The sequence below is a fragment of the Pseudomonas trivialis genome, from assembly GCF_001439805.1.
GTDB classification, from domain to species: domain Bacteria; phylum Pseudomonadota; class Gammaproteobacteria; order Pseudomonadales; family Pseudomonadaceae; genus Aquipseudomonas; species Aquipseudomonas trivialis.
In genome coordinates, this window is record NZ_JYLK01000001.1 from 171659 (window position 1) to 229329 (window position 57671).

At 62.3% G+C, this 57671-nt stretch carries 47 protein-coding genes and 1 pseudogene (2 of these 48 running past the window's edge); 23 read left to right on the plus strand and 25 right to left on the minus strand.

Going from position 1 to position 57671, the window contains the following annotated elements; all coding sequences use genetic code 11:
- The 5 genes from hflK (TU79_RS00770) to cfaB form a co-directional block, all read left to right on the plus strand.
- Positions 1–258: the 3' end of a protease modulator HflK gene (hflK, locus tag TU79_RS00770; protein ID WP_057006267.1), read on the plus strand. Its footprint begins 1647 nt before the window's first position; the window shows 258 of its 1905 coding nt (coding positions 1648–1905); its start codon lies beyond the left edge, outside the window; its stop codon occupies positions 256–258.
- A gap of 12 nt (positions 259–270) precedes the next feature.
- Entirely contained in the window at positions 271–1251 is a 981-nt protein-coding gene (hflC, locus tag TU79_RS00775) for a protease modulator HflC (protein ID WP_057006268.1), read from the plus strand.
- Positions 1248–2291, plus strand: coding sequence for a protease modulator HflK (gene hflK, locus TU79_RS00780; protein WP_057006269.1), 1044 nt, complete (start codon positions 1248–1250; stop codon positions 2289–2291). The genes hflC and hflK (TU79_RS00780) overlap by 4 nt, the downstream gene beginning before the upstream one ends.
- Positions 2288–4195, plus strand: coding sequence for a cation-translocating P-type ATPase (locus tag TU79_RS00785; protein ID WP_057006270.1), 1908 nt, complete (start codon positions 2288–2290; stop codon positions 4193–4195). Before hflK (TU79_RS00780) ends, TU79_RS00785 begins: the two co-directional genes overlap by 4 nt.
- 64 nt (positions 4196–4259) lie before the next feature.
- The gene (cfaB, locus tag TU79_RS00790) at positions 4260–5447 is read left to right on the plus strand and encodes a C17 cyclopropane fatty acid synthase CfaB (protein ID WP_057006271.1); all 1188 of its coding nucleotides are present in this window, start codon (positions 4260–4262) and stop codon (positions 5445–5447) included.
- Here the strand turns inward: cfaB and TU79_RS00795 are convergent.
- Together TU79_RS00795 and cls are read right to left on the minus strand one after the other, a co-directional pair.
- A complete protein-coding gene (locus TU79_RS00795) occupies positions 5435–5857 on the minus strand; it encodes a hypothetical protein (protein ID WP_057006272.1) in 423 nt (140 codons plus the stop codon). The two genes, cfaB and TU79_RS00795, sit on opposite strands and share 13 nt — an antisense overlap.
- A 731-nt stretch (positions 5858–6588) precedes the next feature.
- Positions 6589–8028 (minus strand): cardiolipin synthase, encoded by a 1440-nt coding sequence (cls, locus tag TU79_RS00800; protein WP_057006273.1) that lies wholly within the window; start codon positions 8026–8028, stop codon positions 6589–6591.
- Positions 8029–8163: 135 nt separating this feature from the next.
- Between cls and TU79_RS00805 the strand changes: the two genes are divergently transcribed.
- On the plus strand, positions 8164–8685 hold the full coding sequence (locus tag TU79_RS00805) for a DUF3617 domain-containing protein (RefSeq protein ID WP_057006274.1): 522 nt from the start codon (positions 8164–8166) through the stop codon (positions 8683–8685).
- Positions 8686–8705: 20 nt separating this feature from the next.
- Here the strand turns inward: TU79_RS00805 and TU79_RS00810 are convergent, their stop codons facing one another.
- From TU79_RS00810 to folE2, 6 genes are read right to left on the minus strand one after another with little or no spacing between them, the layout of a single operon-like run.
- Positions 8706–10043 (minus strand): dihydroorotase, encoded by a 1338-nt coding sequence (locus tag TU79_RS00810; protein ID WP_057006275.1) that lies wholly within the window; start codon positions 10041–10043, stop codon positions 8706–8708.
- A 3-nt stretch (positions 10044–10046) separates the two neighbouring features.
- Positions 10047–10607, minus strand: coding sequence for a gamma carbonic anhydrase family protein (locus TU79_RS00815; RefSeq protein WP_003231797.1), 561 nt, complete (start codon positions 10605–10607; stop codon positions 10047–10049).
- Positions 10604–11482: a metal ABC transporter substrate-binding protein gene (locus TU79_RS00820; RefSeq protein ID WP_057006276.1), complete on the minus strand. Its 879-nt coding sequence runs from the start codon at positions 11480–11482 to the stop codon at positions 10604–10606. The genes TU79_RS00815 and TU79_RS00820 overlap by 4 nt, the downstream gene beginning before the upstream one ends.
- Before the next feature lie 11 nt (positions 11483–11493).
- Positions 11494–12360 carry a metal ABC transporter permease gene (locus tag TU79_RS00825; protein ID WP_057006277.1) on the minus strand — a complete coding sequence of 289 codons (867 nt, stop codon included), beginning with the start codon at positions 12358–12360 and terminating at the stop codon, positions 11494–11496.
- Complete coding sequence (locus tag TU79_RS00830; protein WP_057006278.1) at positions 12360–13028, minus strand: metal ABC transporter ATP-binding protein; 669 nt, start codon at positions 13026–13028, stop codon at positions 12360–12362. The genes TU79_RS00825 and TU79_RS00830 overlap by 1 nt, the downstream gene beginning before the upstream one ends.
- On the minus strand, positions 13025–13915 hold the full coding sequence (folE2, locus tag TU79_RS00835; protein WP_057006279.1) for a GTP cyclohydrolase FolE2: 891 nt from the start codon (positions 13913–13915) through the stop codon (positions 13025–13027). The genes TU79_RS00830 and folE2 overlap by 4 nt, the downstream gene beginning before the upstream one ends.
- A 128-nt stretch (positions 13916–14043) precedes the next feature.
- Between folE2 and TU79_RS00840 the strand changes: the two genes are divergently transcribed.
- A complete protein-coding gene (locus TU79_RS00840) occupies positions 14044–15255 on the plus strand; it encodes an N-acetylmuramoyl-L-alanine amidase (RefSeq protein ID WP_057006280.1) in 1212 nt (403 codons plus the stop codon).
- Here the strand turns inward: TU79_RS00840 and TU79_RS00845 are convergent.
- Entirely contained in the window at positions 15252–15620 is a 369-nt protein-coding gene (locus TU79_RS00845; RefSeq protein ID WP_057006281.1) for a hypothetical protein, read from the minus strand. The genes TU79_RS00840 and TU79_RS00845 overlap by 4 nt on opposite strands.
- Positions 15621–15745: 125 nt before the next feature.
- On the opposite strand from TU79_RS00845, the gene dksA reads away from it, so the two are divergent.
- The 4 genes from dksA to TU79_RS00865 are packed head-to-tail and all read left to right on the plus strand — an operon-like array spanning position 15746 to position 19034.
- On the plus strand, positions 15746–16150 hold the full coding sequence (dksA, locus tag TU79_RS00850) for an RNA polymerase-binding protein DksA (protein WP_057006282.1): 405 nt from the start codon (positions 15746–15748) through the stop codon (positions 16148–16150).
- 27 nt (positions 16151–16177) lie between these two features.
- Positions 16178–17383: a zinc metallochaperone GTPase ZigA gene (gene zigA, locus TU79_RS00855; protein WP_057006283.1), complete on the plus strand. Its 1206-nt coding sequence runs from the start codon at positions 16178–16180 to the stop codon at positions 17381–17383.
- Positions 17383–18027: a DUF1826 domain-containing protein gene (locus tag TU79_RS00860; RefSeq protein WP_057006284.1), complete on the plus strand. Its 645-nt coding sequence runs from the start codon at positions 17383–17385 to the stop codon at positions 18025–18027. Before zigA ends, TU79_RS00860 begins: the two co-directional genes overlap by 1 nt.
- 44 nt (positions 18028–18071) lie before the next feature.
- Positions 18072–19034 (plus strand): CobW family GTP-binding protein, encoded by a 963-nt coding sequence (locus TU79_RS00865; RefSeq protein WP_057006285.1) that lies wholly within the window; start codon positions 18072–18074, stop codon positions 19032–19034.
- Here the strand turns inward: TU79_RS00865 and TU79_RS00870 are convergent.
- Positions 19028–19423 (minus strand): DUF3301 domain-containing protein, encoded by a 396-nt coding sequence (locus tag TU79_RS00870; protein WP_057006286.1) that lies wholly within the window; start codon positions 19421–19423, stop codon positions 19028–19030. The two genes, TU79_RS00865 and TU79_RS00870, sit on opposite strands and share 7 nt — an antisense overlap.
- A gap of 117 nt (positions 19424–19540) precedes the next feature.
- Here TU79_RS00870 and pdxY point away from each other — a divergent pair, with 117 nt between their 5' ends.
- Positions 19541–20413, plus strand: coding sequence for a pyridoxal kinase PdxY (gene pdxY / locus TU79_RS00875; protein ID WP_057006287.1), 873 nt, complete (start codon positions 19541–19543; stop codon positions 20411–20413).
- Between the two features lie 127 nt (positions 20414–20540).
- Here pdxY and TU79_RS00880 read toward each other — a convergent pair whose 3' ends face one another.
- Positions 20541–21026: an acyl-CoA thioesterase gene (locus TU79_RS00880; protein ID WP_053258732.1), complete on the minus strand. Its 486-nt coding sequence runs from the start codon at positions 21024–21026 to the stop codon at positions 20541–20543.
- Between the two features lie 292 nt (positions 21027–21318).
- On the opposite strand from TU79_RS00880, the gene TU79_RS00885 reads away from it, so the two are divergent.
- Positions 21319–23082, plus strand: a complete 1764-nt coding sequence (locus tag TU79_RS00885; RefSeq protein ID WP_057006288.1) for a cation:proton antiporter — start codon at positions 21319–21321, stop codon at positions 23080–23082.
- Between the two features lie 143 nt (positions 23083–23225).
- Here the strand turns inward: TU79_RS00885 and TU79_RS00890 are convergent, their stop codons facing one another.
- The 3 genes from TU79_RS00890 to uvrD all read right to left on the minus strand — a co-directional run bounded on the left by TU79_RS00890 (position 23226) and on the right by uvrD (position 27014).
- Positions 23226–23633: an SMI1/KNR4 family protein gene (locus TU79_RS00890; RefSeq protein WP_003195742.1), complete on the minus strand. Its 408-nt coding sequence runs from the start codon at positions 23631–23633 to the stop codon at positions 23226–23228.
- 135 nt (positions 23634–23768) lie between these two features.
- Complete coding sequence (locus TU79_RS00895) at positions 23769–24641, minus strand: Tim44 domain-containing protein (RefSeq protein WP_057006289.1); 873 nt, start codon at positions 24639–24641, stop codon at positions 23769–23771.
- A gap of 189 nt (positions 24642–24830) precedes the next feature.
- Positions 24831–27014: a DNA helicase II gene (uvrD, locus tag TU79_RS00900; RefSeq protein WP_057006290.1), complete on the minus strand. Its 2184-nt coding sequence runs from the start codon at positions 27012–27014 to the stop codon at positions 24831–24833.
- 276 nt (positions 27015–27290) lie between these two features.
- On the opposite strand from uvrD, the gene TU79_RS00905 reads away from it, so the two are divergent.
- From TU79_RS00905 to TU79_RS26495, 3 genes are all read left to right on the plus strand, one after another.
- Complete coding sequence (locus TU79_RS00905) at positions 27291–30164, plus strand: GGDEF and EAL domain-containing protein (protein ID WP_057006291.1); 2874 nt, start codon at positions 27291–27293, stop codon at positions 30162–30164.
- A gap of 162 nt (positions 30165–30326) precedes the next feature.
- Positions 30327–31193 carry a transcriptional regulator HexR gene (gene hexR, locus TU79_RS00910; RefSeq protein ID WP_003177007.1) on the plus strand — a complete coding sequence of 289 codons (867 nt, stop codon included), beginning with the start codon at positions 30327–30329 and terminating at the stop codon, positions 31191–31193.
- 135 nt (positions 31194–31328) lie between these two features.
- Complete coding sequence (locus TU79_RS26495) at positions 31329–31526, plus strand: PA3496 family putative envelope integrity protein (protein WP_082638316.1); 198 nt, start codon at positions 31329–31331, stop codon at positions 31524–31526.
- Here the strand turns inward: TU79_RS26495 and TU79_RS00915 are convergent.
- Complete coding sequence (locus TU79_RS00915; RefSeq protein ID WP_057006292.1) at positions 31456–32430, minus strand: LysR family transcriptional regulator; 975 nt, start codon at positions 32428–32430, stop codon at positions 31456–31458. The genes TU79_RS26495 and TU79_RS00915 overlap by 71 nt on opposite strands.
- A gap of 194 nt (positions 32431–32624) precedes the next feature.
- Between TU79_RS00915 and TU79_RS00920 the strand changes: the two genes are divergently transcribed.
- Together TU79_RS00920 and oadA are read left to right on the plus strand one after the other, a co-directional pair.
- Positions 32625–34040 carry an acetyl-CoA carboxylase biotin carboxylase subunit gene (locus TU79_RS00920; protein WP_057006293.1) on the plus strand — a complete coding sequence of 472 codons (1416 nt, stop codon included), beginning with the start codon at positions 32625–32627 and terminating at the stop codon, positions 34038–34040.
- A gap of 11 nt (positions 34041–34051) precedes the next feature.
- Positions 34052–35860: a sodium-extruding oxaloacetate decarboxylase subunit alpha gene (gene oadA, locus TU79_RS00925; RefSeq protein WP_057006294.1), complete on the plus strand. Its 1809-nt coding sequence runs from the start codon at positions 34052–34054 to the stop codon at positions 35858–35860.
- An 83-nt stretch (positions 35861–35943) separates the two neighbouring features.
- On the opposite strand, the gene TU79_RS00930 is transcribed toward oadA, so the two are convergent.
- Positions 35944–37200: an autotransporter outer membrane beta-barrel domain-containing protein gene (locus TU79_RS00930; RefSeq protein WP_082638318.1), complete on the minus strand. Its 1257-nt coding sequence runs from the start codon at positions 37198–37200 to the stop codon at positions 35944–35946.
- A 311-nt stretch (positions 37201–37511) separates the two neighbouring features.
- Here TU79_RS00930 and TU79_RS00935 point away from each other — a divergent pair, with 311 nt between their 5' ends.
- Together TU79_RS00935 and TU79_RS00940 are read left to right on the plus strand one after the other, a co-directional pair.
- Positions 37512–38846 (plus strand): type II toxin-antitoxin system HipA family toxin, encoded by a 1335-nt coding sequence (locus TU79_RS00935; RefSeq protein ID WP_057006709.1) that lies wholly within the window; start codon positions 37512–37514, stop codon positions 38844–38846.
- Positions 38843–39118, plus strand: coding sequence for a helix-turn-helix domain-containing protein (locus tag TU79_RS00940; protein ID WP_057006296.1), 276 nt, complete (start codon positions 38843–38845; stop codon positions 39116–39118). Before TU79_RS00935 ends, TU79_RS00940 begins: the two co-directional genes overlap by 4 nt.
- A gap of 6 nt (positions 39119–39124) precedes the next feature.
- Here the strand turns inward: TU79_RS00940 and TU79_RS00945 are convergent, their stop codons facing one another.
- Both TU79_RS00945 and TU79_RS00950 read right to left on the minus strand, forming a co-directional pair.
- Positions 39125–39895, minus strand: a complete 771-nt coding sequence (locus TU79_RS00945; protein WP_057006297.1) for an amino acid ABC transporter permease — start codon at positions 39893–39895, stop codon at positions 39125–39127.
- Complete coding sequence (locus TU79_RS00950) at positions 39892–40713, minus strand: ABC transporter substrate-binding protein (protein WP_057006298.1); 822 nt, start codon at positions 40711–40713, stop codon at positions 39892–39894. Before TU79_RS00950 ends, TU79_RS00945 begins: the two co-directional genes overlap by 4 nt.
- Before the next feature lie 114 nt (positions 40714–40827).
- Between TU79_RS00950 and TU79_RS00955 the strand changes: the two genes are divergently transcribed.
- Entirely contained in the window at positions 40828–41730 is a 903-nt protein-coding gene (locus TU79_RS00955) for a homocysteine S-methyltransferase family protein (RefSeq protein WP_057006299.1), read from the plus strand.
- 158 nt (positions 41731–41888) lie between these two features.
- On the opposite strand, the gene TU79_RS00960 is transcribed toward TU79_RS00955, so the two are convergent.
- Genes TU79_RS00960 through TU79_RS00970 form a run of 3 tightly spaced genes read right to left on the minus strand, consistent with a single transcriptional unit; the run spans position 41889 to position 43652 of the window.
- A complete protein-coding gene (locus TU79_RS00960) occupies positions 41889–42560 on the minus strand; it encodes a GNAT family N-acetyltransferase (RefSeq protein ID WP_057006300.1) in 672 nt (223 codons plus the stop codon).
- Between the two features lie 10 nt (positions 42561–42570).
- Complete coding sequence (locus TU79_RS00965) at positions 42571–43017, minus strand: GNAT family N-acetyltransferase (protein ID WP_057006301.1); 447 nt, start codon at positions 43015–43017, stop codon at positions 42571–42573.
- On the minus strand, positions 43014–43652 hold the full coding sequence (locus TU79_RS00970) for an FMN-binding negative transcriptional regulator (protein ID WP_057006302.1): 639 nt from the start codon (positions 43650–43652) through the stop codon (positions 43014–43016). The genes TU79_RS00965 and TU79_RS00970 overlap by 4 nt, the downstream gene beginning before the upstream one ends.
- A 90-nt stretch (positions 43653–43742) precedes the next feature.
- Here TU79_RS00970 and pdxR point away from each other — a divergent pair, with 90 nt between their 5' ends.
- Positions 43743–45338, plus strand: coding sequence for a MocR-like pyridoxine biosynthesis transcription factor PdxR (gene pdxR / locus TU79_RS00975; protein WP_057006303.1), 1596 nt, complete (start codon positions 43743–43745; stop codon positions 45336–45338).
- A gap of 15 nt (positions 45339–45353) precedes the next feature.
- On the opposite strand, the gene TU79_RS00980 is transcribed toward pdxR, so the two are convergent.
- From TU79_RS00980 to TU79_RS00995, 4 genes are all read right to left on the minus strand, one after another.
- On the minus strand, positions 45354–49943 hold the full coding sequence (locus TU79_RS00980) for a dermonecrotic toxin domain-containing protein (RefSeq protein ID WP_057006304.1): 4590 nt from the start codon (positions 49941–49943) through the stop codon (positions 45354–45356).
- A gap of 49 nt (positions 49944–49992) precedes the next feature.
- Entirely contained in the window at positions 49993–54564 is a 4572-nt protein-coding gene (locus tag TU79_RS00985; RefSeq protein ID WP_057006305.1) for a hypothetical protein, read from the minus strand.
- 110 nt (positions 54565–54674) lie between these two features.
- Positions 54675–55652: an asparaginase gene (locus tag TU79_RS00990; protein ID WP_057006306.1), complete on the minus strand. Its 978-nt coding sequence runs from the start codon at positions 55650–55652 to the stop codon at positions 54675–54677.
- Between the two features lie 77 nt (positions 55653–55729).
- Positions 55730–57175 carry an alanine/glycine:cation symporter family protein gene (locus TU79_RS00995; protein ID WP_057006307.1) on the minus strand — a complete coding sequence of 482 codons (1446 nt, stop codon included), beginning with the start codon at positions 57173–57175 and terminating at the stop codon, positions 55730–55732.
- A gap of 484 nt (positions 57176–57659) precedes the next feature.
- Between TU79_RS00995 and TU79_RS01000 the strand changes: the two are divergent.
- Positions 57660–57671: pseudogene (locus TU79_RS01000) on the plus strand (DUF3077 domain-containing protein); it runs 269 nt beyond the window's last position.

Genomic DNA, 57671 nt, shown 5'->3' on the forward strand with positions numbered 1-57671 from the left:
GCCGTGGCCAGCGCCCGCGAAGTGCATGCCGGCGCCCAGGCCGCAAACCTGCGCTTTGACGCCGAACAAAAAGCCTACGCCAGCGCTGGCCGGGCGTTCGTGCTGGAACAGTACCTGGGCCAACTCAGCCAGGGCCTGGCCCACGCCAACCTGCTGATTCTGGATCACCGCCTGGGTGCCGACGGCGCTCCGACGATCGATCTGCGTTCTTTTACCTTGCCCGCCGATCCAGTGGCGCCGCGTAAAGCCGTTCAATAAGGAGTCTGTCTGTTGGGCGCTCATTCTCACGATCATCATCACGGCCACCACCACCATCATCACGGCGATGAGCAGGCGGCGGGCCCGTTTCCGTGGCGGCGCATGGCCTGGGCCGCGCTGCTGGTGCTGTTTGCCGTGGCGGCGGCGAGCCTGGTGCAGGTGCGCTCCGGCGAGGCCACGGTGATCACCCGCTTCGGCAATCCGTCGCGGGTGCTGCTCGAACCGGGCCTTGGCTGGCGCTGGCCGGCGCCGTTCGAGGCAGCGATTCCGGTGGACCTGCGCTTGCGCACTACCTCCAGCGGCCTGCAGGACGTGGGCACCCGCGATGGCCTGCGCATTATCGTGCAGGCCTACGTGGCCTGGCAGGTGCAGGGCGATGCCGACAACGTACAGCGCTTCATGCGCGCGGTGCAGAACCAGCCCGATGAAGCGGCGCGGCAGATTCGCACCTTTGTCGGCTCGGCGCTGGAAACCACGGCCGCCAGTTTTGACCTGTCCAGCCTGATCAACACTGACGCCGGTCAAGTGCGCATCGCCGAATTCGAGGCACAGTTGCGCCAGCAGATCGATCAACAATTGCTCACCACCTATGGCGTGCGCGTGGCGCAAGTCGGCATCGAGCGGCTGACCTTGCCCTCGGTGACCCTCACCGCCACCGTCGACCGCATGCGCGCCGAACGCGAAACCATCGCCACCGAGCGCACCGCCGTGGGCAAGCGCGAGGCCGCGCAGATTCGCTCGGCGGCCGAGCGCGACGCACGCATCATGCAGGCCGATGCCACGGTGAAAGCCGCTGACATTGAAGCGCAATCGCGGGTCGAAGCCGCGCAGATCTACGGTCGCGCTTACGCCGGCAACCCCCAGCTGTACAACCTGCTGCGCTCGCTGGACACCTTGGGCACGGTGGTGACGCCGGGCACCAAAATCATCCTGCGCACCGACGCGGCGCCCTTTCGCGCGCTGGTCGATGGGCCCAGGGACGTCCAGCCATGAGCGAGCGTGACGGCCCGGACGGCCCGGACGGCCCGTGGGTCCAGGCCGGGCGCCTGACCTTCCTTGCGCTCTACGCGGTGATGGTGTTGGCGGCACTGGCCTGGGCCTTTTCCAACGTGCGCCAGATCGACCCGCAGAACCGCGCCGTGGTGCTGCACTTCGGCGCTCTGGACCGCATTCAGAACGCCGGCCTGTTGTTGGCGTGGCCGCAACCCTTCGAGCAGGTGGTGCTGCTGCCGGCGGCCGACCGCGTGATCGAGCGCCGGGTGGACAACCTGCTGCGTTCGGAGGCGGCGCTGCAGGCCGACCGCGTGGCCAGTTTTGCCACGCCGTTGAGTGACGCCCTGGCCGGTTCCGGTTATCTGCTGACCGGCGATGCCGGCGTGGTGCAACTGGATGTGCGGGTGTTCTACAAGGTCAGCGAACCCTATGCGTTCGTGTTGCAGGGCGATCATGTGCTGCCCGCGCTGGATCGGCTGGTGACGCGCAGCGCCGTGGCCCTGACCGCCGCGCGCGACCTGGACACTATCCTGGTGGCGCGCCCGGAACTGATCGGCAGCGATAACGGCGCCGCCGAACGCCGCGAACGGCTGCGCGGCGACCTGGTGCAAGGCATCAACAAGCGCCTGGCCGAGTTGGCCGCCAGCGGCCTGGGCCTGGGCATCGAAGTGACCCGTGTCGACGTGCAGTCCAGCCTGCCGGGCCCGGCGGTAAACGCCTTCAACGCGGTACTCACGGCCAGTCAGCAAGCTGACAAGGCCGTGGCCAATGCTCGCACCGACGCGGAAAAACTGACCCAGGCCGCCAATCAGCAGGCCGACCGTGTGGTGCAGGTCGCCCACGCCCAAGCCAGCGAACGTCAGGCCAGCGCCCAGGCGCAAACCGCCACTGTCGCCAGCCTGGCCCAGGTCAAAGACCCAGGGCTGATGCTGCGCCTGTACCGCGAACGCTTGCCGAAGATCCTCGGCCAGGCCGGTTCCGTGACCACGGTCGATCCCAGGGACGACTCCCGCTTGATCATTCAGGGCGCCGACAAATGAGCGATTCCATGCTGACGTCCGCCGAGCAGCGCAGCGCCGCACGGCAATTGACTTTGGCGATGCTGGCTTTGGGCTTGCTGGTATTGGGTCTGGTCTGGCGCTGGCTGGCCCCCGACCAGAGCGGTGTCAGCCAATTGCTGCTGGGCGTGGCCTCGCTGCTGGTGGCTGTGCCGGTGATGCGTTCGGCCTGGTACAGCCTGCGCTTCCCCAGCCTGCACGGCATCACTGACCAATTGATCGCCCTGGCCATGCTCGGCGCCTGGGCCACGGGCGATCTGCTGACCGCCGCGCTGCTGCCGATCATCATGATTTTCGGGCATGTGCTGGAAGAGCGCAGCGTGATTGGCTCCCAGGAGGCGATTCATGCCCTGGGCAAGCTCACCCGCAGCCAGGCGCGCCGGGTGCAGCCCGATGGCAGCATCGTGGAAGTGGATAACGGCACGCTCAATACCGGCGATATCGTTGAAGTGCGCGCCGGCGACCGCGTGCCCGCCGATGGCGTGGTGCTGTCGGGCCAGGCGAGCCTCGACACGGCGCCGATCACCGGCGAGTCGGTGCCCCTGGAGGCTTCGGCCGGGGTGCAGGTGTTCGGCGGCGCGATCAACCTCGACGGCCTGCTGCGCCTGGAGGTTACGCGCACCGGCGATGAGTCGACCCTGGGCAAAGTCATCGCCCTGATGCAGAACGCCGAGCGCGCCAAGCCGCCGATCACGCGGTTGCTGGAGCGTTATGCCGGCAGCTATATGGTGCTGGTGCTGTTGCTGGCGGCCGTGACCTGGTTTGTGACCAACGACGCCCAGGCGATGCTCGCGGTGCTGGTGGCGGCGTGCCCCTGCGCCCTGGTGCTGTCGGCGCCGGCCACGGCGATTGCCGGCATTGCGGTGGCGGCGCGCCATGGCATTCTGATTCGCAGCTCGGCGTTTCTGGAGGAATTGGCCGATCTCACCTCATTGGTGGTCGACAAGACCGGCACGCTGACCTTCGGCACTTTGCGGTTGCAGTCTATCGAGGGCCCCTCCACGGACCGCGCGGCGGTGCTCAACCTGGCGGCCAGCCTCGGTTCGGCCAGCAGTCACCCGGTCAGCCGTGCGTTGGCGGGGTTGGGCACGCAGCTGCCGGTGCTGACCGATATTCGCGAGCGTCAGGGCCTCGGTGTGCTTGCACAGACCGGGGAGGGCGAAGCCGCGCTGGGGCGGCCGGAATTGTTCGAGCAGTTGGGCATCATGACCACGGCGGTTCCCCGTCACGACGGCCCGATTGCCGGGCTGGCGCTGAACGGGCGGTTCCTGGCCTGGCTGCTGCTGGCCGACAGCGTCAAGCCGGAAGCGCGCCAGGCCCTGCAGGAACTGCGCGAGCTGGGCCTGGGCCGGCAATTGCTGCTCACCGGCGACCGCCAGAGCGTGGCCGATAGCCTCGCGGCGCAGGTGGGCATCAGCGACGTGCAGGCCCAGGCTCTGCCGGAAGACAAGCTCAACCGTGTGCTGGGCGAAATCGGCAGCGGTTTCAGGCCGATGGTGGTGGGCGACGGCATCAACGACTCGCTGGCGCTCAAGGCCGGTGTGGTCGGCGTGGCGATGGGCGCGGGGGGCGCGGATATCGCCCTGGCCTCGGCGGATGTGGTGCTGATCGGCAGCGACCTGCGTCGCCTCGGCACCTGCGTGCGGCTGAGTCGCCAATGCCGGCGCACGTTGCAGGTCAACGTGATCATCGGTCTGGGTTGGACCCTCGCCATTGTGGTGTTCGCTGCGTTTGGCTGGCTGGGCGCGGCCGGAGCCATGATCGCGGCGCTGCTGCATAACCTCAGCACCTTGCTGGTGCTGGGCAACGCGGGGCGTTTGCTGCGTTTTCAGGAGCCACTGTTGAAGCTCGAAGAGGATGCCGGTAGTCCGCTGGCAGATAGATAGCCTCCTACTTTGTCTGCGGATGGTCTACCCTCAATTCGGACTTCTGAACAAGGGGGGATTACTCATGCTCGCGCAACTTCCACCGGCCTTACAGAATCTTCAGCTCCCGCTGCGTCTGCGACTCTGGGATGGCCATGAATTCAACCTGGGCCCCGAGCCCAGTGTGACCATCGTGGTGAAGGACCCCACCGTCGTCACACAGCTGACCCACCCCACCCTCGACTCGCTGGGCGAGGCGTTCGTCGAAGGCAAACTCGAGCTGGAAGGCTCCATTACCGACGTCATCCGGGTATGCGACGAGCTGAGTCACGCCCTGATCGACGATGACGAGGGCACGCGCCCGGTGCGCTCGATCCACGACAAGGCCACCGACGCGGCGGCCATTTCCTACCATTACGATCTCTCCAACGCGTTCTACCAGCTGTGGCTGGACCAGGACATGGCGTACTCCTGCGGCTATTTCGAAACCGGCAGCGAATCCATCGATCAGGCCCAGCAGGACAAATTTCGCCACCTGTGCCGCAAGTTGCGCTTGCAGCCCGGCGAATACCTGCTGGACGTAGGGTGCGGCTGGGGAGGACTGGCACGGTATGCGGCGCGTGAGTTCGGGGTGAACGTGTTGGGCATCACCTTGAGCAAGGCGCAATTGGCCCTGGCGCGTGAGCGAGTGAAAGCCGAGGGGCTGGAAGACCAGGTCGACCTGCAACTGCTCGATTACCGCGACCTGCCCCAGGACGGGCGTTTCGACAAGGTGGTGAGCGTGGGCATGTTCGAGCACGTCGGCCATGCCAACCTCACGCAATACTGCAAGACGCTGTTTGGCGCGGTGCGTGAAGGTGGCCTGGTGATGAACCATGGCATTACCGCCAAGCACACCGACGGTCGCCCGGTGGGGCGTGGCGCCGGTGAGTTTATCGGGCGTTATGTGTTCCCCAACGGCGAGCTACCGCATTTGGCGATGATGACCGCCGAGATCAGTGACGCGGGGCTGGAAGTGGTCGACGTCGAAAGCCTGCGCCTGCACTACGCGCGCACCCTGGACCACTGGAGCGAGCGCCTGGAAGACAACCTGGAGGCGGCGGCGCGGATGGTGCCGGAACAGGCGCTGCGCATCTGGCGCTTGTACCTGGCCGGATGCGCATATGCGTTTGCACGGGGCTGGATCAATCTGCATCAGATTCTTGCGCTCAAGCCCCATGCGGACGGCAGTCATGAACTGCCGTGGACGCGCGACGATATTTATCGAGGATGAGGCAGGTCGTCCCACGAGATGTCGCGTGGGTCGACGATGTCATGCGGGTGTATCTGGAAGGTGCCGTGCTGCTTGGGAATGTTCGGGTCTGAGGGCAGATAGGCTTGCTGCCCGAACGTCATCGCGGGTTGGTCGAAGGTAAGCGTGTGCAGCGCGACGTTGTCGTACCAGTCGGCATGGGGCAGCGAGATGAACGTCATCTCCCAAGTGTCGCCGTCTACCTGGCCTTTGGTGACATAGACACCGTAATGGTTCTCGCCAGGGGAGAGTATTTTGTACACGCCGTTATCGTAGAGAAGCAGCACTGCGTCCGTGAACGGTTTGGCCTCGTAGAGCACGGCGTAGAGCAAATCGATTTTGTACGTGGGCGCACCCAGTTCCACAGGGATCGTGACAGCGTTTTCTTGCATGGTCTGCGTTCCTTATCGAGGGAGACGACCTGATTCTAAACCGCCTCTGTGGCGAGCGTGCTTATCGTGGCGAGCGGACTTGCCCCTAATTGAATAAAACGCGGTGTACCTGACACTACGCAGCGCGTGGTTTTGGGGCTGCTGCGCAGCCCAGCGCGGCGGCCCACGCTCCAAAGCCTGCGTTCGGCCAGTGTGTTTGACGGGGCGCTTCCAGATCAAGATCAAAAGCGCGGCGGCCTGAGAGCCGGCCGAAATGGTCTGCCGAACGCTGTAAAAAATGTGGGAGGGGGCTTGCTCCCGATGGCGTCGGCCCAGCAAACATTGACGTGGACTGACCCACCGCTTTCGCGGGCAAGTCGAATCGTCGCACCGCAGCTCTTATCAAACAAAAAATAACTTATTGATTTTAAACCTGAAGTTTCAAGCAGCCACATTCCTGTGGCGAGCGGGCTTGCCCCGCGCTGGGCTGCGCAGCAGCCCCAAAACCCTGTTCTGCGTAGTGTCAGGTACACCGCGTTTCTTTGATTGGGGGCGCTTCGCGCCCCAACGCGGGGCAAGCCCGCTCGCCACAGAAGCCCCAGTTTGCTGCGCGACAGCGCTAAGTCGAAGACTTGGCAGCCCCCACATTTGATCTCGTCGCTTTGAGCATTGCGTTCTCTTAACTGAACGGCATTGGGGCAAGCCCACTCGCCACAGGGCGTGGCCCCTCCCACAGGACGTTGTGTTGGCGGTTAGAGAATCGGTGAAATAAGCCGCGCGATTCGCATGCCCAGTTGCTGCAGGCGCCGGGTCTCGCGGCTTTCCGCCAGGCTCATCTCATGGGCCAGGGCGAAATCTTCCAGCAGCATCTGCTCCACCTGTTTGGCGAAGGCCTCGTCAACCGTGAGCAACATCACCTCGAAATTCAACCGGAAAGAACGGTTGTCCATATTCGCGCTGCCGATGGCGCTGATTTCGCCGTCCACCAGCACCACTTTCTGGTGCAGAAAGCCGGGCGTGTAGCGAAACACCCGCACGCCGGCGCGCACCGCTTCGATGGCGTACAGGCTGGACGCGGCATACACGATGCGATGGTCCGGGCGCGACGGCAGCAGGATGCGCACGTCCACGCCGCGCAGCACCGCCAGGCGCAGCGCGGCGAACACAGCTTCGTCGGGGATGAAATACGGGGTGGTGATCCAGACCCGTTCGGTGGCGGCATGGATGGCTTCGACGAAGAACAGCGAGCAGGTTTCATACGGATCGGCCGGGCCACTGGCGAGCAGTTGGCAGAGCACACCGTCTTCGGGATAGGTATCCGGCAGGATCAGCGGCGGCAGCTCCCGCGCGGCCCAGAACCAGTCTTCGGCGAATGACTCCTGCAGGCACGCCACCACCGGGCCGGTGACCTGCACGTGGGTATCGCGCCAGGGCGCCAGTGGCGGCTTTTTGCCGAGGTATTCATCGCCGACGTTGTGGCCGCCGACAAACCCGGTAACACCGTCCACCACCACGATTTTGCGATGGTTGCGGAAGTTGACCTGGAAGCGATTGAGCCAGCCGCTGCGAGTGGCGAACGCCTTGACCTTGACCCCGGCGTCACGCAGCGACTGCACATAGCGATGGGGCAGGGCGTGGCTGCCGATGCGGTCGTAGAGCACGTGGATGTCGACCCCTTCGGCAGCCTTCGCCTTGAGCAGGGCGTGCAACTGGCGGCCCAGCGCGTCGTCGTGAATGATGAAGAACTGGAACAATACGGCGGATTTTGCGCCGCGAATGGCGTCGAAAATCGCGCTGAAGGTAGCTTCACCGTTGATCAGCAGGCGCACTTGGTTATTGGCCAGGCACGGCATGCGTCCCAGTTTGGGCATGGCACGCAGGGAGGTGTAGGCGGTGGAATTGCGTGCGGCGAGGGCTTCCTCGACCCACGGGCGCCAGTTCAGCTCATTGATGGCGGCGTGCATTTCCTGATTGGCTTGGCGACGCGCCTGGATATACGCATCGAACGTGCTGCGGCCGAAGATCAGGTAGGGGATCAGCGTGAGGTACGGCATGAACATCAGCGACAATGCCCAGGCGATTGAGCCTTGGGCGGTGCGCACCGTCAGCACCGCATGGATCGCGGCGAGTGTTCCGAAAAAATGCAGCGTGGCGATGAAGTAGGCGAGCAGGTGCGGGCCAAAAAAATCCATGAACGGCGATACTCCAGACAATCCAGTGCAGTGCGTAACAGACCATGTTCGGCCACGAATGTCGCTATTTTATTTGCCGTGCAACACTGGCACGTCCGCGGCGTCTAACGCCCACAATTACCCAGGAGTTACCCGATGAAGGCTCGTCTGCTGTGTTTGTCCATGGTTGTTGGTTTGGCGCTGCCGGTGGCGGCGCAGGCGCAGATGCTGGCGCCGGGCTTGTGGGAATTGACCACCAGCAATATGAAGGTCGATAACCAGGACCTGCCGGACCTGTCGCTGATCCTCGGCCAGCTCAAGCAACAGATGACCCCCGAACAACGCGCCATGCTCGAAAAGCAGGGCATCAACATGGCCGGTAAAGGCGTACAGGTATGCCTCACGCCCGCCCAGGTGGCGACCGATTCCATCCCGCTGACCGACCCGCAATCGGGCTGCAAGCAGGAAATCACCGAGAAGACCGGCAACCAGTGGAAATTCCGCTTCAGTTGCCCGAAAGCCCAAGGCACTGGCGTGGCGACCTTCCAGAGCCAGAAGGCCTTCACCACCACGGTCAACGGCACCTTCAATGCCACTGGCATTCAGCAAAAAGGCAGCCTGGACAGCCACGCTCAATGGCTGGGCAATGACTGCGGCACCGTCAAGCCTCGCGCATGACCGGCTGCGCCTACCTCAGCCTACCTCAGGAAGTGCAGCGGTAAACCCTGGCAGCTCTCGACCACCTGGCCGTTGTGCCACGCCAGGTGACCGGAGACCAGGGTGGTGGTGACGCTGTGGCGAAAGCGGCGCTCGGCGAACGGCGTCCAGCCGCAGCGTGCCAGGATCGGCTCGTCACTCACCGGCTTGCCCTCTGGCTCGGCTTTGATCAGCACCAGGTCGGCCCAGTAGCCCTCGCGCACGTAGCCGCGATCCGGGATAGCGAACAGGTCGGCCACCCGGTGGCTGGTCTTGGCCACCAGCGTGGCAATGGGCAGCAGGCCGTCGGCCACCAACTCCATCAACGCCGGCAGCGCATGCTGCACCAGCGGCAAGCCCGACGGCGCTTCGCGGTAGGCCAACTGTTTTTGTGCCCAGGTATGGGGCGCGTGGTCGGTGCCGATCACATCCAGCCGATCACTCAGCAGGGCCTGGCGCAACGCGTCGCGGTCGGCCTGGGTCTTGATCGCCGGGTTACATTTGATCTGATGGCCCAGCCGCGCGTAGTCGCGATCATCGAACAGCAGATGATGCACGCACACTTCAGCGCTAATGCGTTTATCGGCCAGGGGTTTGTCTTCAAACAGCGCCAGTTCGCGGGCGCTGGTGAGGTGCAATACGTGCAGGCGCGTGCCATGGCGCCGGGCCAGCTCCACCGCCAGGGAGGATGAGCGATAACAGGCCTCGGCGTCGCGAATCAGCGGGTGGGCGACGGCGGGGATGTGGTCACCGAAGCGCTCGCGCAGGCGCTGCTCGTTGATCAGGATGCTGGGGGTGTGTTCGCAGTGGGCCAGCAGAATGGTCGGCACTTCGGCGAACAGGCGCTCCAGTATCCGTGGGTCGTCCACCAGCATATTGCCGGTGGACGCGCCCATGAACACCTTGACCCCGGCCACTTCGCGCGGGTCCAGAGCCGCCACGGTGTCGAGGTTGTCGTTGCTGACGCCAAAGTGAAAACCATAGTTGGCCACCGAATGCAGGCCGGCGCGGCGTTTCTTGTCGGCCAGCGCTTCGAGGGTCAGCGTGGCCGGACGGGTATTGGGCATGTCCATGAAGCTGGTGATGCCACCGGCCACTGCCGCCCGTGATTCACTGTAGAAGCTGCCTTTTTCCGGCGCGCCAGGTTCACGAAAGTGCACCTGATCGTCAATCATGCCCGGCAGCAGCCATTGACCCTGGGCGTCAATCGCCAGCGGCGCGTTACTGTTCGTGATGCTGCCGGCGATTTTTTCGATGCGGCCATTGGCGACCAACACATCGGCGTCGAATGCCTGGCCTTCGTTCACCAGGCGGGCGTTGCGGATCAACAGGCGGGTCATGGTTCAGAACTCGTTTTGCAGGGCTTTATAACCTCGCACCAGGTCGACATTGGTGCGGGCCACGTCTTCGGAAAACTCCGAGGCGCTGACGCTCACCGGCGGGAATTGCGACAGGTCGGTATTCGGCCCAATGCGGGTGGTGGACGGCACGTAGAACGCGTCGGGCAAATCGCGACCGTCGACCACCGAGTTGTGGCGCACCACGCAGCCGTCGCCGACGACGCAATTGAACAGCACGCTGTTGAAGCCGATAAACACGCGGTCACCCACCGTGCAGGGGCCGTGGACGATGGAGCGGTGCGCGATGGACGTGAACTCGCCGATGGTCACCGCCGCACCGGATTTGGAGTGGATGACCACGCCGTCCTGAATGTTGGAGTTGGCGCCAATGGTGATCGGGTCCATGGCGCCGCTGGCGTCGACTTCGTCGGCGCGGATCACGGCGTAGGGGCCGACGAACACGTTCTCGCCGATGATGACTTTGCCGCAGATGATGGCGGTCTTGTCGACGTAGGCCGATTCGGCAATGACCGGCAGGTCGCCCGAGGGATTTTTACGGATCATGGTTTGCTCAACGCTGCGCAAAGGGTGTTGAGGTTGTATTCGAACAACCCGGTAAAGGTGCTGGCCGGGCCTTCGGCGGCGAGGGCGTCTGAGTACAACGTGCCGCCGATCTGCGCACCGCTTTCGTCGGCGATCTGCTTGAGCAGGCGCGAATCCTTGATGTTTTCCATGAACACGGCCTTGACCTTGTCTTTGCGGATCTGCGTGATCAGCGCAGCCACTTCGGCGGCGGACGGCTCACGCTCGGTGGACAAGCCCTGGGGCGCGAGAAACTGAATACCGTAGGCCTGGCCCAGGTAACCAAAGGCGTCATGGGAGGTGACGATGCGGCGGTTACCCGCTGGCAGTGCGCCGAACTTGGCCTTGGCTTCAGCCAGCAGGCGGTAGATTTCCTTCAGGTAGGCCTGGCTGTTGCGCTGGTAGTCGGCCTGGTTGGCCGGGTCGGCGGCGATCAGGGCTTTGGTGATGTTGTTCACGTAGATTTCGGCATTGGCCAGGTTGTGCCAGGCGTGCGGGTCTGGAATGGTTTCGCCGTCTTCGTCCATGGTGTGGGAAATCACGCCTTTGCTGGCGGTGACCACCGTGGCCTTGGTTTCGGTGCTGGTGATCAGACGGTCCAGCCACGGCTCGAAGCCCAGGCCGTTCTTGATGATCAGTTTGGCCTTGAGCAGCGCCTTGGCGTCATCCGGCGTGGGTTCATAGGTGTGGGCATCCGCGTCGGGGCCGACCATGTTGCTGATCTGGATGTGATCACCGCCGATCTGGTGGGTGATGTCATCGAGAATACTGAAGCTGGTGACCACCTGGAGTTTGTCGGCGGCATAGGCCATCGACAGCGGCAGCAGCAGGCTGAACAGCACGAGTAGAGCGCGCATCGGGAAACACCTCATTGGGATGTAAGCAAGGGCGGGCGGCGCAGCAGGCCGTGCACCGGACCAAAGACCACGGACAGCAGGTACCCGCCGCCAGCCACCAGCACGATGGCCGGGCCGCTGGGCAGCGAGTAGTAGAACGACAGCAACAAGCCAAGCCATACCGACAGGCATCCCAGCACCGCCGATATTGCGATCAACACCGGCAGGCGCCGGCTCCAGAAGCGTGAGGCGATGGCCGGCAGCATCATCAGGCCCACCACCATCAATGCGCCGATGGCCTGGAAGCCGATCACCAGGTTCAGCACCACCAGGGTCAGGAACAGGCCGTGGGCCAGTGGCCCCAGGCGGCTGACGGTTTGCAGAAACAGCGGATCCAACGTGTCCAGCAGCAGCGGTTTGTAGATCAGTGTCATGGCGAGCAGGCTGAAGCTGGAGACCCAGAGCATGCCGGTGAGGGTGGTTTCATCCACCGCCAGGGCGGAGCCGAACAGCAGGTGCAGCAGGTCCAGGCGTTTGCCGGCGATGCCGAGGATCAGCACGCCGGCGGCGAGGGAAATGGGGTAGATAGCGGCCAGGCTGGCGTCTTCGCGCAGGCCGGTGCGGCGGGTGATCCACGCCGACAGCCCGGCCATGCTCAAGCCGGCGCCGAGGCCGCCGATGGTCAGCGCCGGCAGGCTCAGACCGGCAAACCAGAAGCCCAGCGCCGCGCCGGGCAGGATGCCGTGGGCAACGGCATCACCGATCAGGCTCATGCGCCGCAGAATCAGAAACACCCCCAGCGGCGCAGTGCTGCACGCCAGTACCAGCCCGCCGATGAGTGCGCGACGCATGAACACAAAATCGAGAAACGGCATCCACAGATGGGCGGCAAAATGCATCAGGCCACCTGCATCTGAGGTTGTGGGCGGATCAGCTCTTTGCTCGAGCCGAACACGCAGCCGTTGCTTTTGATCTGCAGCACTTGCTGGGTGTGATGACGCACCGAGGCCAGGTCATGGCAGACGACCACTACCGTGCGACCTTCGGCATGCCAGGCGTGAATATGGTTCCAGCACAGCGCCTGACCTTCTTCGTCGAGGGCGGCGTGGGGCTCGTCAAGCAGCAGCACGGGCGAGTCGGCCAGGCTCATTCGGGCAAGCAGGGCACGTTGCAATTGGCCGCCGGACAACGCCATCAACGGGCGCAGCTCCAGGCCGCTGAGGCACCAGTCTTCGAGCACCGCTTGCAGGCGTTCGCTGCGCTGCGCAGCAGAAAGCCGCGCGCCCCAGAAACCGGCGGCGACCAGTTCCTGCAGGTTGATCGGGAACTGGCGGTCGAGCTGTTGCTGCTGGGGCAGGAACGTCAGGCCGCCACGACGAGCCACTTCCACGACGACTTTCCCGGCCAGCGGTTTCTGCAAGCCGGCGATGACTTTGAGCAGGCTGCTCTTGCCGCAGCCATTGGGGCCTATGACGCCGGTGAGGCTGCCTTTTTCCAGGGTGAAATCGATGGCGGGTGTGAGCGGTTGGCCGGGGGCGCCCCAGCGCAGGGCAGTGCAGGTGATCATGCAGGGTTTCTCGTCCAGCGGCTTTCGGCCACGGCATCGTGCGCGTGCAGGCTTTCGGCGTGGATCACTTTGAGGTGGAAGGCTTTGACGGCGTCCGAGCGTTTCAAGGCGAGGTTCAGGCGGCGGGCGGCGTCTTCGCAGAACATCAGGTTCTGCCCGTTGGCCAGGGCGAAGGCTTGTTCATCTGCACGCTTTACGGCGGTTTGTACGGCGGTGCCAAGGGCGGCTTCGGCGCCGTAGATCAGGTCGACCAATGGCAGGTGCTCGCCTTGCAGTTCGACATGCAGTTGCGCACTGCTGCGTTGGCTGTGGGGCGTGGCCACGATGCCATTGGCGCTGCCGAGCCAGGTCATTACGGCTTCGTGCTGCAGCGGCTTGTCACCGAAGTCATCGAGAAACTGCCGTTGAATCAACTGCCTGGCGAGGGCCGCGGAGCAAGGGCAGGTTGAGGAGTAACTCACGTCAATTTTTAGTTCCACGTGGAACATCTGATTTTCCAGACGCGCTTCGATGCTCACCGGATAGCTTTTCCAGCCTGCCAGAGGGCTGACCAGGGCCGGGCGTTTGAGCAGCAAATCGGTGTGGATGCGCAGGTAGGCGTTCTTAGATAAATCTTCATGACTGTCGAGAAAGCGCTGCAGTACATTGCGCAGAAGTGCAGGCGTGAGGGTTTGCTGGTCAAGCAGCTCCAGCGCCAGGTACAGGCGTGACATGTGAATGCCACGGGCGGCGCCGTCGTCCAGGCTTACGCCAGCGTCGGCGGTGGCAGGCAGACGTTGGCCGTCGAGCAGGATGGGCAGGGCAATGCCGCACATGCCCACCCAGTCCAGTGGCATGGCCTGGCGTGAAGCCTGCGCGGCGATATCCGGCAGAGTCAGCGCATTCATGAGCAGGTCCGTCGTTGGAAATATTTAGACATGTTATAGTATAACGACAAAGTCGACGATTAATTTTCTGCTCCAGGTTTTGCTCAGTCATGTCGAGCAGGGACGCTCCTTTATTTGCGGTATAGGTCATGCACAGACGTCAGCTCCTCAACCTGCTCCTGGTCAGCCCGTTATTTACCTTGCCGTTCGCGGCCCACGCTACGCAGATTCGCAATGCCCGCTTGTGGCGCTCGGAAGACAAACTGCGGCTGGTGTTCGACCTCAGCGGGCCGGTGCAATACAAGACCTTTTCCCTGACCGCCCCGGAGCGCGTGATCATCGACTTGAGCGGTGCCGGCCTGACGGGTGATTTTTCTCAGCTGATGCTCAAGAACAGCGGGATTACCTCGATTCGCTCGGGGCACTTTGGCACCAACGACACGCGGATCGTGTTGGACCTGGCTTCACCGATGCAGCTCAACAGCTTTCTATTGCCGCCTCAGGACGGCCAGGGCCATCGCCTGGTGCTGGACCTCAGCAGCATCACCCATGCACCGCGGCAGATCGCCGCCGAACCCGCGCCCTTGGTCGCGCCGGTGGATAAAGCCCATCCCCGACGCGACATCATTGTGGTGGTCGACCCCGGCCATGGCGGCAAGGACCCGGGCGCCGTGGGCTCCAAGGGCCAGCGCGAAAAAGACGTGGTGTTGTCGATTGCCCAGCTGCTGGCCAAACGCTTGAAGCGCGAGAAGGGCTTTGATGTGAAGCTGGTGCGCAACGACGACTTCTTCGTGCCCCTGCGCAAGCGCGTGGAGATTGCGCACAAGCACAATGCCGACATGTTTATCTCGGTGCATGCGGATGCGGCGCCGCGTATCACTGCGTCAGGCGCCTCGGTGTATGCCTTGTCCGAAGGCGGCGCCACGTCCGCCACCGCGCGGTTCATGGCGCAGCGGGAAAACGGTGCCGACCTGCTGGGCGCCACCAGCCTGTTGAACCTCAAGGACAAGGACCCGATGCTGGCCGGGGTGATTCTCGACATGTCGATGAACGCCACCATCGCCTCCAGCCTGCAACTGGGTCACTCGATCCTGGGCAGCCTGGAGGGTATTACCAGCCTGCATCAGAAACGCGTGGAACAGGCCGGATTTGCGGTACTCAAGTCACCGGACGTGCCGTCGATCCTGGTGGAAACCGGGTTCATCTCCAATGCACGGGACAGCGCGCGGCTGGTCACGGCGCGTCATCAACAGGCGGTAGCGGATGGGTTGTTCGAGGGCCTGAAAAAATATTTCCAGAAGAACCCGCCCATGAACAGCTACATGGCGTGGGCCCAGGAACAGAAGAACGGCCAGGTCTAGCAGCCGGTTATGCGGCTGCAGGTGAATTTGGCGCTGGCCCCACCTGAACTGGAAAACCGGTTGATCGTCGTCCAGCCCACGCGCCGCGTGTAGCCCACCCACGCCTCGCCATCGGAGGCCAGCCCGGTAAAGAACGTCAGTTGCCCGTAACGGCTGTTGGTCTGTGCCCAGTAACGTTTGCCGATCACCTCGAACCCGCGCAGATACGTGGTACTGCCCACCGTGGCCACGCTGTAGGCATTGCCCTGCGGATCGACGCAGGCCAGCAGGGTGGCGCTGCGCGTGCAGTTGGCCAGCAGGTTCGGAACCTCGGCATAGGCCGGTCCTGCCGTTGCCAATAACAGGGCGCACACCAGGTATTTCATAAGGTTTCTCGGGAGTGAACAGTGGGCAAGCATTGCGCCCTTCGTCGCCGCAGACAAGGGGATTGGCTTATTTGTGTTGTTATACTATAACATTAAAAACCAGCCCCACCCGTGAACCGCTGCCCATGACTGAACAAGAACTCCTGGCCCAATCGCCTGACGATTACATGAATGAAGCCCAGCAAAGCTTCTTCCGTGCGTTGTTGATGGCCCAACGCAAGGCGTTGCAAGTGCGCATCGAAGCCGAATTTTTGGTGCTGCGCGAGCAGGAAACCAACAGCGACCCCGCCGATGTGGGCAGTGCCGAAGAACAGCGCCAATGGCAACTGCGCCTGCTGGAGCGGGAAAAGAAGCTGCTGGACAAGATCGACGACGCCCTCGAGTTGCTGGCGCGCGGCGAATACGGCTGGTGCCGGGAAACCGGTGAACCGATCGGCCTGCAACGCTTGCTGCTGCGCCCCACCGCCACCCTGTGTATCGAAGCCAAAGAACGTGAAGAGCTGCGCGAACGCCATAAACGGGCTGTTTGACCGGCCAACCCTGATGAGGAAAACCTGATGCCCAATCGTCTCCCCGTGACCGTGTTGTCCGGCTTTCTCGGCGCCGGTAAAAGCACGCTGCTCAACCATGTCCTGCGCAACCGCGAAAATCTGCGGGTGGCAGTGATCGTTAACGACATGAGCGAAATCAACATCGACGGCAGCGAGGTGCAGCGCGACGTCACCCTTAACCGTTCCGAAGAAAAGCTGGTGGAGATGAGCAACGGCTGCATCTGCTGCACCTTGCGTGAGGACCTGCTCGAAGAAGTCACCAAGCTCGCCAAAGAGGGCCGATTCGATTACCTGCTGATCGAGTCCACCGGCATTTCCGAACCACTGCCGGTGGCTGAAACCTTCACCTTTCGCGATGAAAACGACCAAAGCCTGGCGGATATCGCGCGGCTCGACACCATGGTCACGGTGGTCGACGGCATGAACTTCCTGCTTGATTACCAGGCGGCTGAAAGCCTGGCCTCACGCGGCGAAACCCTGGGCGAAGACGACGAGCGCTCCATCACCGACCTGTTGATCGAACAGATCGAATTCGCCGACGTCATCCTGATCAGCAAGATCGACCTGATCAGCAGCCACGAACGCGAAGAGCTGATGGCCATCCTCGAACGCCTGAACGCCCAGGCCGAAATCATCCCGATGGTCATGGGCGACGTGCCGCTGAACAAGATCCTCAACACCGGCCGCTTTGACTTCGAACGCGCCGCCCAGGCCCCAGGCTGGCTGCAGGAGATGCGTGGCGAGCATGTGCCGGAAACCGAAGAGTACGGCATCGCGTCCACCGCCTACCGCGCGCGTCGCCCGTTTCACCCGCAGCGCTTTTTCGACTTTATCGACCGTCCCTGGGTCAACGGCAAGCTGCTGCGCTCCAAAGGCTTTTTCTGGTTGGCCAGCAAGCATCAGGATGCGGGCAGCTGGTCCCAAGCCGGTGGCTTGATGCGTCACGGTTTTGCCGGACGCTGGTGGCGCTTCGTGCCGAAAAGCCAGTGGCCCGAGGACGAGGAAAGCGTCGCAGCGATCATGGGCAACTGGCAACTGAGCACCGGCGACTGCCGTCAGGAACTGGTGTTTATCGGGCAGAACATCGATTTCGCACAGATGCGTGCCGAGCTGGATGCCTGTTTGCTCACCGATGAAGAAATGGCTCTGGGCGTCGAAGGATGGCGCTTGTTGGCCGATCCGTTTGGCCCCTGGTATGAAGAGGCCGCCTGATGCTTGCGCCGATCATCCCACTGCGTCCCGTGGTGCGCCAGACACGCGGAGAAACCCCGCTGGCGCTGTCCGACATCCTCGAAGACGGCGTCAACCTGGCGCTGTGGCAGCGCCAACTGCCGCTGCATATTGCCGAGTTCGGCGCATTGCTGGTGGCACTCAATGAGCCGCTGGCCGATGCCATGGTCATCGAACTCAACGATGAAGACACGGTGCCGAACCTGCAGGGCCTGGCGTCCAGTTGCAGCGATCTTGAAGGCTATGAGGGCTTCATCGCCGATGTGTCATGGCTGGTCAGCGCGTTTGCCTGCCTGCTCGGGGCCAAACGTATCGGCGTGCGCCTGCGGCTGCTCGACAAAGCCATGTGCCCGCGTTTTCACGTGGACCATGTGCCGGTGCGGCTGATCACCACCTACGCCGGTGTCGGCAGTCAATGGTTGCGCGAGGGTGTGATGGACCGGCGCACGCTCGGCCAGGCGGAGGCCGAACCCAGTGAACGCATCGAACAGGTCCAGTGCGGCGACGTCGCCCTGCTCAAAGGCACCCGATGGCATGGCAACGAAGAGCACGGTCTGATTCATCGCTCGCCCGCCCTCAAAGCCGGCGAGCGCCGATTGATCCTGACACTGGATTGGCTGGCATAACCGCGTAGGATCAAGCGCTCTACACGGCCTGAACGATGCCCACGATGCTGCAGAACATTCCCACCCACGTGATCGCCGGGCCCCTGGGCGCCGGCAAGACCAGCCTGATCAAGCACCTGCTTGCCCAGCGCCCGGCCAATGAGCGCTGGGCGGTGCTGATCAATGAGTTCGGGCAGATCGGCCTGGACGCCGCCTTGCTCACCCAGGACGACGACGGTATTGCCTTGGGCGAAGTGGCGGGTGGCTGTCTGTGTTGCGTCAATGGTGCGCCGTTTCAGGTAGGCCTTGGCCGCCTGTTGCGCAAGGCCAGGCCGGACCGGTTGTTTATCGAGCCCTCGGGCCTTGGCCACCCGGCGCAGCTGCTCAAACAGCTGCGCGAGACGCCGTGGCAGAACGTGCTGGCGGTTCAGCCCTGTGTGCTGGTGCTGGACGCCCAGACGCTGGCGGCGGGCAAACCCCTGCCGCCCGCACAGCGGGAGGCGTTGGCCAGCGCGGGTCTGTTGGTGTTGAACAAGGATGAGGGGCTGGAAACCGAACAGCGCCAGGCCATCGGACGGCAATTACCCGATTGTGAAGTGTATTGGACGCGCCAGGCGCAGGTGCCGATTGAGTATCTGCCCGGTTTGAACACCCAGGCCGAAGCGGCTGTGGATAACGTCGAATTGCCCAAGGGGTTGGCGCAACTGCCGGCGATCTGCAGCGATCCCACGCTGCCGATCTGCTTGAGCCAGGGCCAGGAGGGCGGCTGGAGTATCGGTTGGCGCTGGCATCCGAGCCAGTGCTTTCACGTTGAGCGCCTGCAGCGCTGGCTATCAGATTTGGAATGGCGCCGCGCCAAGCTGGTTATCCACAGCTCCCAAGGCTGGCTCTCGGCCAACGCTGTGGATAACAGCATGCTCGCCTGGCAGCCCAGCGAATGGCGGCGGGACTCGCGTATCGAATTGATCTTCAGCGAATCCCAGGATATCGCCGCACTTAAGGTTGCACTCGCCGCCTGCCGTCACTGACGGTTCTTGGCCGGGTGATCCTGGCGCCATTGGCTCAGCTCGATCACCTCGGCACTGGGCATTGGCTCTTTGGCCTCGAACGGGTAGGGCGCCAGCTCGATCTGCGCGCTGTGAGCGCCGAACTGCGTGATGACACCGGCGTGGCGGGTTTCGCCGGTCACGGTAAATTCAAAATTGTAGACCCGCGCCAGGCGCCGTCGACCATTGGCGTCCTTCACAAAACCGATGCGCTTGAGCGCCACCGCACCATCGAGCAGTTCGATGTCGAGCCGGGCACAATGCTGCTTGACCCGCGCCAGCGCACGCTCGCGCAAGCCGTGGTTGTGCCAGACCCAGGCGGCGCCGGTCGCCAGCAGCATCAACACGAAGATGTTTCCCAGGGTCAGCATGCGATGAACTCCAACAAAGTGAGAGCAGCTTAACTGTGTCGCCGGTCTGTCGTACAGGCTGCGTTTAGTCGCATACTGCGCGGCCGGAATTTCAACGGCTTTATGGACATTTCCTGCATGAAACGTACACCCCATCTGCTTGCGATCCAGTCTCACGTGGTCTTTGGCCACGCCGGAAACAGCGCCGCCGTATTCCCCATGCAGCGGGTCGGGGTGAATGTCTGGCCACTCAACACGGTGCAGTTCTCCAACCACACCCAGTATGGTCAGTGGGCCGGCGAGGTGCTGGCGCCGCAGCAGATTCCGGCGCTGGTGGAAGGCATTGCGGCGATTGGCGAACTGGGCAACTGCGACGCCATTCTCTCTGGCTACCTGGGCAGCGCCGCTCAGGGCCGAGCGATCCTCACCGGCGTGGCGCGCATCAAGGCGATCAACCCCAACGCCCTGTACCTGTGCGACCCGGTGATGGGCCACGCGGAGAAAGGCTGCGTCGTGCCTCAGGAGGTCAGTGATTTCTTGCTGGATGAAGCCGCCGCCATGGCCGATTTCCTCTGCCCCAACCAGCTCGAGCTGGACAGCTTTGCCGGGCGCAAGCCGCAGTCATTGTTCGATTGCCTGGCGATGGCCAAGGCCTTGCTGGCGCGCGGGCCAAAGGCGGTGCTGGTCAAGCACCTCGATTACCCGGGCAAGCTGCCAGACGGCTTCGAGATGCTGCTGGTGACCGCCGACGGCAGCTGGCACTTGCGTCGGCCGCTGCTGGCATTCCCGCGCCAACCGGTGGGCGTGGGCGACCTGACCTCGGGGCTGTTCCTGGCGCGGGTGCTGCTGGGCGACAGCTTGCTGGCGGCGTTCGAATTCACCGCTGCGGCGGTGCATGAAGTGCTGCTGGAAACCCAGGCCTGCGCCAGTTACGAGTTGGAGCTGGTGCGGGCCCAGGATCGAATCGCCCACCCGCGCGTGCGGTTTGAGGCCACGCCGATCAGCCTGTAAGCACACAACACCAATGTGGGAGGGGGCTTGCTCCCGATAGTGGTATATCAGCCACCTCTGTATGGGCTGAACCACCGCCATCGGGAGCAAGCCCCCTCCCACATTTGGTTAGGTTTACAGCATGGGATCAGGGCGCGTCGGCCTTGATCTCCTGATAACGCTTTTCCAGCTCCTGGCGAATTTGCCGGCGCTGCTGGGCCTGCACGAAGCGGCGCTTGTCTTCGCTGTTCTGCGGTTGCAGCGGCGGCACGGCGGCGGGCTTGCGCTGGTCGTCCACCGCCACCATGGTGAAGAAGCAACTGTTGGTGTGGCGCACCGAGCGTTCGCGGATGTTCTCGGTCACCACCTTGATGCCCACTTCCATCGAGGTATTGCCGGTGTAGTTGACCGACGCGAGGAAGGTCACCAGTTCGCCGACATGAATCGGTTCGCGAAAAATCACCTGGTCGACCGACAAGGTGACTACATAACGGCCGGCATAACGGCTGGCACAAGCGTAGGCCACTTCGTCGAGGTACTTGAGCAATGTGCCGCCGTGGACATTGCCTGAGAAGTTGGCCATGTCAGGGGTCATCAATACCGTCATCGACAGCTGGGCGTTTCCGGGTTCCATAGCACACTCACGGTTGTAGGCATTGGTTGGGGAGGCACCTCTGCGGGTGCTGGAATCATTTGCAGCGCTATTGGTAACGGGACGCCGACGGGAGGCTTGCCGTCACGCCCCGCAGCGATTGTTTCCATATATTGCACCGGCTTTTCACTGGAAGTCGCGGTGTTAACCTTCAAACGCCCATCTCAGGGCATTTCTTACGATCAAGGTAGACTTTTCCTTCCGCTCTTGGCGACTGCTCAGCGGCGCGAGCGGAAGTGGGAAAAGCGCCAGTACCCTCAAGGAGCCCCTCGCCATGCACGCCATCAGTTTTATTCAGGACCTGGCCGTGATCATGCTGGTGGCTGGGGTGGTCACCATCCTGTTTCACCGATTCAAGCAGCCGGTGGTGCTGGGCTACATCGTCGCCGGCTTCATCATCGGTCCCCACACCCCGCCGTTCGGTCTGATCCATGACGAAGACACGATCAAGACCCTTGCCGAGCTGGGGGTGATCTTCCTGATGTTCTGCCTGGGCCTGGAGTTCAGCCTGCGCAAGTTGTTCAAGGTGGGCGCCACGGCGTTTATCGCGGCGTTCCTCGAAATCATCCTGATGATCTGGATCGGCTACGAGATCGGCCAGTGGTTCGACTGGAACACCATGGACTCGCTGTTCCTCGGGGCAATCCTGGCCATTTCCTCGACCACCATCATCGTCAAGGCGCTCAATGACCTGAAGATGAAAAACCAGCGCTTTGCCCAGCTGATTTTCGGCGTGCTGATCGTCGAGGACATCCTGGGTATCGGCATCATCGCCTTGCTGTCGAGCATCGCCGTCAGTGGCACGGTCAGCTCCGGCGAGGTGTTTTCCACGGTCGGCAAACTCTCGCTGTTCATGATTGTGGCGTTGGTGATCGGCATTCTGCTGGTGCCGCGCCTGCTGGCCTATGTGGCCAGGTTCGAAAGTAACGAAATGCTGTTGATCACCGTGTTGGGACTGTGTTTCGGCTTCTGCCTGCTGGTGGTCAAACTGGAATACAGCATGGTGCTGGGGGCGTTCCTAATTGGCGCGATCATGGCCGAGTCTCGCCAGTTGATTAAGATCGAGCGCCTGATCGAGCCGGTTCGCGACCTGTTCAGCGCCATCTTCTTCGTGGCGATCGGCTTGATGATCGACCCGCAGATCCTGCTGCAATACGCCTGGCCAATCGCGGTGATCACCGTGGCGGTGGTGCTGGGCAAGATGCTGTCCTGCGGCCTCGGGGCATTTATCGCCGGCAATGACGGCCGCACCTCACTGCGCGTGGGCATGGGGCTGTCACAGATTGGCGAGTTTTCCTTCATCATCGCCGCGCTGGGGATGACGTTGCAGGTCACCAGCGACTTTCTTTACCCGGTGGCGGTGGCCGTCTCGGTGATCACCACCTTGCTCACGCCTTACCTGATTCGCAGTGCCGACCCGCTGTCACTGAAGATTGCCGCCGTCATGCCCAAGCGCTTGAGCCGTGTATTTGGCCTGTACGGCGAGTGGTTGCGCAGCATCCAGCCGCAAGGCGAGGGCGCGATGCTCGCGTCGATGATCCGCAAGATCATCCTGCAGGTGGGGGTGAACCTGGCGCTGGTGATCGCGATCTTCTTCACCGGCAGTTTTTTTGCGGCGCGCATCGGGGGGTATCTGGAAGGCTGGATCAGCGATCCAAGCTGGCAGAAGGCATTGATCTGGGGTGGGGCGCTGCTGTTGTCGCTGCCGTTTCTGATCGCGGCGTATCGCAAGCTCAAGGCGCTGTCGATGCTGTTGGCGGAGATGAGCGTCAAGCCGGAGATGGCCGGGCGGCATACCCAGCGTGTGCGTCGGGTGATCGCGGAGCTGATTCCGATTCTGTCGCTGCTGGTGATTTTCGTGCTGCTGGCAGCCTTGTCAGCCAGTATTTTGCCGACCAACAAGTTGCTGGTGTTGATCGCCGTGGTCACGGCGGCGGTGGCAGCGGTGCTCTGGCGCTGGTTCATCCGCGTGCATACGCGGATGCAGGTGGCGTTGTTGGAGACGCTGGATAACCACAAGGATACGTCGGAGCACTGAGGATGCGCTGAGTATCCAATGTGGGAGGGGGCTTGCTCCCGATGTCAGTGTGTCAGTCACGAGGGTTTTGACTGATCCACCGCTATCGGGAGCAAGCCCCCTCTCACATTTGAATCGGCTTGGCTGCGCCCAAGCAGTTGCAATCAGCTTTCCAGCCAGACGTCCCGCGCCCAGTGCCACACCGATTCCCAGGTTTCTTCCTGGACCAGTTCTTCTTCAGCCGACCACAGCACCACGGTGCCGTCTTCCTCGACGCAGTAGTAGTCGTCGCCGTCCTGGCAGATCGGGATCAGGCTGCGGTCCACGCCGGCATCCCAGGCGTTGGCCGCCACGTCCGGCAGGTAGGTGTGCGATTGGGGGTCGGTGACGGTCACCGGCTCCAGGCTGCCGTACACCACGTCGCTGACGGTGAGCAGGAATTCGCGGAAGACGAACGGGATGTCGATGAACAGTTGTTCCTCGATTTCCACCAGTTGATCTTCGTCAGGCAGTTCCAGAGGAACCGGTACGGGCTCGTTGGCTTCACGCAATTGTTCGATGATTTCTTCCACGGCCGGGATCCTCTTGCTAGATGGCGCGGTTAATAGGGGCGTTTTATACAGTAGCTCGCTATAAGTGCAACCGTGAAATAGAAAACCCCGGACAAGTCCGGGGTTTTTATTACCACATGCTCAAGCGTGCGGGTATCAGCTGTTCTGACGGATACCGGCGACCAGCCATGGCTGGTTCTCGCCCTGCGGACGTTCCATGTTCCAGCTTTCGCTGAACGCCTCGCCCTGGTCGAAGCGCGAGGTCTTCGACACACCGCTGAAGGTCAGGGTGGCAATGGTCTTGTCGGCGCGATCATCCACACCGTCCAGCTGGACGCGCAGGTCGTCGATGTAGGTCGACTGGAACGCATCGCCAATCTCGGCACGTTCGCGCTTGAGGAACTCCAGCAGTTGCGGGGTCACGAACTCGGCGATCTTGTCCATTTCGTTGGCGTCCCAGTGCTGCTGCAGGGACTGGAAATGGCTGCGGGCCGCTTCGACGAAGCGCTCCTCGTTGAACCAGGCCGGTGCATTGATCACCGGACGGGCGGGAGCCTGGGCTGCCGAACCACCGAAGATCGAACCCATTGCCGCAGGCTTCTGCTCGAAGACTTCACGCTGCATCGGCGCGCCGGCCGGGGCGAGGTGCTCCTGCTGCTTGCGACGACGGGCGGCGATGAAGCGGAAGATTACAAAGGCGATGACCGCCAGGATCAGGATGTCGAAGATCTGCATGCCCTGGAAGCCGCCGCCCATGAACATGGAGGCCAGCAGGCCACCGGCTGCGATGCCGGCCAGAGGGCCGAGCCAGCGCGAAGCACCGCCGGCCTTGGCCGCCGCGCCTGCGGCACCTGCTGCGCCAGCAGTGGCTGCAGCGCCGCCGGCACCGGCGGATGGCGCCATTTGGCTGGTCTGGTGGGTCGGTGCCGCGCCCGAACTTTTGCCGCCACCGAAGCGTTTGGCGTTGGCGTCGATGCTCATCGTCAAACCGATGCACAACGCCATGGCGATGCTAAGAAAACGTTTCATAAAGGGAATTCCCATTTGTGGATTGCACGCGCGCCATGTTGCACAGGTGTTGTGGCAGTGGCTAGCGGCAGAGTGTTTCGGGCTTTTGCGTAGGACCTATTCCGAAGGGTCTGTAGGACTAATTACAGATATTGGCCCGCGCTCGTTAAAAACAAGGGCGGGCCAATAACCTTCATGCAGGCAAATGTGTCAGACAGCCTCGAGCTTGGCGTAACCCATCATCAGCCACTTGCTGCCTTCGGCGAAGTTCACCTGTACCCGTGCCTGGGCGCCGGCACCCTCGAAGTTGAGGATCACCCCTTCGCCGAAAATCGAATGCCGCACCTGCTGGCCCAGACTGAACTGGGTTTCGGGGATCTCCGAGCCTGCAAACAGGGTGCTGCTGTTCTGCTGCTGGCCACCGCCGAACGGGCGGCTGACGCTGTTGGACAGGCGCACTTCCTGGATCAGTCCCTTCGGCACTTCACGTACGAAGCGCGACACCTTGTTGTAGGTCTCGCTGCCGTACAGGCGTCGGGTCTCGGCGTAGGTCATCACCAGGTTCTGCATCGCCCGGGTGATGCCCACATAGGCCAGGCGGCGTTCTTCCTCAAGGCGACCCGGCTCTTCCAGGCTCATCTTGTGCGGGAACAGGCCTTCTTCCATGCCCACCAGGAACACATACGGAAACTCCAGGCCCTTGGCGCTGTGCAAGGTCATCAGTTGGACGCTGTCTTCATGCTCGTCGGCCTGGGTATCACCGGCCTCCAATGAGGCATGGCCGAGGAACGCGGCGAGCGGTGTAAGGTCTTCTTCGGTCTCGGCGTTTTCGAACGCCCTGGCGGCGCTGACCAGTTCCTCAAGGTTTTCTACCCGGGCCTGGCCTTTCTCGCCTTTTTCCGCTTCGTGATAGGCGATCAGCCCGGACTGTTCGATCACGGTCTGGGTCATCAGGTGCAGGGGCATTTCCATGCACTTGGCGGCGAGGTTGTCGATCAACTCGACAAACCCGCCCAACGCCCCGGCAGCGCGGCCGGTCAGGCCTTTGTTGGCGATGAGCAGGCGCATGGCTTCCCACATCGACACATCCGCATGGCGGGCGTGTTCGCGGATCGCCTCGACGGTCTTCTCGCCGATGCCACGCGCTGGCACGTTGATCACCCGTTCCAGCGCGGCATCGTTGCCACGGCCCTCCAGCAGACGCAGGTAGGCCATGGCGTTCTTGATTTCCGCGCGCTCGAAGAAGCGCTGACCGCCATAGATGCGATAGGGGATGCGCTCGCGCAGCAACGCTTCTTCCAGCACCCGCGATTGGGCGTTGGAGCGGTACAGAATGGCGATGTCGCTGCGCGCCAGGCCGGTTTTCAATGCGCTTTCAATGGTTTCCACCACATAGCGCGCTTCATCGTGCTCGTTGAACGCGGCGTACAGGTTGATCGCTTCACCTTCGCCGCCGTCGGTCCACAGCTCCTTGCCCATGCGCCCGGTGTTGTTGGCGATCAAGGCGTTGGCGGCCTTGAGGATGCCGGCGGTGGAGCGGTAGTTCTGCTCCAGGCGGATGGTGATCGCGTCCGGGAAGTCATCGGAGTACTGGTAGATGTTCTCGATTTTCGCGCCGCGCCAGCCATAGATCGACTGGTCGTCGTCGCCCACTACCATCAGGCTGTCGCCGCCCTTGGCCAGCAGGCGCAACCAGGCGTACTGCACGGCGTTGGTGTCCTGGAACTCGTCCACCAGAATGTGGCGAAAGCGTTTCTGGTAATGCGCCAGCAGGCCCGGGTTGTCGCGCCACAGGTCAAGGGCGCGCAACAGCAATTCGGAGAAGTCGATCACCCCGGCACGCAGGCAGGCGGCCTCGTAGGCTTCATAAACGCTGCGCATGGTGGCCAGGAACAGATCGCCGCTGGCCTGAATATGCTGCGGGCGCAGGCCTTCGTCCTTCTGGCCGTTGATAAACCACTGCGCCTGGCGTGCGGGCCAGCGCTGTTCGTCAAGGCCCAGCTCGCGCATCACCCGCTTGACCAGGCGTTGCTGGTCGTCGCTGTCGAGGATCTGGAAGGACTGGCTCAGGCCCGCTTCCTGCCAGTGCGCGCGCAACAGGCGGTGCGCCAGGCCGTGGAAGGTGCCCACCCACATGCCAGCCGGGCTGATGCCCATCAACTGCTCGATGCGGTGGCGCATCTCGGCAGCCGCCTTGTTGGTGAAGGTCACCGAGAGGATGGAGTGCGGCGACGCGTTCTCGACCTGGATCAACCAGGCGATACGGTGCACCAGCACTCGGGTTTTACCGGAGCCAGCACCGGCCAGGACCAACTGACGGCCAACGGGGGCGGCTACGGCCTGGCGTTGGGCGTCGTTGAGGGAGTTCAGCAGAAGGGAGAGATCATCGCGCATCGACGCATTCTAGGGTGCCGGGGGGAGTCGGGCAAATCCCAATGCCGCCCGGTCGACGGAAAACCCGCGTCGCGCTGCTGCCCGGTAAATATTCTTTCGCTCGGGATGACCGGTAAGTCATGGCCACAGCCCGCGCGGCGTCTCGCTGAAGGCCGCAGGGCCCCAGCTATGCGCGCCAATGGCCGGTGATTTTAATCACACTGGGCGGTTTGGCCTGGGCACTTGCTTGTGTATGCTCCGCGAACGTTCGGGCTCACCATTCTAAGAACATCGCCTATGACCCTCAGCACTGACCTGTCTGGCCTCACGGCCGCGCCCGCGCAGGTTATCCGCAAGCACTACGCCACCGAGATGGCGGTCGAGCGCACACGCCTGCTTTATCAGGGCTCGCTGCTGCCGACCTTATTGATGTTGGTGAATGGTCTGGTCTGTGCCTGGCTGCTGTGGAACCCCCGGCAATACCTGCTCGACAGCCTCTGGATGGTCTGGTTGCTCGCCCTGGTGGCGATGCGCGTGATCCAGGTGGCGGCATTTGATTCGGCGATGCCCAGTCGGCAGGCGCAACCCGTGTGGCGGCGCATGTTCATGCTCGGCTCGGCGGTCAGCGGCCTGACCCTGGCCATCGCCGCCATCGCTTTGGTGCCCAAGGACAGCTTCATGCAGCAGGCCTGGGTGTTCGGTCTGCTCGGGGCGGCCACCTTGTCGGCCAGCGTGGCCTATGCCGTGAGTCTGTCGGCATTCCTGTCGTTTGCCTTGCCGTGCCTGGTGCCGGCCATCGCCTATCTGTTCTGGGACGGCGCGGCGCAGCAGCGTGGCTGGGCCGTGCTCGGGCTGATTCTGCTGGCATCGCTCAGCCTGGTCGCCTGGCAGGTCAACCGCCTGATCCAGCGCGGGCTGGTGCGGCGCTTCCAGAACCAGGCCTTGATCGAACACCTGCAACAGGCCCGGCAGCGCAGCGAGCAGCTCAATCAGGACCTGGTGCGCGAAGTCGAGCAGCGGCGCAAGGTCGAACAGGACCTGCGCGAGGCACAAATCGGCTTGCAGGACCGCGTGGCGCAGCGCAGCCAGGAACTCGATGCCGCCAGCCTTGCCCTGAATAAAAGCGAAGAGCGCCTGGCCATGGCCCTGCAAGCCAGCGAATTGGGCCTGTGGGACTGGAACCTGCAGACCGACGAAGTCCACCACTCTCAGCTCAAGGAGTTGTTCGGCCTGGAGCCTGAGTACATGACGGCCATGCTCAGTCATCTCAGGCCGCGCCTGCACCCCGAGGATCTGCCGTTGCTCAAGCGCGCGCTGGTGGATCACCTCAAGGGCCGCAGCGAGGACTATCAGGTGCAATACCGCGTGCGCCACGGCGATGGCCACTGGGTGTGGATCGAAGACCGTGGCCGCGCGGTGGAGCATTCAGCCAGCGGGCGCGTGACGCGCATGCTCGGCACGCGCCGTGACATCAGTGCCGAAAAGGTCCTTGAAGAGCAGCAGCGGCTGGCCTCGACGGTGTTTGAGGCCGCCAGCGAAGGCATCGTGATCCTTGACCCGAATTACGCGCTGATCGCCGTCAACCAGGCCTTCAGCCGGGTCACCGGCTTTGATATTGATGACATGCTCGGCCGCAACGTCGTGGAGCTGCCCTGCAGCCGCGACGCTCGACGTCACTTCCCGCTGATCCATCAGGCGCTGCTCAGCCATGGCACCTGGCAAGGTGAGCTGGTGGAAACGCGCAAGAACGGCGAGTTGTACCCGCAATGGCTGCAACTGAACGTGGTGCGCGATGTTCGTGGCAACGTCAGCCATATTGTGGGCTTCTTCGCCGATCTGTCCGCCAGACGTGAGTCGGAGGAGCGCATGCGCTATCTCACTCACTACGACGAATTGACCGGGTTGGCCAACCGCTCGCTGTTTCGCGAGCGGCTGCGCGAGGCGCACCAGCGGGTGCGTCAGGGCGGCCGCAGCCTGGCGCTGCTGCATATCAACCTGGACCGTTTCAAGTTGCTCAACGATAGCCTGGGCCATGAAGTGGCCGACCAGTTGTTGCAGAAGATGGCGCGGCGCTTGATCAATGCCTTGCCCGAGGCCGACACCATCGCGCGCCTGTCCGGTGACGAATTCGCCGTGCTGTTTGATGCCTACGGCAACCTCTCCAGCCTGGCGCGGGTGGCCACGCGATTATTGGCCAAGCTGCGCGTGCCGGTCACGGTGGAGGGGCATGAATTGGTGGTCAGCGCCTCAATGGGGGTCAGCCTGTTGCCGGATAACGCGCGGGAAATTTCCGCTCTGGTCAGCCAATCGAATATGGCCATGCAACACGCCAAGCACCTGGGCGGCAATAACTTCCAGTTCTATACCGACAGTCTGCAAGCCAGCACCCTGGAGCGTCTGCAACTGGAAAATCACCTGCGCAAGGCTATCGACGAGCGCCAGCTCACGGTGTTTTACCAGCCCAAGCTGTGCCTGGTCAGCGGCACGCTCAATGCAGCCGAAGCCCTGGTGCGTTGGGAACATCCGCAGTGGGGCATGGTGCCGCCGGGGGATTTTATCGGTCTGGCCGAAGAGACCGGCCTGATTGTGCCGCTGGGCGAGTTCGTGCTGCGCCAGGCCTGCTGGCAGGCCTGTGAGTGGCAGCGCCAGGGGCTGGCGCCGATCCGGGTGTCGGTGAACCTGTCGGTGCATCAGTTGCGCCAGGGCAAGCTGGTCAGCCTGGTGCGCCAGGTGCTTGAAGAAACCGGCCTGGACCCGCAGTACCTGGAGCTGGAGCTGACGGAAAGCCAGTTGCTCGACAGCGTCGAGCACATCATCGCCACCTTCCAGCAACTGCGCGACCTGGGGGTAAAGCTGGCCATCGACGATTTTGGTACCGGCTATTCGTCCCTGAGCTACCTCAAGCGCATCCCCGTGGACTACGTGAAGATCGACCAGACCTTTATTCGGGGGCTGGGACAGGGGCGCGAAGACGCGGCCATCACCCGCGCAATCATCGCCATGGCCCACGGCCTGGCGCTCAAGGTGGTGGCCGAAGGCGTGGAAGATCAGCAGCAGCTGGATTTCCTGCGCGCGCAACAGTGCGACGAGGTGCAGGGCTACCTGATCAGCCGGCCGATCCCGGCCGCACAGTTCGCGCAATTGTTACGCGAGAATGCGGATTTTCCTTAACGACGCTGGGGCCGCCGTTGTTGCTACATGGTGTCTGGCCTTGAATTCAAGGGGGAAGAAGGCGATTTAGTAAAGGATCACGCGGGCAAAACGGCAATTCTTGTAGTATAACTACAAGCTTGCTACATCCCTGGCATCTGCCAATAACAAGAGTCCTGCCCTGTGAACCTGTTGCAACATATCGCCCAGTCGCGCCACCTGTTACGCAAATCGGAACTCAAGGTTGCCGATCACGTGCTGCTTGACCCTGCGGCCGTGATGCACAGTTCCATGGCCGACCTGGCCCACAGCGTGGGCATCAGCGAGCCGACCATCGTGCGCTTCTGCCGCGCCATCGGTTGCTCGGGGTTCCAGGACCTGAAACTCAAGCTGGCCCAGAGCCTGGCTGCCGGTGCGAGTTTTGGCCAGTTTGCGATCCACGAAGACGATTCGGTCGCCGACTACAGCCTCAAGATTTTTGACACCACTCTGCATACCCTGATGGAAGTGCGCGAGAAGCTCGACCCGGTGGAGCTGCAAAAGGCCGTGACCGCCATGTCCCAGGCCCAGCGCGTGGAGTTCTATGGTTTTGGCGCCTCGGGTGCCGTGGCGGCCGACGCCCAGCACAAATTCTTCCGCTTGCTGCTCACCGCAGCCGCCTACAGCGACCCGCACATGCAGGCGATGTCGGCGGTGACCTTGAAGCCTACCGACGTGGCCATCTGCATTTCCCAGTCCGGCCGCTCCAAAGACCTGCTGATCACCGCCAACCTGGTGCGCGAAAGCGGCGCCTCACTGATCACCCTGTGCCCGAGTCAGACGCCATTGGCGGAACTGTCCACGGTCAATCTGGCGATCGATGTGCACGAAGACACCGAAATCTATACGCCGCTGACCTCGCGCATCGCCCACCTGGTGGTAATCGACGTACTCGCCATGGGCGTTGCCATGGCGCGCGGACCGAGCCTGGTCAACCACCTCAAGAGCGTGAAGCGCAGCTTGCGCAGCCTGCGGTTGTCGCCCAAGTCGGTCAAAGCTCTCGACGACTGATTCAAGGTCGCACGCGATCAACATGTGGGAGGGGGCTTGCATCTGCTGCGTGCCCAAAATCTTCATCAGGCTGTCATCGCCGCGTCATCCCCCAGGACCATCCTGAGCTCCCGTACTCGCATTGGGAGACTCGAAATGGCCCGGCACTACGAAGAAAGCAGCAGCTCCGTCAAAACCCGTCGTCAGCAGGAAGACCAGCGTCGCATGGCGTTCCGTCGCGCAATCGAAGACCGTTGTGACCAGCGTCAACTGCTGCAAAGCATCAGTGATTATCCGGAACTGCATTGGCAGGCACCCGCGGCCGCCCAGCGAAACGCTCAGCCAGCACGCTGATCTGCAACCGCTCGCCGCGGATAAAGCCCAGGAAGGCATGGGCCACCGGTGACAGGCGTTTGGCCTTGGCCTGCACCAGGCACCAGCTGCGGTACAGCGGCAGTTCTTCCACCGGCAGCTCCTTGAGCCCGCCGGTGGCCAGTTCCATGTTGACCGCATGGCGCGTCAGCAGCGCCACGCCGAGCCCGGCGCACACGCATTCGCGTTGCGCCTCGGCCGAAGCCACTTCCACCGTCTGGGTGAAGTGCACGCGTTTTTCCTTGAAATACTCCTCACAGGCCATCCGCGTGCCGGAGCCCGGTTCGCGCAGCAGCAGCGTGTAAGGTTCCAGGTCCTGCAGGCGCAGCGGGCCCTTGAGGCTCAACGGATGGTCCGGTGGCGCCACCGCCACAATCGGGTTGTTGAGGAAGGGCAGGAATTCCAGGCCCATGTCCTGGGGCACCATGGACATGATCACCAAATCGTCGCGGTTGTCCGACAGCCTGCGAATCACCTGTGCGCGGTTTACCACCGTGAGGTGCAGTTGCACGTCAGGATGCTGGCGTTTGAAAGCTGCGAACAGGTGCGGCACGAAGTACTTGGCGCTGGACTCCACCGCCAGTTTCAACTGGCCTTGCAGCGACCCCTGCATGTCCGACAATTGCATATCGAGGTTTTCCAGGCGCCCGAATATATCGCGGCTGGCCCGCTGCAGGGCTTCGGCGGCCTCGGTCATGTAGAGCTTTTTGCCGACATAATCGAATAACGGCTGACCGATCAGCTCTTCAAGCTGGCGGATTTGCAGGCTCACGGCCGGTTGCGTGAGGGACATTTCCTCGGCCGCCCGGCTGTAGGACCGCAGATCACACACCTCATTGAAGATTTGCAGCTGACGCAATGTCAGTCGCATCAATGACTTACGCATTATCGAATATCTCCTGCCAGCCCGAGTACATCGACTATAAGTCTTTACTTATACACAACCCAATAATTATTGATTTTTGTTAATCCCTCCAGCGGCTTAGTGTGTGTCTCGCGACTGTCATGAAACATTTGGTCACGCGCCGACCCCGCTTCATCGGGTCGAAGACGCAGCAATCGGCTCAAGGGAATTTCCAAGTGATAAAAAAGATCCTGATCGCCAACCGTGGGGAAATTGCCGTCCGCATCGTGCGTGCCTGTGCCGAGATGGGTATTCGCTCGGTCGCGGTGTTTTCCGATGCCGACCGCCATGCGCTGCACGTTAAACGTGCCGACGAAGCCCACAGCATCGGTGCCGACCCTCTGGCCGGTTATCTCAACCCGCGCAAGCTGGTGAACCTGGCTGTGGAAACTGGCTGCGACGCGCTGCACCCCGGCTACGGCTTCCTGTCGGAAAATGCCGAACTGGCGGACATCTGCGCCGAACGTGGTATCAAGTTCATCGGCCCCTCGGCTGAAGTGATCCGCCGCATGGGCGACAAGACCGAAGCGCGCCGCAGCATGATCAAGGCCGGCGTGCCAGTTACCCCCGGCACCGAAGGCAACGTCGCCGACATCGCCGAGGCCCTCACCGAAGGCGACCGCATCGGTTACCCGGTGATGCTCAAGGCCACGTCCGGCGGCGGCGGGCGCGGCATTCGTCGGTGCAACAGCCGTGAAGAACTCGAACAAGCCTTCCCCCGCGTGATCTCCGAGGCCACCAAGGCTTTCGGATCGGCGGAGGTGTTCCTGGAAAAATGCATCGTCAATCCCAAGCACATCGAGGCGCAGATCCTCGGTGACAGCTTTGGCAATGTGGTGCACCTGTTCGAGCGCGATTGCTCGATCCAGCGCCGCAACCAGAAGCTGATCGAAATTGCCCCCAGCCCCCAGCTCACCCCTGAACAGCGCGCCTACATCGGCGACCTGTCGGTACGTGCCGCCAAGGCCGTGGGCTACGAGAACGCCGGCACCGTGGAATTTTTGCTCGCCGAAGGCGAAGTGTATTTCATGGAGATGAACACCCGGGTGCAGGTGGAACACACCATCACCGAAGAAATCACCGGCATCGATATCGTGCGCGAGCAGATCCGCATCGCCTCCGGCCTGGCGCTGTCGGTGAAGCAGGAGGACATCCAGCACCGTGGTTTCGCGTTGCAGTTCCGTATCAACGCCGAAGACCCGAAGAACAACTTCCTGCCCAGCTTCGGCAAGATCACCCGCTACTACGCGCCCGGCGGCCCAGGCGTGCGCACCGATACGGCGATTTACACCGGCTACACCATCCCGCCGTTCTACGACTCCATGTGCCTGAAGCTGGTGGTGTGGGCGCTCACCTGGGAAGAAGCCATGGACCGAGGCCTGCGTGCCTTGGACGACATGCGCCTGCAGGGCGTGAAGACCACAGCCGCCTATTACCAGGAAATCCTGCGCAACCCGGAATTCCGCAGCGGCCAGTTCAACACCAGTTTCGTGGAAAGCCATCCTGAGCTGACCAACTACTCGATCAAGCGCAAACCCGAAGAGCTGGCCCTGGCCATCGCCGCCGCCATCGCCGCCCACGCAGGCCTGTGAGGAATACAACAATGTCCAAGAAAATCTTTGTAACCGACACCATCCTGCGCGACGCCCACCAATCGTTGCTGGCCACGCGCATGCGCACCGAAGACATGCTGCCGATCTGCGACAAGCTCGATAAAGTCGGCTACTGGTCCCTGGAGGTCTGGGGCGGCGCGACCTTCGACGCCTGCGTGCGCTTTTTGAAGGAAGACCCGTGGGAGCGCCTGCGCCAACTGCGTGCCGCGTTGCCCAATACGCGCTTGCAGATGCTGTTGCGCGGGCAAAACCTGTTGGGCTATCGCCACTACAGCGATGACGTGGTCAAAGCCTTCGTCGCCAAGGCGGCCGCGAATGGGATCGACGTGTTCCGTATCTTCGACGCGATGAACGACGTGCGTAACCTGCGCGTGGCCATCGAAGCGGTGAAAGCCGCCGGCAAACACGCCCAGGGCACCATCGCCTACACCACCAGTCCGGTGCACACCGTCGAAGCGTTCGTGGCCCAGGCCAGGCAGCTGGAAGCCATGGGGTGCGACTCGATTGCGATCAAGGACATGGCCGGTCTGCTGACCCCCTACGCCACCGGCGAACTGGTCAAGGCGCTGAAAGCCGAGCAGACCCTGCCGATTTTCATCCACTCCCACGACACCGCCGGCCTGGCTGCGATGTGTCAGCTCAAGGCCATTGAAAACGGTGCCGACCACATTGACACCGCGATCTCCAGCTTCGCCTGGGGCACCAGCCATCCGGGCACCGAGTCGATGGTCGCCGCGCTTAAAGGCAGCGAATTCGACACCGGCCTGAGCCTGGAGCTGCTGCAGGAAATCGGCCTGTATTTCTATGCGGTGCGCAAGAAATACCACCAGTTCGAAAGCGAATTCACCGCCGTCGATACCCGCGTGCAGGTCAACCAGGTGCCGGGCGGGATGATTTCCAACCTGGCCAACCAGTTGAAAGAGCAAGGCGCCCTCAACCGCATGAGCGAAGTGCTGGCCGAAATCCCGCGCGTGCGTGAAGACCTCGGCTTCCCGCCGCTGGTCACGCCGACCTCGCAGATCGTCGGCACCCAGGCGTTCTTCAACGTGCTGGCCGGCGAGCGCTACAAGACCATCACCAACGAAGTGAAGCTTTACCTGCAAGGCGGCTACGGCAAGGCGCCGGGCGCCGTGAATGAGAAGCTGCGTCGCCAGGCCATCGGCAGCGAAGACGTGATCGACGTGCGTCCGGCCGATTTGCTCAAGCCGGAAATGACCAAACTGCGCGGTGAAATCGGAGCGTTGGCCAAGTCCGAAGAGGACGTGCTGACCTACGCCATGTTCCCGGATATCGGACGCAAGTTCCTCGAAGAGCGCGACGCCGGCACCCTGGCGCCGGAAGTGCTGCTGCCGATCCCTGAGGCTGGCGGCGTGGCCCGTGCAGGCGGGGAAGGCGTGCCGACCGAGTTTGTGATCGACGTGCACGGCGAAAGCTACCGCGTGGACATTACCGGTGTGGGCGTGAAGGCCGAGGGCAAGCGGCATTTCTACCTGTCCATCGACGGCATGCCCGAAGAAGTGGTGTTCGAACCGCTCAATGACTTTGTCAGCAGCGGCGGCAGCAAGCGCAAGCACGCCACCGAGCCAGGGCACGTCAGCACGGCAATGCCGGGCAATATCGTCGACGTGCTGGTCAAGGAAGGCGACGTCGTCAAGGCCGGCCAGGCGGTGCTGATTACCGAAGCGATGAAGATGGAAACCGAAGTCCAGGCATCGATTGCCGGCAAGGTGAGCGCTGTTCATGTGGCCAAGGGCGATCGGGTCAATCCGGGCGAAATTCTGATTGAAATCGAAGGCTGACACACAGCCTTCGACGCGACCGTTTAATCCTCGGGGGGGCAGGTGCTCCCCTTTTTTTGCTTGTAATTTGGCGGCTGCGGCGCTTAAAAACTCATCGTCCACTGCCCCATCAGGCCCTGGTTGCGGCTATTGCTACCGGCCTGGCCGCTGTAGCTCAGGCCGACGGTGTGTTGCGCTGACAGCGCCAGGTCCAGGCCGGCTTGCAGGTCCAGGCTGTCGCGGTCGAGCGAGGTGCCGATGATGGTGAAGTCGTCAATCAGCCCAGGGGTGTGGCGATAGGACTGGCGCACTTGGCTGTCGACCGCGCCGTAGAGGTGTTTCCAGCGTGTGCTGAGGTAAGGAGTGACACTGACCTGGTGATCGAAGCGATACTCCGTCGCCAGACGCAGGCCAACGGTACTGTTCAGGTTTTGCTGGGTTTGCGAGCCGACGTTCAGCGCTGCCAGACCGCCGCGCTCCTTGAAGCTGTCACGGTGATAGCGCTGATAGCCCAGCCCGATGAACGGCTCGGCGCTGAAACCCGCGCTGCCCAATTGGTAGCCCAGCTCAGAGAAGAGGGTTTGACTCTGGGCGTCGTAGCTCCCCTTGAGTTGTTCCGCATGGTCGAGCAGTTGAATGCGGCGTTTGTTGGTGCCGGTATGGCGGCTGTAGATGCCTCCCAGGCGCAGCGCCAAGGGCCCGTCCCGCCGGACTGCGTAGCCACCCACGTGCCAACTGTCGAGGTCGGCGTCGAAGCGTTGGGTATCGAAGCGGCTGCTGGTCTTTGCGCCCATCACACCCACGTGCCAGGCCTGGCCCAGGGCCCAGTCGGCGCCCAGCATCAAGCCTTGGGTGTCGGTGTTCAGACCGGCGCTGCCGCCTTGTCTGGCCAGGCGACCTTCGTTGCGCACGCCTTTGGTCCAGAAGTGGCCCTCATCGGTGTCGGGCAGTGTGTGCAGGGTCGAAAGCAACTGACTGCCGAGCTGCTGCGTGGTGTTTTGAGTCGCGGCGGCGAGGTTGGCGTTCTGGCTGCCCGCCAGTTGTTCAAGGGCGGCACCCATTCCTCCGGGTTCCCCGGTGAGGGCGTCAGCGATTTCGTCCAGTGCCTTCTCATCTTCGGACGTCAGTTCGGCCTCCATCAAGTCGGCCAGCGCGGGATCCAGCACGGCGGCGACCTGCAAGCCATTGTACGACGTGGCCTTCTGGATCAAGTAACCGTCCAGCCGCGGCGTGTCGACTGCGGGCACTTCATACCACTCGGCATCCTCTGTGTCGTCGGGTTGCGAGTGGTGGTGCAAGTAGTCGAACTCACCTCGCGCATAGGCGGGTGAAAGGCTGACCGTGCTGATCGCAAGGGCCATGACCAGGGCAAATCTGTGGGGTGCAAGAAGCATGTAATCCCAACCTCTGATAAATGAGGCCGGGAATTTAGCGAGATGGACGGGTGATAAATGTCAGGCTGGCGACTGCTGTTTTGCGGGAGTTGTCTCTACTCGGCGGCGATTAAAAACACTTCAAGCTCTGAATGCTCATTTGCATTAAATTGCGTTTTTTTACGAGCTTGTGTGGAAAAATGCATTTTAATGCGTAAATATGGCCTCCATCTACCCTATAAATGCACTATATTGCAGTGACGCTGTGTAATTTGCCAAGCAGGTGCACCAAATTGCAGATGGAAACCACCTACCTTTTAATGTTGCAGATTTTCACCGACGGTCATTGGCATGACGCTATGGTCCTCGAGTTCTCTGAGCCTCAAAAGGGGCTGGAGGGGGCCTGCAGGTTTCACTACCGACAGGATTATCTCGTCGACAACATTGAGGCAATCCAACAACCTTTTTCCAGGTCCGTCAGCGCACGGTTTCCACTGACCTGGGATGTTGCGGGGCTTTCATCAGCGCCCGCCTTTTTGCACGATATCGTCCCATCCGGCGCGGCCAGACGTTCCTTGATGAAACGCATAGGCCACGAAAAACCGCAGGACTTGAATGCCGATCTGTTTCTACTGTGGCGCAGCACACCGGCACCCATCGGCAACATGCGTATCAAGGAATCGGTGCAAGCGTTGGACGGCGAAATGCCAGTTGGTTTTCCCCGGCATGAGGTGGTCGCTCGCGATAACAGCTTTTTAGAATATGCCTATGAGCAGGGTGCAGCGATCGGCGGTGCTACCGGAGCAGGCGGCGAGGCGCCGAAACTGTTGATGACCCAAGGCAGGGACGGCTTGCTGTATCCAGATGCTGTGCTGAATGACGATGACGTGACTCAACACTGGTTCATCAAGTTCGCTCGCAACCAGGCTACACAGCATGACCAGGTCATCCTTAGAAGCGAATATCACTACTACAAAGCGCTTCAGGCACTTGGCATAAACACCGTCGCTGCCGATGGCCTGGCACTGGAAGAGGCCACCAAACCCAGCCTGTGGATGCATCGTTTTGACCGCAGAGTCGGCAAAAACGGCGTGGAACGCCTGGCTGTCGAATCGATTTACTCCCTGGCGGGCGTGACCACGCCAGGCAGCTATATGGATCACCTGGAAGTCATCAATCTGCTGGTTGAGCAATGGCGCGCTGTGGGCCAGCACTCTCAGATAGCTGAGCTGGTTGCCGAGTATCTACGTCGGGACTTGCTCAATAAAGTGCTGGGTAACTCGGATAACCACGGGCGAAATACCTCAATTATCCGTGAACGCGACGCCCTTCGCCTGGCACCCATTTATGACCTGGCGCCCATGGTGATGGATGCCGAGGGCGTCACCCGAACGACCAAGTGGCCCAAACCCCTGGAAGTGGCGGGCGACATCAATTGGCGGGGTGTCTGCGATGCGCTGGGCGACATTCTCGATCCCGAACTGGCGTTTGAACGACTGCGCCAGGACGCCGAACAGTTGCGTGCGTTGCCGGACATGCTCGCGGCTGGAGGACTGCCTGCCGTGACCTTGAATCACCCCAGTATCCCACTGGGCAAACTGGACCTGCGGCTCAAGCAGTGGGGGCTCAGATGACGACCAGCATGGATGCCCGTGCCTTGTTGCTGCAAAGCATTGAACAAGGCCTTGCCGACGGTTCACTGCAGATAGGCGAAGCCGTACGCCGCCTGCGCACTGAGGTCACCGGGCTGCATCAGAACCAGTTTGCCAAAATGTGCAAAATCTCGGTGCGCACCCTGGTGCATATCGAGCATGGCGAGGGCAATCAGACCCTCAAATCGCTGAACGCGGTGTTTCGCCCCTTCGGTATGAAGATGGGCGTAGTCAGGATACGCCGCAACCACTGAAGCGCTTCAACCGCGCCGCACATACCCCTTGCCGAAGTGCCGCTCCATGCGCGCCTGGATCAACTCCAGTGCCAGGGACATCACCCAGTAGATGATCGCCGCAGTGGTGAGCATCTCGATGTAGCGGTAGCTGGAGCGGCCGTAGGACTGCGCGAGGAACATGACTTCCCACACCCCCATCACCGAGATCAGCGACGAGTCCTTGAGCATCGAGATGAACTGATTGGTCGCTGGCGGGATGATGGTGCGCATGGCCTGGGGCAGGGTGACGTGCCAGAAGATCGCACTGTCGCGCATGCCCAGGGCCAGGGCGGCCTCGCGTTGCCCATGGGGCACGCCGAGGATGCCGGCGCGGAAAATCTCGCTCAGGTAGGCGCCATAGTTCAGCGACAGCGCAATGATCCCGGCAACGATGGCGCCCGGCACCAGGCCCAGTTGCGGCAGGCCCAGGTAGATCAGCAAAATCTGGATCAGCAGCGGCGTGCCGCGAAAGAACGACGCGTAGAAACTGGCGATGCCAAACGCCACCGCGCTTTTCGACAGGCGCCCCAGGGCCGTGACAAACCCCAGCACCGACGATGCCAGCATCGAGCACAGGCACAGGAAAAGCGTGAGCGCGGCGCCTTGCAGGAACCCGTTGGGCGCCAGGTGCAGGCCGACCAGGTTGGGCAGCTTGTCGAGGATGATCGAAAACTTCAGGTCGAAGCTCAGGAAAAAACTCGCAAACAGGATGAACAGCGCTGCCCAGGTCAGGTAAAGCCGTGTGCGAAAACTCATTGGCTGATGTCGGCGCCGATCCATTTTTGCGACAGCTTGCTCAAGGTGCCGTCCTGTTTGAGCTGGGCGAAGACCTCACGCACCTTGCTGTCCCACTGCGGGTCGCCTTTCTCGATGGCCACCGAGTTGGGCTCCGAATACAACGGCGCGCCGGCCAGCTTGAAGCGCTTGTCCTGGCTCAGGCGTGGCTGGGCGGTGACCAGATTGGTGAGGATCGCATCCAGGCGCACGCCGGCACCCAGGCCCAGGTCCTGGAAGGCCACGTTGTCGGTGTCATACGGAGCAATCTGCACGTCTTCGAACGGGTATTGCAGCTGCGTGTCTTCGGCGCCTTCGATCACCAGGTTTTTGTTCAGGTAGCTTTCATAGCTGGAGGCACTGGTGAGGCCGACTTTCTTGCCGCTCAGGTCTTTGGCCTCGTGGATGCGGTCATCCTTGGCATTGACCACGATCACGGCAGGCGAGGCGTAGTACTCCACCGGGAAGTCGAACACCTCGGCGCGCGCCTTGCTCGGGGTCATGGAGCAGATGCAAATGTCATAGCGACCGCTCCAGCGGCCGGCGGCGATCACGTCCCACGAGGGGGTTTCCAGGCGCAGTTTCACCCCCAGTTTCTGCGCCACGGCCTTGGCCACATCCACGTCGAAACCGTCGAGCTGATTCTGGTCATTGAGAAATGAGAACGGCGGGTAGCTTTCCATCAGCACGCCGACCAGTTCCTTCTTTTGCTCGATGCGGTCCAGGGTGGCGCCACCAAAGGCTTGGGTGGAGGCAGCCAGCAGTGTCAGGCCCAGGGCCAGCAGCGGTTTGATTTTCAAAATTGAACACCTGAATAAAAAAGAGGTTGTTATTAATCGGATGGTACGCATTAAATAGTTATAAGAACGACTCTCATAGTGAGTTATTTTCATAAGCATATGAGTAAAAAGCATATGGGCGCAGCACGCACAGTAATTCTCGACGGCGGCATGGGCCGTGAACTGCAACGCCGGGGCGCGCCGTTTCGCCAGCCGGAGTGGTCGGCACTGGCCTTGAGCGAGGCGCCGCAAGCGGTAGAGGCGGTGCACGCGGCGTATATCGACAGCGGCGCCAACGTGATTACCAGCAACAGCTACGCCGTGGTGCCGTTTCATATCGGTGAAGCGCGGTTTGCCGAGGAAGGCCAGGCGCTGGCCGCATTGGCCGGTGAGTTGGCGCGGCATGCGGTGGACGCTTCGGGCAAGGCCGTGCGCGTGGCGGGCTCGTTGCCGCCGCTGTTCGGGTCTTACCGCCCGGATCTGTTCCAGGCCGAGCGTGTGAACGAACTGCTGAGCCCATTGGTGCAGGGTCTGGCGCCCCATGTGGATCTCTGGCTGGCGGAAACCCAGAGCTCAATCGTCGAGGCGCGGGCGATTCATGCCGGCCTGCCGCAGGACGGCAAGCCGTTCTGGCTGTCGTTTACCTTGAAGGATGAAGGCACCGACGACGTCCCGCGCCTGCGCTCGGGCGAGCCGGTGACGGAGGCGGCCGAAGCGGCGGCGCAGTTGGGCGTGCAGGTGCTGCTGTTCAACTGCAGCCAACCCGAAGTGATCGGCGCAGCGATTGATGCCGCCCGGCACACCTTCGAGCGCCTGGGGGCGGCGATCCAGATCGGCGCCTACGCCAATGCTTTCCCGCCGCAACCCAAGGAAGCCACGGCCAATGACGGTCTGGACCCGCTGCGCGACGACCTCGACCCACCGGGTTACCTGCACTGGGCCGCCGACTGGCAGGCACGGGGCGCGAGCCACCTGGGCGGCTGCTGCGGGATCGGGCCGGAGCATATTGCGGTGTTGGCCGAGCAACTGAATCGCTGATTCACCACAGGCTGAAAATCCAGGAGGCTGCGTGGCGAGCGGGCTTTTTGTGGCACGCCCGCTCGCCACAGGAGTGTGGCTGCCTGAAACGCCAGGTTAAAATCGACAAAGTTATTTTGTGTCTAACAAGAGGGAGCAAGCCCCCTCCCATGTTGTGTTCAGGCCCGGCACTCGGCCAGGGTTTTCAGTTGGCCGGTGCCTGCCTGGTTGGCCTCTGACAACCACGCTTCAAATCCTGCACCCACCTTCGGCCACTCCGAGTCGATGATCGAATACCACGCTGTATCGCGGTTGTGGCCCTTGATCACTGAGTGCTGGCGGAACACCCCCTCAAAACTGAATCCCAACCGTTCGGCTGCGTAGCGGGAGCGGTCGTTGGCGTTGTTGCATTTCCATTCCAGCCGGCGATAGCCCAGGTCGAACGCGTGCCTGGCGAGCAGGTACACCGCCTCGGTGCTTTTGGGCGAGCGTTGCATCGGTGCGCCAAAGGTGACGTGGCCGATTTCGATGCGCCCGTGTTCGGGCACGATGGACATCAGGCTGAGGATGCCTTGGGCGCGGCCGCTCGCGCGGTCGATCACACTGAAAAAATACGGGTCGCTGTGCGTGGCATGATTGTCCAGCCAGGCATTGAAGGCACCGCGCTCGGGGAACGGGCCGTAGGGCAAGTAATCCCACAGCCTGGGGTCGGCGCCGGGGCCTTGCAGCGCGTCGAAGAGGTCGTCGCCATGCTGCGCCGGGTCGAGTTTTTCCAGGTGGATGAAACGCCCTTCGAGCCGTTGCACGGCAGGCGCGGGTGCGCCTTTCCAGTCGGGGAGGGGAGTGGACATGCGGCGCTCCTTAAAGGGCTTGGCGAAATTGGATAAGGCCTGGGCGTTCGGCGATGCGTTCGTACAGTTGGATCGCAGTGGCATTGGTCTCATGGGTCAACCAGTGCACCTTGGCGCAGCCGTCGGTCCTGGCCGTGGCATACACGAATTCGATCAGCTTGCGGCCTACGCCGGTGCCGCGCCGGGACGGGGCCACCAGCAGGTCCTGCAGGTAGCAAGCGTTTTCGATGCTCCAGTTGGAACGATGGTAGATGAAGTTGACCATGCCCACCGCCTCGTTGTCCTGCCAGGCCAACGCTGAATGGGTAGGTTCGCCGGGGTCGATCATGCGTTGCCAGGTGCTGTGGCTGACGGCCGGCGGCAACTCGGTCTTGTAGAACGCCAGATACGCCTGCCACAACGGCAGCCAGGCGGCGTGGTCGGCGGCAGTGACGAGGCGGATATCGACTGGGCTCATTCTGACACTCCTTGGGGAATAAGGTGGGCTATGGCCTGGTCACGCACATCGTCGCTGGCCGCCAGTCCATCGCGGACCCCGGCGATGTCGGCCGGGCTGCGGTTCTGGCTGAGTTTGCGTTTACCGATCAGGCGTTCGATGGGCAGCGCGAAGCCGACGATGGCCTTGAGCATGCCGTCAATATAGTCGGCCGGCGCGTCGCTGACTTGCCATGGCTGCTCGCGCCGGGCCTCGTGGCGAGCAGTGAGGGCCGTGACCACATTCAGCAGGCGCGCTGCGTCGCTGAACACCTCGGCGGTGCCGTAAGCATGCACCGCCAGGTAATTCCAGGTCGGCACCACTTTGCCGTGCTCGGCCTTGGCCGGATAGAACGATGGGCTGACATAGGCTTCCTCACCCGCAAAAATCACCAGAGCCTCGGCGCCTTTGTGCAACTCGAGCCACTGTGGATTGGCCCTGGCCAAATGCCCGTAGAGCGTGCCATTGGCGCTCTCGTCAGGCTTGAGCAGCAGCGGCAGGTGGCTGGCCAGCAGCCCTTGCTCACCGAATGTCACCAACTGGGCCAGTCGGGTTTGGCGGATCCATTGCTGGAGCTCGTGCAGATCATCGACGGCAAAGGCGCGAGGTGTGTACATGGAAATTTTCCTTGGCGAATGCGCCCATCCTAGGCAGGCTAATGGTCCGTTGTAAGAGCCATCTCTGGCCCATTTGACAGGTCCAATACCATGCCCACCATCGAGCCACCTCTATCGTTCAACCCCATCGGTATTGAACTGGACCGTGGCCAGGGCCTGACGCGCCAGTTGTATCAGGCGCTGCGCCAGCGGGTGTTGGACGGGCGTCTGGTCAGCGGCACACGGCTGCCGGCGAGCCGCGACCTGGCGGCGGTGTTCGGGATTTCCCGCAACAGTGTGGTGCGCGCTTACGATCAACTGTATGCCGAAGGCTTCATTGAGGCGCGGGTGGGCGACGGCACCTATGTGGCCCGATTACCGCGTGCAGTTACGTCGGCAAAAAATTTATCCACAAAACTGTCCACAGGCTTGTCAACAGGCTTACCCACAAGCTTATCCACAAATCGTGCGAGTGTTCCGCTTGCCGCGTGCACACAAGTTATCCACAGCAGTGCGTTGCAGCGCGTGCAAAATCACCCTCTGGCACACCCGCCCAGCGGGCCGCCGCGTGCGTTTCGTGTGGGTGTGCCGGCATTCGATCTGTTTCCTTTTGAGGTGTGGGCCAAGCTGAATGCGGCTTTCTGGCGCAAACCGGACCTGCAACAACTTTGCTATGGCGACCCGGCCGGGGACCTGCGTCTACGCGGCCTGATTGCCGCTTACCTGCGCAGTGCCCGTGGTCTGCAATGCGCAGCTGAGCAAATAGTGATCACCAATGGCGCGCAGCAGGCCATCAGCCTTTGTGCACAGCTGCTGGTGGAGCCGGGTGCCTCGGTTGCCATCGAAAATCCGGGGTACCAGGCCGCCGCCCGTGCGTTTGCCGTGGCCGGTGGCCAGTTGCACGGCGTGGCGGTGGACAGCGAAGGCATCGACTGTGGTGCGCTCAATGCCCTTGAGCATTGCCGCCTGGTCTATGTCACCCCGGCCCATCAATACCCGCTGGGGGTGGTGATGAGCCTGGCGCGACGCCTGGCTTTGCTGGCCTGGGCCGAGCGCACCGGCGGTTGGGTGATCGAGGACGATTACGACGGCGAATACCGCTACAGCGGCGCCCCTCTGGCGCCGTTGGCGGCGTTGGACCGCAGCGGGCGCGTGCTCTATGTCGGCACTTTCGGCAAGGTGGCGTTCCCGGCATTGCGTCTGGGCTACCTGGTGCTGCCGCCGGGACTGGTGGAACCGTTCTCCAGGCGCCGCGCCGTCGACATGCGCCACTCGGAGGTCAGCACCCAGGCGGTGATGGCCGAGTTCATGGCGGCGGGGCATTTTCAGCGGCACATCCGACGCATGCGCCGCGCCGCTCTCAGTCGACTTGATGCGCTGCTCTGCGGCTGGCCGGGCCCATTGCCTGGCGTGAGCTGCCTGCCCGCGGTCACCGCCGGCCTGCACCTCAGCGTTAGGGTGGACGGTCTCGCCCGCGAGCAGCAATTGCTGGCGCAGGCCGAGGCCGTGGGGGTTGAGATCACCGGCTTGAGCAAATACTGGCTACCCGATTCCAGCACGCCGCCCGACCAACGTGCCGGGCTGGTGCTCGGATTTGCTGCAGTGCCCCCGACGCAGATCGCACAGGCCCTGGGGCGCCTGCGTCAGGCATGGGGTTGCAGCGGCCCCGGTAGCAGCGGGCTTGCTCGCGAAGATCGTCAACGATAACGCGGGCATCCTGATTCAACGCCGGGTCTTGGCGTTTTTCGCGAGCACGCTCGCGCCTACAGGAGGGGGTGGGTTAAAAAACAGTGATCGGGCCAGTTGCGGGCTTATTTCGCTGCGGTATACCGCAATACTGTCGCGTTCGTCGCCGCGGCCGGGCGTTTGATACTTGCCGCCCAGACGCCGCTGCGCCTTGGTTTTAAGATGCGCGGCGGTGTAAGTCTCCTCGGGGCTGATCAGGTCCTTGTAGTGAAAGTGCGCATACCACAGCGCATTGGCATTTTGCGCGTCGAGGATTTCGTATTCCTTCAAATAGCCTTTGTGACGCCCGGCGAGCTTGCTGCGTGCACCCGGCAACGGGTTGATGGTGATTTCTTTTTCGCGGTACAGCAATTCGACATGAGCGGCTGTAGGGGGGCGTAGCTTGAGCATGTCCAGCTTGACCCGGCGACCCTCTGCGTAGAGGCGTTTGACAGCGCTGTCGAGGGTGCGATTGGTCAGCGCCGCCGAGGGCGAAGCGCTTTCGGTCTGGTTACTGGCAGTCAATGCCGAGTCGATATCGCGGCTGGCCTGCTCTAACTCGTCGGCCTTGCGGTGGAAACGCTCTTCGATCTCGACCGGCAGGCGTCGTGCTTCGCCGGCCAGTCCCTTGGTGCGCTCGATAAAATTATCTACATCGTCAAGCAACGCCTGAGCACCGGCGATACTGGCGGCTACATCACGCGCAGCCGCGCGCGCAGGCTGTGGCGACACGCGTCGACGTTCAACCCACACGCCGTCTTTCTCATGAAACAGGGCTATCACCTTGCCGGTCAGTGGTTGTTTGACCTCCACCAGCGTTGCCGGCTCGCCACTGTGCGACGGGCGTTCCTCACCGACCACCACACCCTTGAAGCGGGTCTTGATCACCCTTGTGCGAGGTTGCGGTGCAGCCTTGGATGGGCCGGCAGTCATCGACTCCAACGCTTTGCGTTCGCGCAACAGGCTGGTCAGCCGTCTGGTCGCCCGTTGGGAAAATTGCTCAGTGAGCTGTTGCAGGGTTTCAAGGGCCGGCCGATGCACATCCTGCGGGAAGTCGGCCGGCAAGTCGGCCATGCTTTGATCCAGTCCGGCAAACTGCTCCACCAGGCTGTCGAGCAGCGGAATCTGCTCCTCCAGCGTCGCCGGGTTGTTCGGCTGCAAGGCTTCGCACAGGCTCTGTACCGCCAGGTCTGCCCGGTCGACCATCTGGCTCAGCGTCGAATGAGCCTCGGCCGCCGCGCCCTCGTTCAAGCACAGAAAACGCGCCAGGGTGATGCGAAACGCCTTGAGGTCATCCACGGACAACCTGGGCAGGAGGGAAGCCTGTTGATCGGCAAACAGCACGCCGTCGGCACCCAATGCGCGTGCGTCCTTGAGGTGCGCATCAAGGTAGCTGATGCGATCTATCAGCGCCTGGGTGGACGCATCGATGCGGCGACAATCCTCACGGGCCGTGCGGGACACCGGTATGTTTTCAAGGTCAAGGTAGTCAGAGGCGCTCAGCAGATCTTCTTCGAGGTGGGTCATGTGTTCGGCGGTGGCGCTGCGTGCGAGGATGATCTGGTCGCCCAGGTAGCCGAGCATGGCCTGCTGATAAGTTGGCACTGTATCGAGGATATTCAGCGATTTGAGCTGAGAGATCGGCAGGTCCAATTCTTCAAGACGGGTGGTCACGTTCGTCAGGTAAGTGCTGCGAGCCTGCGCACGATCGGCCGGGGCTGCCTTTTCGATTGCCTCCTGCAGGTCCACCAACTGCTTGCGCCGCTGGTCCAGACGGGTATCGAAGGCATCCAGTTGCTCGCGCAGCTCACGGATTTTCGGCGGCCTCAGGCGTTGGCCTTTCTGCCGCCGACTGCGCAGCCCGCCGCCGCGCAGGCGCAGGCGCGTGTCAATAAACCACTGGCCAAGTCGGTTGTTGACCAAGGGCGGGCCCAGGCGATCCGGATTTTTGGGGTCGATGATCAGTACCGTATCGTTTTCGTCCAGTGTCACCTCAAACCAGCGGTGTGCCACTGGGGCGTACCACGTCGAGCCCTTCGGATAAAGATGCAGATGGGCGCCGGGCGCGGTGGTGGGTTCGCCCAGCCCTTCGGGTTTGGTCAGGCTGAAACTGTCCAGCGTCGCGGCCAGGCTAAGGCGGCTGCGCGTCAGCGCGCCACTGAAGTGCAGGCTCATTGCATGGGTGCTGGTCAAGTGGGCAATATCGAGGGTCGGTTTCTGGACAATCGACAGTTTGTCCGGCAGCGGCGCCTTGGGTACCGACGCCTTTTCCCGCGCAACCGCTGGCTTGTGCTGCTCACTGACGTGCAGCGCCAGCGCCATGCCCAGCGTCAGGAAAAAATCCACGGCCGCGCCGAGGCCCTTGGACGTCTCGCCACTTTCCTCGGCATCGATGCCTTGCTGCAAGTCATCCACAAGCTGCCAGACCCACGCCGCCGCGCCTGCCGTGCGACCCATGAAGGGCAATGCCGCGTTGAGCAGCACCCAGCCGGCGTGCTTGAAGCTCTCCCAGCGCGCCTCCGCATTCGAGACCGATTGCCGATCCGCCAATGTCACCAGTGCGCGGGCGTTGGCCTCGTAAAGCGCTGTGAACACATCGCCGTCCAGCGGCTGGGTGTCGAATTCGACAGGCCCGCTCATCACCCACGAACTCAGGGGGGCGCTGAGCAGCTCCGGCAGCACCCAGGGGGAGGGCACGCTGCCAGGGAAGACAAATTGTGTGTAGTCGTTGCGCACGTCGTCAGCCAGCCACGCGAGGACCGCCTGGCGCAGCGGAGTGTCCTGTTTGATCGCATAAAGCAGATTGGTCGGTGAGGGAAATTGCATCAAGGGTGCGTCTGCCAGCGGTCGATACAGCAGGCAGGGACCCTTTTTCGGATCCTGCGGCCCGATGATGAACATATTTTCAACCCGATCCGCAGCGTTGCCCAACCGTCGTGTGGGGCGCAATGCCAGGGGCCGGATGACCACCGCATAGCCGTCGACCCGGCGCTGCGCGGCGTCTTCAAGCATCACGGCGCACACATACCGATAGCCCAGCTCATCCAGGTCGAACGTCTGGCGAATCTTGTATTGCAGGGCCAGCAATGGCAGTTGCAGGCGCAATTGCTCGGTGTACAGGCGTCGACGGCGTTGGCTTTGCGCGGGGTCTTTGAGCAGTCGCGTGTTGACCTGCTCGGGGTAGTGCCGGCCGATATCGGCCTGGGTAATCAGTTGCTCCAGGTAGGCGACAGTCATCCAGGCCGGCGTTGCGCTGGCATTGCGGTAGCTCAGGGTTTTGTCGCCCAGGGGCAGCTCGGCAAGGTTCTGCAGGGCCAGTTCGACCAGATTGAAGGTTTCGGTTTGGGTCGCGCCGGGGACTGCGATGGTGCCCCAGACCACCTGGCTGGTGACGGTGATCTCTATCTCGTCCAGATTCAGGTGCGCAGCTTCGGGATGGTCCCTGAGCAACGGTGTACGCAGCGCCTGGCGCGCAAAATCGGTGATCGACGGCAGTTCATCGATGAAGGTCCTGCCCCCGTTCTGAACAGACAAGGTACCCAGGTCCATCATGTAGCGTGCGTAGGCGGTCTGATTGGTCTGCGAAGCCTTCAATAACCAGTCGGGTAATGCGCTGCGTATGTTATTGATCCTGGACGCGGTGATCACCTTTTCAGTCGCCTGCGCATTCAGGTTCTGCGTGGTCGGTGTGTGAGTGATGGAAAAGTCGATGTCACCCATGGCTTCGAGTTGCAGGCCGATCAAACTGCAGGCCTGGTACTCGAAAAAATTGCCATCCGGTTCCAGCAGCCGCCAGTGAAGTTCCGCGTCGGGGATGGCGTCCCGATAAGGCGTCAGCGTCTTGCCAAAGGCCTCCAGGCTGGCAAACTTTTTGTACCCTTCGTTGATCGAGTACGTGAGAAGGATGGTTTTCTGCTCGTCGCGCGCAATCAGCACCGCAGTGGACAGCAGGGCGGCATGTTGGACATTTGGGTGGCCCTGTCGGTCAACGTCCACAAGGTAGGTGCGAGTAGCGTATTTGTCATGGGGCAGGCGCTCTGCGTAATCGGGATAGTGATACACCAGTCGGGCCACCGCGCAGTCGTCAGCATCCCAGTCATCCACCTCCTGCACGTTCCAGACATCACGCAACGTCTTGGCCAGCAGGCGCCAGCGCGGACCATTGGTGCCTGCACTCTGGTTCCAGAAATCCACCTGTTGCTCCTGGAAAGCCACATGCAGCAGGGGCGCCAGCTCGTTGATCAGTCGCCCGATCGCATCAATTTTCACGGGCAGGTGCGCGTCGCTGCCCGAAAAGTTCACCAGGTAGTGCTCGTTATCCAGGTAAGTCACCGGCGCCTGGGCCATTGCGCTGCGTGTGAGGGCGCCGGTGAGGGTTTCTTCAAGGGCTTTTTCGGGGAGGAGCTCGCCCTCCAGGACAGACCATTTTGGAGTCCTGACGATGGCCAGATTCGGGTTGATATCCAGGTTCGGGTACAGCTCGTGCAGCGCTGCTTTCAAGGTGGATGAGGCCACTTCCCGCAGCGACGGGCCGGTTGTCAGTTGGGTCAGTAGCTCGCTGTTGTCGGTCAGGACGAGGTCATTCATAAGGCACTCCTTGGCCGTTGGAATAAATACGAAGATGGCGTGAGTGCGATCACTGGAAGAACAGCTGCCGGGCTTGTTCAAGGCTTATTTCACTGCGGTAAAACGCAAGCTTCTGCGCTTCGCTCGACCCGTTGCGGAGTAGGTCGGCCGCAGCCCCCAAGCGATGTTCTTCCACGGTTTTCAAGCGCGCCGAGAGATAGGCGCGCGCTGGTGTCCAACTGGCGCTGTAGTGAAAGTGCGCGTACCAGAGCACCTGGTGGTTGCTCTGGTCGGTGATGGTGTATTCGTCCAGATAGTCGGGATGCAGGTTTTTGAGTCGGCGTCGGGTCACGGTTTTCTTGAGGGTGATTGCGTTATGCCGTTTGAGCCATTCGACAGCGGATACGGTGGGCGGGCGCTGCTTGAACAGCGTCAGCACCTGCTCATTGCTCAGCCGATAGAGCTCGGCCACCGCCTCGCTCAGCGCCTTGCTGACCGTGCTGGCGGGTAGTTGTGAGGCGTCGGTGGCATTGCTTTGGGTCAAGGCGCGCTCAATGGCACTGGCGGCGTCCTCGAGCATTTTGGCCTGTTGGTTGTAGGCCCATTCGATCCCCAGGGGGCTGCGTTCGGGCTGTTGCGCCAGGCGCTGCAGGCGTTGGCGCAATGCCGGCAGTTCATCAAGCAGTGCCTGGCCTGTGCGGGTACTGGTGTGTACGTCGATCGTGGCCGGGCTGGCCAATGACGAGGGGAGATGCTCGACCCACATACCCGGTGTTTTTTCATGATAGGTGGCGACGACTTTATGGGTGAACGGCGACAGGATATCCACCAGGCCTGTCTCGAGACCGACATCGCTCAAGCGCGGCTCGCCGATCAGCATGCCGTCGAATCGGGTGCGAATGAACCTTTTCTTCGGCCGTGGCGGTGGGGCGAGCGGGCTGGGGCGGTTTCTGAAGGTTTCCCTTTCGGCACTGAGCACCGCCAGTTGCGTGCTGGTGCGCTGGTTGAATTCCATCAGTTGGCGGCGCAGGTTCTCGAACGGTTCGGCCTCGATATGCGTGGCGTACAGTGAGTGAAAATCCTGCAGGCGCTCGTTCACCAGATCGAATTGTTCGATCAGGCTGCTCAGGGTATCAAAGCGCTCGTCGAGACGGCTCTCACTGCGTTCGTCCAGAGTATCGTGCAGGCATTGGATCGCAACTTCGGCGCTGTCAATAATGTTGCTCAGGGTCTTCCAGGCGTCTGGCAGGGATTGCCGAGTTACGGCCGACAGGCACAGGTCTCGGCCGAGCAATACCTGCAACGCCTTGAGGTAGTCGCTGCTGAAGGCCGGCAATGAGCCCTTGATCGTGGTGATCAGGCGTATGCCGTCACGCTGCAGTTTGCGCAATTCATCAAAGCGTCCCTGCATGTAGTCCAGGCGCTGGATCATCTGCCGATTCATGTCACTCATTTCCTGCGCATTGGCAATGTCGCGTTGCTGCGGCGTGGCATCCTCGCGTTCTATTTGATCAAGTACGCTGCGCAGCATGGGTGTGAAGCGGGTCATGGCCTGGCGGATATCCTCGCGGCTGAGTTCGGTTTGGGCCTTGAGGTAGTTGAGCGCCTTTTGGGCATAGTCCGGCGTGGGCGCGTGCACGTTCAGCTCCTTGAGTTTCTGCAGGGCTGCTTCATAGGCGTCGCGCTGGGTGGCGAGGGTCTGCTGGTACGCCTGGCGCCTGGCCTGCGCAGAGGTTGAGGGCGCTTCATCCATGGCTTGGCGCGCGCGTTGCAATTGGGTCTGGGCGTTTTTCTTGTCCTGTTCGAACGCGCTCAACTGTTGACGCAATTCGTCGGCGCGTTTTTGCGCCAGCGCCTTGGCCTTGCGGATCTGCACTTTCGGCCCGCCGCCGCGCAGACGCAGTCGAGTGTCGATGAACCAGGCACCCTGGCGGTTGCCGATCAACGGTGGGCCGGTACGCTCTGGATCGCTGGGGTCGATGATCTGCACTGCATCGCCTTCATCGACCTGTACTTCGAACCAGCGTGTGCCGACCGGGGCGTAATAGGTGTCGCCATCAGTGTAGAGGTTCACGTAGGGGCCTTCGGCACTGATCGGCTCGCCCAGGTTGTCGGGTTTGGTGACCTTGAAGCGGTCGAGCACTTCGCTCAGACGGGACTGCGTGCGGTTGATCGCGCCAGCAGTCAGCAATGGTCGGGTTGCTGCGGCGCTCGGACTGTCGGCAGCGATATCCGCCAGTTGCTTGATCGATGCCGGCTTGGGCGATGAGGGCCTGGAGGGCGGTGCGGGTAGTTTGGTTGCTGCGCGTCGCTGTGGCGTCGAGCGGGTGGCGACGAGCAATGAGACGGCCATGCCGAGGTTGAGCAGCAAGTCACTGAGGGCGGCCCAGGGTGACTGGCGGTGTGTCTGGGCGTCAGCCACCGCTTGCAGTTGGTCCATGACTTGCCAGATCCACGCTGCGGCGCCAACGGTGGAGCCCATGAACGGCAAGGCGGCGTTGAAGATCAGCCAGCCGGCCCGCTTGAAGGTTTCCCAGCGTGCCTGAGCGTTTGAGACCGACTGGCGGTCGGCCAGGCTTACCAGCGCATGCGTGTTGGCGGTGTACAGGGTGGCGAAGATATCGCCATCGAGGGCGTGCTCGCCCAGCGCCATCGGCCCGCTCAGGGTCCACAGTTTGAGCGGTTCGACCAGGAAGTCCGCGACGGCCCAGGGTGACGGCAGCGCACCGGGGAATACGTAGCGGTTGTAGTCCGCGCGCACCTCGTCGGGCAACCAGGCCAGCACCGCTTCGCGCAGTTGCGACGATTGCTGGATGGCATACAGCGCGTTGGCCGTGGACGGGTATTGGATCAGCGGCGGGTCAAGCAAGGGTCGGTAGAGCAGGCAGGGACCGGCGCCGGAATCTTTTGGGCCGATGATGTACATATTGCTCACTTTGTCCGGTGCTGCGTCGGTGCGACGTTGCGGCACAAACGCCAACTCACGGATCACGATGGGTTGCTCGTCCACCACGCGGTCCGCAACCTGGGCCTGCATCAGCGCGGCCACATAGCGGTAACCGCGCTCATCAATTCCGTGCTGCCCGCGTATCTTGCATTGCAGTGCCAGCAACGGCAGTTGTACCTGCAGGTGCTGGGTGTAGAGCGTGCGACGCCGCGCGCACTCTTCTGCATCCTGCAGCAGCGTACGGTTGATCAGGGCCGGGTAAGTGCTGCCGATGTCGGCGCGTTTGACCAGGCTTTCCACATACTCGACGGTGAGCCAGGCCGGCAGTACGCCACCCTTGGTGCGCCGCAGGGTCTTGTTTCCCAGAGGCACGGCGATCAGGTTTTGCAGGGCCAGTTCTGTGAGGCTCAACACCGTCGTATCGATTCGCCCTGGCAGGGTAAACGCGCCCCACACCACCGGGCTCTTGACCACCAGCTCGACTTTCTCCAGCAGGTGTGGGCCTGCGGCGGGGTGGTCCTTGAGCATTTCGGCGTTCAGTTGGTTGAGGGCGTAGGTCTGGATCGATGCGATTGCGTCCAGATAGGTCTTGCCCTCATTAAGACGATGCAGGGTCGCCAGGTCTTTGAGGTGGCGTGAACTGGCGTTCAGGTCCGGGGTGCTGGCCGACTTCAACCAGTCGGGCAAGGCTTGTTCGTACTGCCCCAGGTCGACGCCTGCGCCGGCTACCGCAGCGTTGGGCGGCCCAGCGAGTGGCGCGGCGCTGGCGTGGCCGTAACGCACGTCGGAAAAGTCCAGCCTGTTGATGGCTTCGATCTGCACCGCGATCAGTGCGCACGCCAGGTAGTCGAAATAATCGCCGGCCGGCTCCACCAGTCGCCATTGCACGTTGCCGTGGTCGATCGACGAGTCCAGAGTGCCTGGTAGCGCGGCACCCAGTTGATCAAAGGAAGTGAAGCGGTCAAAGCCATCGAGCAGTGAGTGGGTGAGAATTACTGTCTTATTGTCCTGGGTGCCGACCAGCACCGTGATCAGGTGTTCGTAGAGGTGGCGAGCCTGGCCCTGCTCGTCGACGGCTTCCATCTCCAGAAGGTAGGCGCGGGTGCCGTAGGGGTCCTGGGCGCGCCTGCTTGTCTGATCCGGAGTGCGGAATAGCTGGCGAGCCATGATGCAGTCCGGTTCTGCCCAGCCCTCGATGCGATCCACGTTCCACATTTGCCGCAAGGTAGCGGCCAGTTGTTGCCAGTGCGGCGTGTCGTTGCCATTGCTCGCGTTCCAGTAGGCGAGTTGCTGGTCTTTGTAGCCGCTGATCATCACTGGCGCCAGCACATTGGTCAGGCCAGCGATTTCGTCGATGCGCACCGGCAAATGCACGGGCGGGTCGGCCACCGGTTGCCGGGTGAGGAAGTGTTCGCCTTCGATGTAGAGCGCCGGTACCGCCAGCACCGCCTGCCTGGCCAGTACATCGGTCAGTGCCTGGAACTGTGGCGGGCGGGCCACCACCTGGTCTTCGACGATTTCCCATACGGGAGTGCCGACCAGTGTGTTTTCGGGGTCGATGTCCAGCGTCGGGTAGCGTTCGCGCAGTTGCTCGCGCAGCAGCACGGCGGCGACGTCTCGAAACGAGGGGCCGACTGACAGTTGTGCCAGCAGCGTGGCGGCAAGGTTGGGGCGTGGGGGAAGCGTTGAAGCCATGGAAAACTCCTGACGAGCCTGGGAATGGAAACAACCCGAGGGCATGCCTGGGGTGTTGCCATACTAGGAACCGCTCGGTCAGGAGGGCGGTGATTATGTAAGGGCGGGCCTCAGCCCAGCTCACCGCACAGGTTGCCTTCCACCAGGCGCCGCACTTCGGCGTGATCCAGCCCGGCACCCAGCAGCGCGTTGAGTTTGCCGAACGCCGCTTCGCGGGTCATGCCGCCACCCGACAGCACGCCCACACCGCGCAGGCGGCTGCCGGCTTCGTAGATGTCCAGTTCCACGCCGCCTTCATGGCATTGGGTGATCGCGACTACGACAATTTCCTTGTCCTGCGCCCGCTGGAGGCCGGCGAGGAAATCGGGGTCGTCGCTGGGGCCGGTGCCGCTGCCGAAGCATTCGAGAATCAGCCCGTGAATGCCGCTGTCGATCAGGCCGTCCAACTGCGCAGCGCCGATGCCCGGCACCAGCGGCAGCACGCCGACGCTGGCCAGGGTTTTCGGCTGGCGATAATCCAGCGCCGCCGGGAGAGCGGTAGCGCGTGCCACGCCGCCCTGACGCTTGAGGGCTGCAAAGGGATTGCGCCCGAAACTGCGGACTTTCGCGCACGCGGTGGGTGCCAGCAGCGCGCCGTGAAAGTGCAGGTGCACACCCGGCGCCAGGCCTGTACCCAGCGCGGCGAGGGCGCCGCTGACGTTCTCCCAGGCATCGCTGTCGGGCACGCCCGCCGGCAGCATCGAGCCGGTGAACACCACCGGCACCGGCAGGCCCAGCAGTTGGAAGCTCATGGCGGCGGCGCTGTAGGCCAGGGTGTCGGTGCCGTGCAGGATCAGCACGGCGTCGCAACCGGCGTCCGTCGCGTCGATCACCGCGGTGCGCAGGCGCTGCCAGTAGGCGGGGGTCATGTTGGCGCTGTCGATCAGCGGCGCCATTTCCTGAAAGCGCCACGCGGGCACGTGCGCATCGGCAAGTTGCTCACGCATGCGCGCTTCAAAACCCGAAGCAGGTGCCAGGCCGTTGGCGCTGGCCTGCATGCCGATGGTGCCGCCGGTGTAGAGCACCATCACGTTGTTGGCTGATTGCATCGAAGAATCTCCTGAACGAAAAACGCCGCCGGGCCCCGAGCATGCCCAAGGCCGGGCGGCGTGTCATTTCTCTAGGCTCAGCGCTGTGGGTGCGCGCTCAGTTCAGCTGCTGGCGCTTCCTGCGGTTTCACAGGATTGGCCGGCCAGGCGCTGCGGTCGAGGTCCAGGTCCGGGAACTGGCTGGAGTCGAACACCGGCGTCTTGATGCCCGCTGCGCGCTGGTTGTCGTAGTCGTTCAGGATGCGCATGGCGATCTTGAACAGGAACGCCAGGGCGAACAGGTTGACGAACGCGAGCAGGGTCATGGTGATGTCGGCGAAGGCGAATACGGTGCTCAGGTTCTCGATCGAACCCCAGAAGATCAGCACCAGCACCAGCGCGCGATAGCCCATCAACACCTTGCGGTTATTGCCGACCAGAAAGCGCAGGTTGCTCTCGCCCAGGTAGTAGTTGTACATGATCGAGGTGAACACGAACAACGCCAGCGCTACCGAGATGAACATGCGGCCCCAGTCACCGACCACGGCGGCCAGGGAGTTCTGGGTCAGGGCAATGCCGTCGCCTTCAAAGCCCGGGGTGTAGAAGCCGGAGAGCAGGATCAGCAGCGCGGTGCAGGTGCAGATCACGAAGGTGTCGAGGAACACGCTGAACGCTTGCACCACGCCCTGGGCAATCGGGTGCTCTACCGAGGCGACGGCGGCCACGTTGGGCGCACTGCCCAGACCTGCTTCGTTGGCGAACACGCCGCGTTTTACGCCCATGATGATCGCGCTGCCCACCAGGCCACCGAAGGCCTGGTCGAGGCCGAACGCGCTCTTGACGATGGTCGCGAGCATGGCCGGTACGTGGTCGAACTGCAGCACGATCACGTAAAGGGTTACGGCGATGTACACGAGGGTCTTGACCGGCACCAGCAGGTCGGCGATCGAGGCGATGCGCTTGATCCCGCCGATGAACACCAGGCCCAGCAACACCGCCAGCGCAAGGCCGGTGTAAGTGGTGTCGAGGCCGAAGGCATTGTTCAGCGAGTGGGTCACGGCGTGGGCTTGCAGGCCGTTGAAGGCAAAGCCGAAGGTCACCAGCAGCAGGAACGCCATGACCATGCCCAGCCAGCGTTTGTGCAGACCGTGCTGGATGTAATAAGCCGGGCCGCCACGGTAGGCGCCGTCAGCGTCGGTGCGCTTGTACAACTGGCCCAGGGAGCATTCGATAAAGCTCGACGACATGCCCACCAGCGCGGTGACCCACATCCAGAACACGGCGCCCGGGCCACCCAGGGTCACGGCAATGCCGACGCCTGCGATGTTACCGGCACCGACGCGGCCTGCCAGGCTGAGCATCAGCGCCTGGAACGAGCTGAGCTGGCCGGAGCTGCTCTTCAGGCTGTCTTTGAACACCGAGAACATGTGGAAAAAGTGACGCAACTGCACGAAACGCGAGCGGATCGTGAAATAACCGCCGAGCCCGACAATGAGCACGATCAGTACTTTCCCTGAGAGGAAGTCGTTGATGACTTCGAGCATGGAGTGTTCCTCGCTGATTTTTTAATGGCAAACGCAGGACGGTACGATGCATCGCTCGGCACCAGGCAGTGCACGACGCTTCGACCCCAATCCTTTTGCGGGTGTTGTTATTCATGCGCTTTCGCGTTGTTCCGGGCCCCGTAACCGATGGCCGCAGACGCGATGAGGGGCGGCACTATACCTAGGTGAGCGCCAGCCGTCTGCAAGGCGCGCAATTGACCGAGGAACGGTCAATCGGAAAAGTCGCGCTGGGGGCCATAAATAGCTTACCTGTGGCGAGCTTGCTCCCTCGCGACAACAGCCATTTGCCACCGGTCGCGAGGGCACGTGCAAGGGTTAATCTCTGCGGCGTCGCTGCTCATCAGCGTCGTCATACAATCAGTCGACGCTTTTTTATGCCCGCTTTTTGTGCTTTATGGCGGCTGTGCGTGGGAGGCCTTGCGCCTGCCGAGTTGCTTGTTCTCGGATTCCAACCTGCGTACAGCTGCCATCCTCA

What these genes read in the sequence shown, in the direction of transcription:
- hflK (WP_057006269.1), top strand. Translation starts at nt 1,248, where the DNA reads ATGAGCGAGCGTGACGGCCCGGACGGCCCGGACGGCCCGTGGGTCCAG.
- TU79_RS00785 (WP_057006270.1), top strand. Translation starts at nt 2,288, where the DNA reads ATGAGCGATTCCATGCTGACGTCCGCCGAGCAGCGCAGCGCCGCACGG.
- cfaB (WP_057006271.1), top strand. Translation starts at nt 4,260, where the DNA reads ATGCTCGCGCAACTTCCACCGGCCTTACAGAATCTTCAGCTCCCGCTG.
- TU79_RS00795 (WP_057006272.1), bottom strand. Translation starts at nt 5,857, where the DNA reads ATGCAAGAAAACGCTGTCACGATCCCTGTGGAACTGGGTGCGCCCACG.
- cls (WP_057006273.1), bottom strand. Translation starts at nt 8,028, where the DNA reads ATGGATTTTTTTGGCCCGCACCTGCTCGCCTACTTCATCGCCACGCTG.
- TU79_RS00805 (WP_057006274.1), top strand. Translation starts at nt 8,164, where the DNA reads ATGAAGGCTCGTCTGCTGTGTTTGTCCATGGTTGTTGGTTTGGCGCTG.
- TU79_RS00810 (WP_057006275.1), bottom strand. Translation starts at nt 10,043, where the DNA reads ATGACCCGCCTGTTGATCCGCAACGCCCGCCTGGTGAACGAAGGCCAG.
- TU79_RS00815 (WP_003231797.1), bottom strand. Translation starts at nt 10,607, where the DNA reads ATGATCCGTAAAAATCCCTCGGGCGACCTGCCGGTCATTGCCGAATCG.
- TU79_RS00820 (WP_057006276.1), bottom strand. Translation starts at nt 11,482, where the DNA reads ATGCGCGCTCTACTCGTGCTGTTCAGCCTGCTGCTGCCGCTGTCGATG.
- TU79_RS00825 (WP_057006277.1), bottom strand. Translation starts at nt 12,360, where the DNA reads ATGCATTTTGCCGCCCATCTGTGGATGCCGTTTCTCGATTTTGTGTTC.
- TU79_RS00830 (WP_057006278.1), bottom strand. Translation starts at nt 13,028, where the DNA reads ATGATCACCTGCACTGCCCTGCGCTGGGGCGCCCCCGGCCAACCGCTC.
- folE2 (WP_057006279.1), bottom strand. Translation starts at nt 13,915, where the DNA reads ATGAATGCGCTGACTCTGCCGGATATCGCCGCGCAGGCTTCACGCCAG.
- TU79_RS00840 (WP_057006280.1), top strand. Translation starts at nt 14,044, where the DNA reads ATGCACAGACGTCAGCTCCTCAACCTGCTCCTGGTCAGCCCGTTATTT.
- TU79_RS00845 (WP_057006281.1), bottom strand. Translation starts at nt 15,620, where the DNA reads ATGAAATACCTGGTGTGCGCCCTGTTATTGGCAACGGCAGGACCGGCC.
- dksA (WP_057006282.1), top strand. Translation starts at nt 15,746, where the DNA reads ATGACTGAACAAGAACTCCTGGCCCAATCGCCTGACGATTACATGAAT.
- zigA (WP_057006283.1), top strand. Translation starts at nt 16,178, where the DNA reads ATGCCCAATCGTCTCCCCGTGACCGTGTTGTCCGGCTTTCTCGGCGCC.
- TU79_RS00860 (WP_057006284.1), top strand. Translation starts at nt 17,383, where the DNA reads ATGCTTGCGCCGATCATCCCACTGCGTCCCGTGGTGCGCCAGACACGC.
- TU79_RS00865 (WP_057006285.1), top strand. Translation starts at nt 18,072, where the DNA reads ATGCTGCAGAACATTCCCACCCACGTGATCGCCGGGCCCCTGGGCGCC.
- TU79_RS00870 (WP_057006286.1), bottom strand. Translation starts at nt 19,423, where the DNA reads ATGCTGACCCTGGGAAACATCTTCGTGTTGATGCTGCTGGCGACCGGC.
- pdxY (WP_057006287.1), top strand. Translation starts at nt 19,541, where the DNA reads ATGAAACGTACACCCCATCTGCTTGCGATCCAGTCTCACGTGGTCTTT.
- TU79_RS00880 (WP_053258732.1), bottom strand. Translation starts at nt 21,026, where the DNA reads ATGGAACCCGGAAACGCCCAGCTGTCGATGACGGTATTGATGACCCCT.
- TU79_RS00885 (WP_057006288.1), top strand. Translation starts at nt 21,319, where the DNA reads ATGCACGCCATCAGTTTTATTCAGGACCTGGCCGTGATCATGCTGGTG.
- TU79_RS00895 (WP_057006289.1), bottom strand. Translation starts at nt 24,641, where the DNA reads ATGAAACGTTTTCTTAGCATCGCCATGGCGTTGTGCATCGGTTTGACG.
- uvrD (WP_057006290.1), bottom strand. Translation starts at nt 27,014, where the DNA reads ATGCGCGATGATCTCTCCCTTCTGCTGAACTCCCTCAACGACGCCCAA.
- TU79_RS00905 (WP_057006291.1), top strand. Translation starts at nt 27,291, where the DNA reads ATGACCCTCAGCACTGACCTGTCTGGCCTCACGGCCGCGCCCGCGCAG.
- TU79_RS26495 (WP_082638316.1), top strand. Translation starts at nt 31,329, where the DNA reads ATGGCCCGGCACTACGAAGAAAGCAGCAGCTCCGTCAAAACCCGTCGT.
- TU79_RS00915 (WP_057006292.1), bottom strand. Translation starts at nt 32,430, where the DNA reads ATGCGTAAGTCATTGATGCGACTGACATTGCGTCAGCTGCAAATCTTC.
- oadA (WP_057006294.1), top strand. Translation starts at nt 34,052, where the DNA reads ATGTCCAAGAAAATCTTTGTAACCGACACCATCCTGCGCGACGCCCAC.
- TU79_RS00930 (WP_082638318.1), bottom strand. Translation starts at nt 37,200, where the DNA reads ATGGCCCTTGCGATCAGCACGGTCAGCCTTTCACCCGCCTATGCGCGA.
- TU79_RS00935 (WP_057006709.1), top strand. Translation starts at nt 37,512, where the DNA reads ATGGAAACCACCTACCTTTTAATGTTGCAGATTTTCACCGACGGTCAT.
- TU79_RS00940 (WP_057006296.1), top strand. Translation starts at nt 38,843, where the DNA reads ATGACGACCAGCATGGATGCCCGTGCCTTGTTGCTGCAAAGCATTGAA.
- TU79_RS00945 (WP_057006297.1), bottom strand. Translation starts at nt 39,895, where the DNA reads ATGAGTTTTCGCACACGGCTTTACCTGACCTGGGCAGCGCTGTTCATC.
- TU79_RS00955 (WP_057006299.1), top strand. Translation starts at nt 40,828, where the DNA reads ATGGGCGCAGCACGCACAGTAATTCTCGACGGCGGCATGGGCCGTGAA.
- TU79_RS00960 (WP_057006300.1), bottom strand. Translation starts at nt 42,560, where the DNA reads ATGTCCACTCCCCTCCCCGACTGGAAAGGCGCACCCGCGCCTGCCGTG.
- TU79_RS00965 (WP_057006301.1), bottom strand. Translation starts at nt 43,017, where the DNA reads ATGAGCCCAGTCGATATCCGCCTCGTCACTGCCGCCGACCACGCCGCC.
- TU79_RS00970 (WP_057006302.1), bottom strand. Translation starts at nt 43,652, where the DNA reads ATGTACACACCTCGCGCCTTTGCCGTCGATGATCTGCACGAGCTCCAG.
- pdxR (WP_057006303.1), top strand. Translation starts at nt 43,743, where the DNA reads ATGCCCACCATCGAGCCACCTCTATCGTTCAACCCCATCGGTATTGAA.
- TU79_RS00980 (WP_057006304.1), bottom strand. Translation starts at nt 49,943, where the DNA reads ATGAATGACCTCGTCCTGACCGACAACAGCGAGCTACTGACCCAACTG.
- TU79_RS00985 (WP_057006305.1), bottom strand. Translation starts at nt 54,564, where the DNA reads ATGGCTTCAACGCTTCCCCCACGCCCCAACCTTGCCGCCACGCTGCTG.
- TU79_RS00990 (WP_057006306.1), bottom strand. Translation starts at nt 55,652, where the DNA reads ATGCAATCAGCCAACAACGTGATGGTGCTCTACACCGGCGGCACCATC.
- TU79_RS00995 (WP_057006307.1), bottom strand. Translation starts at nt 57,175, where the DNA reads ATGCTCGAAGTCATCAACGACTTCCTCTCAGGGAAAGTACTGATCGTG.